The 57671-nt window shown below is 33.4% G+C and carries 39 protein-coding genes, 1 tRNA gene and 2 pseudogenes (1 of these 42 only partly in view); 17 read left to right on the top strand and 25 right to left on the bottom strand.

The features are described 5' to 3' along the window. Window position 1: 1 nt before the first annotated feature. Window positions 2–874: a rhomboid family intramembrane serine protease gene (locus P5P90_RS04885; protein WP_278036085.1), complete on the top strand. Its 873-nt coding sequence runs from the start codon at window positions 2–4 to the stop codon at window positions 872–874. 43 nt (window positions 875–917) lie between these two features. Further along, window positions 918–1964: an endonuclease/exonuclease/phosphatase family protein gene (locus tag P5P90_RS04880; protein ID WP_278036084.1), complete on the top strand. Its 1047-nt coding sequence runs from the start codon at window positions 918–920 to the stop codon at window positions 1962–1964. Window positions 1965–1990: 26 nt separating this feature from the next. Here P5P90_RS04880 and P5P90_RS04875 read toward each other — a convergent pair whose 3' ends face one another. The 6 genes and pseudogenes from P5P90_RS04875 to P5P90_RS04850 all read right to left on the bottom strand — a co-directional run bounded on the left by P5P90_RS04875 (window position 1991) and on the right by P5P90_RS04850 (window position 7365). Further along, window positions 1991–2611: a WbqC family protein gene (locus P5P90_RS04875; RefSeq protein ID WP_278036083.1), complete on the bottom strand. Its 621-nt coding sequence runs from the start codon at window positions 2609–2611 to the stop codon at window positions 1991–1993. Between the two features lie 145 nt (window positions 2612–2756). Continuing rightward, complete coding sequence (gene lepB / locus P5P90_RS04870; protein ID WP_278036082.1) at window positions 2757–4343, bottom strand: signal peptidase I; 1587 nt, start codon at window positions 4341–4343, stop codon at window positions 2757–2759. A gap of 33 nt (window positions 4344–4376) precedes the next feature. After that, on the bottom strand, window positions 4377–5078 hold the full coding sequence (dapB, locus tag P5P90_RS04865; protein ID WP_278036081.1) for a 4-hydroxy-tetrahydrodipicolinate reductase: 702 nt from the start codon (window positions 5076–5078) through the stop codon (window positions 4377–4379). 53 nt (window positions 5079–5131) lie between these two features. Next, window positions 5132–5689, bottom strand: coding sequence for a DUF5683 domain-containing protein (locus P5P90_RS04860; protein WP_278036080.1), 558 nt, complete (start codon window positions 5687–5689; stop codon window positions 5132–5134). Continuing rightward, window positions 5689–6587 (bottom strand): annotated as a pseudogene (locus tag P5P90_RS04855) (ParB/RepB/Spo0J family partition protein). The gene P5P90_RS04860 and the pseudogene P5P90_RS04855 overlap by 1 nt, the downstream one beginning before the upstream one ends. 6 nt (window positions 6588–6593) lie before the next feature. Then, window positions 6594–7365 (bottom strand): annotated as a pseudogene (locus P5P90_RS04850) (ParA family protein). 199 nt (window positions 7366–7564) lie between these two features. Here P5P90_RS04850 and P5P90_RS04845 point away from each other — a divergent pair. The 5 genes from P5P90_RS04845 to P5P90_RS04825 all read left to right on the top strand — a co-directional run bounded on the left by P5P90_RS04845 (window position 7565) and on the right by P5P90_RS04825 (window position 13181). Continuing rightward, window positions 7565–7642, top strand: a tRNA-Pro gene (locus P5P90_RS04845). 142 nt (window positions 7643–7784) lie between these two features. Next, on the top strand, window positions 7785–8735 hold the full coding sequence (gene trxB / locus P5P90_RS04840) for a thioredoxin-disulfide reductase (protein ID WP_278036079.1): 951 nt from the start codon (window positions 7785–7787) through the stop codon (window positions 8733–8735). A 271-nt stretch (window positions 8736–9006) separates the two neighbouring features. Then, on the top strand, window positions 9007–9333 hold the full coding sequence (locus P5P90_RS04835; protein WP_278036078.1) for a hypothetical protein: 327 nt from the start codon (window positions 9007–9009) through the stop codon (window positions 9331–9333). A gap of 13 nt (window positions 9334–9346) precedes the next feature. Next, entirely contained in the window at window positions 9347–10804 is a 1458-nt protein-coding gene (locus tag P5P90_RS04830) for a proton-conducting transporter transmembrane domain-containing protein (RefSeq protein ID WP_278036077.1), read from the top strand. 13 nt (window positions 10805–10817) lie between these two features. Continuing rightward, window positions 10818–13181 (top strand): DUF2309 domain-containing protein, encoded by a 2364-nt coding sequence (locus tag P5P90_RS04825; protein ID WP_278036076.1) that lies wholly within the window; start codon window positions 10818–10820, stop codon window positions 13179–13181. A gap of 253 nt (window positions 13182–13434) precedes the next feature. Here P5P90_RS04825 and P5P90_RS04820 read toward each other — a convergent pair whose 3' ends face one another. Genes P5P90_RS04820 through P5P90_RS04805 form a run of 4 tightly spaced genes read right to left on the bottom strand, consistent with a single transcriptional unit; the run spans window position 13435 to window position 16664 of the window. Beyond that, window positions 13435–14160 (bottom strand): head GIN domain-containing protein, encoded by a 726-nt coding sequence (locus tag P5P90_RS04820; protein ID WP_278036075.1) that lies wholly within the window; start codon window positions 14158–14160, stop codon window positions 13435–13437. A 2-nt stretch (window positions 14161–14162) separates the two neighbouring features. Next, window positions 14163–15860 carry a PspC domain-containing protein gene (locus tag P5P90_RS04815; RefSeq protein WP_278036074.1) on the bottom strand — a complete coding sequence of 566 codons (1698 nt, stop codon included), beginning with the start codon at window positions 15858–15860 and terminating at the stop codon, window positions 14163–14165. Further along, window positions 15857–16195: a PadR family transcriptional regulator gene (locus P5P90_RS04810; RefSeq protein WP_278036073.1), complete on the bottom strand. Its 339-nt coding sequence runs from the start codon at window positions 16193–16195 to the stop codon at window positions 15857–15859. The genes P5P90_RS04815 and P5P90_RS04810 overlap by 4 nt, the downstream gene beginning before the upstream one ends. A 13-nt stretch (window positions 16196–16208) precedes the next feature. After that, the gene (locus tag P5P90_RS04805; protein ID WP_278036072.1) at window positions 16209–16664 is read right to left on the bottom strand and encodes a DUF4870 domain-containing protein; all 456 of its coding nucleotides are present in this window, start codon (window positions 16662–16664) and stop codon (window positions 16209–16211) included. Between the two features lie 149 nt (window positions 16665–16813). On the opposite strand from P5P90_RS04805, the gene P5P90_RS04800 reads away from it, so the two are divergent. Further along, complete coding sequence (locus tag P5P90_RS04800) at window positions 16814–17266, top strand: DUF4442 domain-containing protein (protein WP_278036071.1); 453 nt, start codon at window positions 16814–16816, stop codon at window positions 17264–17266. A gap of 56 nt (window positions 17267–17322) precedes the next feature. Here P5P90_RS04800 and P5P90_RS04795 read toward each other — a convergent pair whose 3' ends face one another. From P5P90_RS04795 to P5P90_RS04765, 7 genes are all read right to left on the bottom strand, one after another. Beyond that, window positions 17323–26490, bottom strand: a complete 9168-nt coding sequence (locus P5P90_RS04795; RefSeq protein ID WP_278036070.1) for an HYR domain-containing protein — start codon at window positions 26488–26490, stop codon at window positions 17323–17325. Between the two features lie 417 nt (window positions 26491–26907). Beyond that, window positions 26908–27915, bottom strand: a complete 1008-nt coding sequence (locus P5P90_RS04790) for an FAD:protein FMN transferase (protein WP_278036069.1) — start codon at window positions 27913–27915, stop codon at window positions 26908–26910. 20 nt (window positions 27916–27935) lie between these two features. After that, on the bottom strand, window positions 27936–30110 hold the full coding sequence (locus P5P90_RS04785) for a PepSY domain-containing protein (RefSeq protein ID WP_278036068.1): 2175 nt from the start codon (window positions 30108–30110) through the stop codon (window positions 27936–27938). Window positions 30111–30122: 12 nt separating this feature from the next. After that, window positions 30123–30605 (bottom strand): DUF2271 domain-containing protein, encoded by a 483-nt coding sequence (locus P5P90_RS04780; RefSeq protein WP_278036067.1) that lies wholly within the window; start codon window positions 30603–30605, stop codon window positions 30123–30125. Window positions 30606–30609: 4 nt separating this feature from the next. After that, window positions 30610–32127: an ankyrin repeat domain-containing protein gene (locus tag P5P90_RS04775; protein ID WP_278036066.1), complete on the bottom strand. Its 1518-nt coding sequence runs from the start codon at window positions 32125–32127 to the stop codon at window positions 30610–30612. 250 nt (window positions 32128–32377) lie between these two features. Continuing rightward, window positions 32378–37273: a LamG-like jellyroll fold domain-containing protein gene (locus tag P5P90_RS04770; RefSeq protein ID WP_278036065.1), complete on the bottom strand. Its 4896-nt coding sequence runs from the start codon at window positions 37271–37273 to the stop codon at window positions 32378–32380. A gap of 413 nt (window positions 37274–37686) precedes the next feature. Continuing rightward, window positions 37687–40050: a TonB-dependent receptor gene (locus tag P5P90_RS04765; protein ID WP_278036064.1), complete on the bottom strand. Its 2364-nt coding sequence runs from the start codon at window positions 40048–40050 to the stop codon at window positions 37687–37689. Window positions 40051–40270: 220 nt separating this feature from the next. On the opposite strand from P5P90_RS04765, the gene argS reads away from it, so the two are divergent. The 4 genes from argS (at window position 40271) to P5P90_RS04745 (ending at window position 45744) form a co-directional block, all read left to right on the top strand. Next, window positions 40271–42049 (top strand): arginine--tRNA ligase, encoded by a 1779-nt coding sequence (argS, locus tag P5P90_RS04760; RefSeq protein ID WP_278036063.1) that lies wholly within the window; start codon window positions 40271–40273, stop codon window positions 42047–42049. Between the two features lie 138 nt (window positions 42050–42187). After that, window positions 42188–43546, top strand: coding sequence for a signal recognition particle protein (gene ffh, locus P5P90_RS04755; RefSeq protein WP_278036062.1), 1359 nt, complete (start codon window positions 42188–42190; stop codon window positions 43544–43546). 156 nt (window positions 43547–43702) lie between these two features. Beyond that, window positions 43703–44584, top strand: a complete 882-nt coding sequence (locus tag P5P90_RS04750) for a bifunctional 5,10-methylenetetrahydrofolate dehydrogenase/5,10-methenyltetrahydrofolate cyclohydrolase (RefSeq protein ID WP_278036061.1) — start codon at window positions 43703–43705, stop codon at window positions 44582–44584. A 233-nt stretch (window positions 44585–44817) separates the two neighbouring features. Then, on the top strand, window positions 44818–45744 hold the full coding sequence (locus P5P90_RS04745; RefSeq protein ID WP_278036060.1) for a magnesium transporter CorA family protein: 927 nt from the start codon (window positions 44818–44820) through the stop codon (window positions 45742–45744). An 11-nt stretch (window positions 45745–45755) separates the two neighbouring features. On the opposite strand, the gene P5P90_RS04740 is transcribed toward P5P90_RS04745, so the two are convergent. Continuing rightward, the gene (locus P5P90_RS04740; protein ID WP_278036059.1) at window positions 45756–46013 is read right to left on the bottom strand and encodes a response regulator; all 258 of its coding nucleotides are present in this window, start codon (window positions 46011–46013) and stop codon (window positions 45756–45758) included. Beyond that, window positions 45994–46722 carry an ATP-binding protein gene (locus P5P90_RS04735; RefSeq protein ID WP_278036058.1) on the bottom strand — a complete coding sequence of 243 codons (729 nt, stop codon included), beginning with the start codon at window positions 46720–46722 and terminating at the stop codon, window positions 45994–45996. The genes P5P90_RS04740 and P5P90_RS04735 overlap by 20 nt, the downstream gene beginning before the upstream one ends. Window positions 46723–47127: 405 nt before the next feature. Between P5P90_RS04735 and P5P90_RS04730 the strand changes: the two genes are divergently transcribed. The 3 genes from P5P90_RS04730 to P5P90_RS04720 are packed head-to-tail and all read left to right on the top strand — an operon-like array spanning window position 47128 to window position 49489. Continuing rightward, window positions 47128–47742, top strand: coding sequence for a hypothetical protein (locus P5P90_RS04730; protein WP_278036057.1), 615 nt, complete (start codon window positions 47128–47130; stop codon window positions 47740–47742). Between the two features lie 11 nt (window positions 47743–47753). Further along, entirely contained in the window at window positions 47754–48044 is a 291-nt protein-coding gene (locus P5P90_RS04725; protein ID WP_278036056.1) for a winged helix-turn-helix domain-containing protein, read from the top strand. A gap of 56 nt (window positions 48045–48100) precedes the next feature. Next, on the top strand, window positions 48101–49489 hold the full coding sequence (locus P5P90_RS04720) for a DUF4153 domain-containing protein (RefSeq protein ID WP_278036055.1): 1389 nt from the start codon (window positions 48101–48103) through the stop codon (window positions 49487–49489). A 47-nt stretch (window positions 49490–49536) separates the two neighbouring features. Here P5P90_RS04720 and rluF read toward each other — a convergent pair whose 3' ends face one another. The 4 genes from rluF to P5P90_RS04700 form a co-directional block, all read right to left on the bottom strand. Beyond that, window positions 49537–50349 carry a 23S rRNA pseudouridine(2604) synthase RluF gene (rluF, locus tag P5P90_RS04715; protein ID WP_278036054.1) on the bottom strand — a complete coding sequence of 271 codons (813 nt, stop codon included), beginning with the start codon at window positions 50347–50349 and terminating at the stop codon, window positions 49537–49539. A 136-nt stretch (window positions 50350–50485) separates the two neighbouring features. After that, window positions 50486–51328: an alpha/beta hydrolase gene (locus P5P90_RS04710; RefSeq protein WP_278036053.1), complete on the bottom strand. Its 843-nt coding sequence runs from the start codon at window positions 51326–51328 to the stop codon at window positions 50486–50488. Between the two features lie 40 nt (window positions 51329–51368). Further along, on the bottom strand, window positions 51369–52148 hold the full coding sequence (locus tag P5P90_RS04705; RefSeq protein WP_278036052.1) for a zinc ribbon domain-containing protein: 780 nt from the start codon (window positions 52146–52148) through the stop codon (window positions 51369–51371). A gap of 11 nt (window positions 52149–52159) precedes the next feature. Further along, window positions 52160–53254: a Nif3-like dinuclear metal center hexameric protein gene (locus P5P90_RS04700; RefSeq protein WP_278036051.1), complete on the bottom strand. Its 1095-nt coding sequence runs from the start codon at window positions 53252–53254 to the stop codon at window positions 52160–52162. Between the two features lie 111 nt (window positions 53255–53365). Between P5P90_RS04700 and lpxK the strand changes: the two genes are divergently transcribed. Continuing rightward, on the top strand, window positions 53366–54391 hold the full coding sequence (gene lpxK / locus P5P90_RS04695) for a tetraacyldisaccharide 4'-kinase (RefSeq protein WP_278036050.1): 1026 nt from the start codon (window positions 53366–53368) through the stop codon (window positions 54389–54391). After that, window positions 54363–55175, top strand: a complete 813-nt coding sequence (locus tag P5P90_RS04690) for a purine-nucleoside phosphorylase (RefSeq protein ID WP_278036049.1) — start codon at window positions 54363–54365, stop codon at window positions 55173–55175. The genes lpxK and P5P90_RS04690 overlap by 29 nt, the downstream gene beginning before the upstream one ends. 1 nt (window position 55176) lies before the next feature. On the opposite strand, the gene P5P90_RS04685 is transcribed toward P5P90_RS04690, so the two are convergent. Beyond that, window positions 55177–57135: a response regulator gene (locus tag P5P90_RS04685; protein ID WP_278036048.1), complete on the bottom strand. Its 1959-nt coding sequence runs from the start codon at window positions 57133–57135 to the stop codon at window positions 55177–55179. Window positions 57136–57360: 225 nt separating this feature from the next. Next, window positions 57361–57671: the 3' portion of a type I glyceraldehyde-3-phosphate dehydrogenase gene (gene gap / locus P5P90_RS04680; protein WP_278036047.1), read on the bottom strand. The gene runs 688 nt beyond the window's last position; only the last 311 of its 999 coding nucleotides appear in the window; its start codon lies beyond the right edge, outside the window; it ends in the stop codon at window positions 57361–57363.

The following is a 57671-nucleotide window of genomic DNA, read 5'->3' as shown; positions in this document are numbered from 1 at the left end:
AATGAATATTTTAGACGATTTAAAACAGCAATATAAACTAGGCGGAATCGCTCATAGGTTGATTTATTGGAATATCGCCTGTTTCTTAATTTCCTTTGTTGTACCAGGGATTTTAAAAATTTTTAGTGTGGATATTGCGATACTACCTTATGTTAGTTTGTCTTCTAATCCAGCCGATTTGTTGTGGAAACCTTGGTCGTTTATTAGTTATGCTTTCTTCCATTTTGATTTTTTTCATATTTTATTTAATATGTTGGTGCTTAATTTTGCTAGCCAATTGTTTTTAACCTTTTTTACACAAAAACAGTTTTTTGGTTTGTATTTATTGGGTGCCGTGTTTGCAGGTCTAATTTTTATGGCTAGTTATTTTCTGATGAATATAGTTGCCCCTATTGTTGGTGCTTCGGCAGCAATAATGGCTGTTTTGATGGCTGTAACTACTTATCAGCCCTTAATGGAAGTTAGATTGTTATTGATAGGTAGGGTAAAATTATGGCATATTACAGCGGTTTTATTGATACTAGATTTGATGCAGCTCCGTTTGGATAATATGGGAGGTCATATTTCACATTTGGCAGGTGCTTTATTTGGTTATATTTATATTAAAACGCTGCAAAATGGAAATGATATGAGTGTTGTTGTTACTAAAATCATCGATTATTTTGCTAATGGTTTTAGAACGACACCGGCAACACCGTTTAAAAAAGTACATAAAAATTACAATAGACCTGTAGAGCAACGCACTACTTCTAGAATAATTACAAAAGATAAAACACAGCAACAGATTGATGAAATTTTAGATAAAATTAGTCAGTCGGGTTATGATAGTTTAACAAAAGAGGAGAAGGATTTTTTATTCAAATCAGGTAAATAATGGTTTGAAGTTTGTGGGGACTTTGGACATTAAATAAAATAAAATGAAAAATCTTTCGTGGTTCAACAGAGGGATGTTTGTTTTAAACATTATCCTCATAGTCGTTACTTTTATCGCTTATGTGTTGCCCTTTTTGGCACCTAAAATTTTTCCGTTATTATCGGTAGTAACCCTGTTCATGCCTGTTTTTTTCATTTTGAATGCTTTCTTTTTCTTGTATTGGGGATTGCAATTGAAAAAAAGAATGATGTTGTCTGGTTTAGTGCTTTTAATTGGAATTACATTTATAAATAAGTTTTATAAATTCACTACTAAAGAATACACAGAAAGCGAGAACGACTTTGTGGTAATGAGTTATAATGTTCGGCTGTTTAATTTGTTTAAATGGCAAGATAAGGCTGATATTCCTGAAACCATTTTAGCCTTTATCAATGATAAAAATCCTGATATTTTATGTGTTCAAGAATATTCTAATTCGGCTCACATAGATCTAAAAGTCTATCCACATCGCACGATATTTATGGATGGTGACCAAATTAAAACGGGGCAGGCTATTTTTTCAAAATATCCAATATTAGATCAGGGTAAAATTGTTTTTCCAAATTCGAATAATAACGTTGTTTATGCGGATATTAAACGAGGAAAAGATATTATTAGAGTGTACAATATGCACTTACAATCCATTAAAATTTCACCTGATGTCAATGAAATTTCAGATAATATTGATGTGATTGACAAAGAAAAATCACAAGCTATGTTTATGCGAATTAGCAAAGCTTTTAAACAACAACAGCAACAAGCAGAAATTTTAAAAGAAAATTTAAAAGAATGTGAATATCCCGTTATTATTTGTGGGGATATGAACAATAGTGCTTTCTCTTATGTGTATCGTATTATAAAGGGGAGGCTAAGAGATTCCTTTGAGGAGGCCGGAAAAGGATTTGGGCAAACCTATCGTTTTAAATATTACCCTGCCCGAATAGATTACATCTTTGCTGATAGAAAAATGCAAGTGAAAAAATTTGAGACTTTTCCTGAATTCGATAATTCGGATCACTTTCCTATAATGGCTAAATTATCGATGGAGTAGTAATTTATAAGCTATTTTATGATAAATTACAGAATTAGTTTCTGGGATTTTAAGTAGTCAACTGTGAATTTCCCTTCGTTAAATAGTAAATCCAGAATACTTAGGTTGTTAATAAAACCAAACTTATCATCAAAAACCTGAGTATAAGGCTCGAATACAGACTTGTCTTTTTTTCCATTTACCAGATAACGATAATCCAACGTATTTTGATCTACTTCATGAAAATATTCTGTAGTGGTTTCGAAGTTAAATTTGGTTCGCATGCATTTCGAAATCAGCTCTAAAACTTCAAAATTCATATCCATTAAAAAGTGATGTTTCTTTTCGAAAAAAGGAACAAAATCATCTTCGAAAAATTCAAAAAATGGCGAACTTCGATAAGCAGCTTCAAGTGATTTAAAATGCTGTTTTTGCCAGTCAAAATCGTTTTCTATCTGTATGTCTTTTGTTTTTTGATGACTTGTCTTAGAATGTTTAATTGGAATATTCAAGAGTTGGATTCCATTTGGACTGTAGATATAAGTGCGATTTCTATTGGTTTGTTTCTGAAAATTATCTTCCATTTCAAATACGATACTTTCGGCTTGTAGTAAAGCTACAAAATGGCTAATCGAAGGGAAATAGGATGGATGTAGTAAGGTTTTCATTTGTACCAGCTTGAAATAGTTAAATCTATGTTTTTTGAATTCATTTTATATTTTTTTGCCACAGATTAAAAAGATTAAGAACAGATTAATCTGTGTAAATCCTAGTAATCTGTGGCAAAAAATATGAGGTTTTATCTATGTTTAATTAGATATCTGTTTTTGCTTTTCTTTTCTTCCAAAAATACTCTCCCACAAAGTAAGCAGCTAATAAGATCAAAAATATTTTGAAATGAGATTGTGGTTGACCTTCGCCACTAACGGTTGTGAAAACTCTGTCCCAACGCACTTTGTTTAAGCCTTTTCCATTAGGATCTAAACTCATCCATATAAAGACAGGTTTACCTACAATATGATCTTCTGGAACGTAACCCCAATAACGGCTATCTTCAGAATTATGACGGTTGTCACCCATCATCCAGTAATAGTTTTGTTTGAAGGTGTAGCTATTTACCACTTTACCATTCAAACGAATTTCATTTCCAGTTACTTTTAATTCATTTGGGTTTCCATTGTCATCTTTTTCGTATGAGGTGATGATTCTTTGATAAAACGGCAAGCTTTCTAAAGTAAGAGCCACCGTTTTTCCTTTTTCAGGAATATAAATTGGTCCGTAATTGTCTCGATTCCAGTCAACATTATGAGGGAATACACTGTAAATACCATTTTCTGGAATATTTGAAATATTGCGAATGACAGCTTTTATTCCTGGATATTTTTTAATTTTTTCTACATTTTCAGAGGTCAATGCTGCAATTCCTACAGTGTCTTGTTGTGGACTAACATAATTAATTCCATCTGTAATGTCTAGTTCTTTGATAATGGCATTAATATCGATAGGAGTATTAATATCTCGTACTATTTTATAGGAGAATTGAGGTTTAGCACGTTCAGGTAGTTCTAACACTTTTCCGTTGATATAGATTATACCTTCTTTAATGGATAAACTATCTCCAGGGATAGCAACACATCTTTTTACGTAATTTGATTCCTTATCGATAGGTTTTATTACGCCGGGTTTTCCTTTTGGTTCAAAGAAATAATGTACAGTATCTACCGGCCAGTTAAATACCACGATGTCGGTACGTTTGATTTTATCTTCAATACCAGGTAATCTAAAATAAGGAAGTTGTGGGAAGCTTAAATATGATTTCCTTTTTAGAAATGGAATAGTATCATGCACCATCGGTAAAGCTACAGTAGTCATGGGAACACGAGCTCCGTAGTTTACTTTGCTCACAAAAAGAAAATCACCTATTAATAATGATTTTTCTAATGAAGAGGTTGGAATAGTGTAAGGTTGTACAAAATAGGTGTGGACAAAAGTAGCCACAATAATAGCAAATAATAGCGAACTAATGGTATCTGCAGTTTTGGTTGCGGGTTGTAAACTTCTATCTTTTTGGTAGGCTAGTTTTTGAGTATAATTAACATAGTAGATGTATAATCCGCAAGTAATTATTCCTAAAAGAGTGTCTAATTGACTACGTTTTCCAAATGATCTAAGTGTTTCTACCCAAATTACAGGAAACATAATTAGATTAATGATTGGAATAAAAAGCAATAAGGTCCACCAAGTAGGTCGACGGATAATTTTCATTAGGATAATAGCATTATATACTGGTATTGCTGCTTCCCATTTTTTTCTTCCAGCTGCCTCGTATAGTTTCCAAGTTCCTAAAAAATGAACGACTTGGATAATAAGAAAGAATACAAACCATTGAAATAGTGCCATAATTCTTTTGTATTTGAGTTAATTTATGATTGCTTATTGAATATTAAGAACATCTCTCATGCTGTAGATTCCTTGTTTTCCTGCTAACCATTCAGCAGCAATTACAGCACCAAGAGCAAATCCTTCACGGTTGTGAGCCGTATGTTTGATTTCGATGCTATCAATGCCTGAATCGTAAGTCACAGTGTGTGTACCTGGTACTTCGCCTGTACGAATCGCTTCGATGTGTATTTCGTTTTCTTTAGCTTCTTCTAATGTCCATGTGTTGTAATTAGTATTTTCAATAACACCTTGAGCCAATGAAATTGCTGTGCCGCTAGGAGCGTCTAATTTATGGATATGGTGAATTTCTTCCATCGTTACCTTATAGCCTTCGATGTTAGCCATCATTTTGGCTAAATATTCGTTTAAACCAAAAAATAAGTTTACTCCTAAGCTAAAGTTGGAACTTGAAATAAAACCACCATTTTTTTCTTTGCATAAAGCAATCATTTCGTCATAACGGTCTAACCATCCCGTTGTTCCCGATACCACAGGAACATTATTATTAAAACAAGCCGAAATGTTTTCAACTGCGGCCATAGGAACGCTAAAATCAATAGCTACATCAGCAGTTGAAAGTCCGTCGAAGGTATTGAATTCATCTTTTTTCAAAACAATTTCATGACCTCTTTCTAAAGCAATTCTTTCAATTACTTGACCCATTTTTCCGTATCCTAAAAGCGCAATTTTCATTTTTCTTCGTATTTAAATTGTTAAGAAGTTTTGTTTTCTTCTTACTGTTTTGATTAAAAATTATAGTTTAGGGTAAGCCCTACATTTGTTTTATAATTCAAATTGTTTTGATATACATTAGGTTTTATAGAGAGTTTATCGTCAACATTAAATTGCATTAAAGCTGCATCGACATTAGCATCTATAATGTTTAAGACATAAAAACCGACTACAAATAAAGAAGATAAATCTCGATTACGTTGGTAAAATTTTTGTCCGGCTATCAATCTATTATTGTCTAGATACGAATACTCGTCATCTGTATATCCTTCTAATCTTCTTTTATATGCATCTCTAAATTGGTGGTATTTTTTATTACTATCAATATAAAAATACAAACTAGTTCCAATGGCTCCATATACCAAAGGAATTTTCCAATATTTCTTATTGTAAGCTTGTCCTAAACCTGGTAATACAGCCGAGTAAAAAGCGGCTTTAGCGGGTGTTAACGGATCAATATCAACTGACTTTAAGGTGTCTTTTGCAACAGTGGTTTGGGTTGTTTTTTGTGCCAATACCGATGTGTTGCTTAAGAAGATAAGAAATAGTACTATGGAAATAAATTTATTCACTACCCCTTAATTAATTCGATAATTCGATTAAAATCTTGTTCCGATTGAAAAGGGATTGTAATTTTTCCTTTTCCATTATTGGCTACTTTAATATCTACATTATTCCCAAAATAGGAATTGAAAATTCTTTTTGATTTTCATCAATAGCAAATGAAGCTGCCTTTTCTTTAACTGCAGGTTTTGGTTTTAAACTTTCGTGATAGTTTTTAACCAAAGTTTCTGTGTCGCGAACGGAAAGATTCTGACTTACAATTTTTTGATAAATTTCAGTTTGAGCATCTAAATCTTCAATGTTGATGATCGCTCTACCATGACCCATACTAATAAAACCATCACGAATACCCGTTTGGATAATTGGATCTAGTTTTAAAAGGCGTAAATAGTTGGCAATCGTAGAACGTTTTTTTCCTACGCGTTCACTCATTTGCTCTTGCGTTAATTGAATTTCGTCCATTAAGCGTTGGTACGAAAGTGCGATCTCGATAGGATCTAAGTCATGACGTTGAATGTTTTCAACTAAAGCCATAACTAAAGATTCATTATCATTAGCAATACGAATATAGGCAGGTACAGTAGTAAGACCCACTAATTTTGAAGCACGCAAACGACGTTCTCCAGAAATCAATTGGTATTTATTAAAGTCTAATTTTCTAACAGTAATAGGTTGGATAACTCCTAATTCCTTGATAGAAGTAGCTAACTCTTTTAAAGATTCTTCGTTAAAATTGCTTCGAGGTTGAAATGGATTTATTTCAATAGCTTCAATTTCAAGCTCAATAATATTTCCAACAACTTTATCGGCATTTTTGTCCTCAACAGATTTGATATCGTTATCGGGGTCTTTTAATAATGCAGATAATCCTCTTCCTAAGGCTTGTTTTTTTATAGCTTTTGTCATAAAAAATTATTGGATGTCGTTTTTCTTAATAATTTCCTGTGCTAGGTGTAAATAATTAGTAGCTCCTTTGCTGGTAGCATCATAGTTGATGATACTTTCACCAAAACTTGGTGCTTCACTTAATTTTACATTGCGTTGGATTATTGTTCTCAAAAACCATATCATTAAAGTGTTTTTGAACCTCTTCTACCACTTGGTTTGATAAACGCAATCTTGAATCGTACATAGTAAGCAATAAGCCTTCAATATCTAATTCAGGATTGTGGATTTTTTGGATACTTTTAATCGTATTTAGTAGTTTACCAAGTCCTTCCAAGGCAAAATACTCACATTGGATAGGGATAACCACTGAATCAGCAGCAGTTAATGCATTCAAAGTTAGTAAACCAAGTGAAGGAGCACAGTCAATTATGATAAAATCATATTCGTCTTTAACGCTTTCCAATGCTTTTTTGAGCATGTATTCACGGTTTTCTTTGTCTACCAATTCGATTTCGATTGCCACAAGGTCAATGTGAGCCGGAATGACATCTACGTTTGGAGCCGAACATTTCACTACTGCTTCTTTTGGTGTATTGCTGTGTTCTAGAATTTGGTAAGTACCAATTTCTACACTTTCTACATCAATACCTAAACCAGAACTAGCATTCGCTTGAGGATCGGCATCTATTAATAATACTTTCTTTTCTAAAACTCCTAGGGAAGCGGCAAGATTTACAGATGATGTAGTCTTTCCAACGCCTCCTTTTTGATTAGCAATCGCAATGATTTTGCCCATTTATATATCTAAATTTTGAACTGTAAAAATACAATTTATTATGGTTTCTAAAAATCTATTTTGTTAACATTTGTTAATGCCTCATTTTGAGCTTTTATTTGTCGAAACGGTCTGTTTTTTTATTAAAAATAGATTTTTGATTTATTTTTATGAAATGTTTGCATAAGATAAAAAGTGTTGTATATTTGCATCCGCGTTACGGGGTGTAGCGTAGCCCGGTTATCGCGCCTGCTTTGGGAGCAGGAGGCCGCAGGTTCGAATCCTGCCACCCCGACCAAGAGGCTGACAGAAAAGAAATTTTCCGTCAGCCTTTTTTTAGTTTGTCTATTTTGGAATAGTAAAAACTGATTGTATTATTTGGAGTATTCCAATAATAAAAACTTATTTTTGTCTTGTTAAAAATTTAAAGAAATAGTAAAATGTCAGATACAATTGAAAAAATAAAATGCCTTATTATAGGTTCAGGACCTGCAGGTTACACAGCAGCAATATATGCGTCAAGAGCTAATATGAATCCCGTTTTATACCAAGGGATGCAACCAGGTGGACAATTGACAACAACTAACGAAGTTGAAAATTTTCCTGGTTACGTAGATGGTGTAACAGGGCCTGAAATGATGATTCAGTTGCAACAGCAAGCGCAACGTTTTGGGGCGGATATCCGAGATGGTTGGGCTACTAAAGTTGATTTTTCTGGAGATATTCACAAAGTTTGGATTAATGATACTATCGAATTACACTGTGAAACGGTAATTATTTCTACAGGTGCTTCGGCAAAATATTTAGGATTACCATCAGAACAACATTATTTAAAAATGGGTGGAGGTGTTTCTGCTTGTGCTGTTTGTGACGGATTTTTCTATAGAAATCAAGAAGTAGTAATCGTTGGAGCTGGAGATTCCGCTTGTGAAGAAGCACACTATTTATCAAAACTTTGTAAAAAAGTAACGATGTTAGTGAGAAGCGAGAAATTTAGAGCTTCTAAAATCATGGAAGAGCGCGTACGTAAAACGGAAAATATTACCATTTTAATGAACCATGATACTGTAGAAGTTTTAGGTGATAATCAGGTGGTTGAGGCGATTAAAGTGAAAAATAAAACAACTGGGGAAGTTTATGATATTCCAGCTACAGGTTTCTTTGTGGCAATAGGTCATAAACCAAATACAGATATCTTTAAAGATTATCTAAACTTAGATGAAACGGGTTACATTATTAATACACCTGGAACGGCTAAAACTAATGTGGCAGGTGTTTTTGTAGCAGGTGATGCTGCAGACCATGTGTATCGTCAGGCTATTACTGCTGCGGGGACAGGTTGTATGGCTGCATTAGATGCGGAAAGATATTTAGCTGCTAAAGAAGCTTAATAATTTTTTATAATTTACTTAAAGCTGTTTCGATTTTTCGAAACAGCTTTTTTTTGTCCTCTTTTTTTGAGATTTACTTAAATCGACTTCTATGTATTATGTTATTAATTGGTTGGTTATCATTGTTTTTAGTTCTTTTTTTAGAAGATTATTCTTTTTATAAAAAATATTTATGTTTTGTATAATAAATATAAATAAAAATTAATGCTTATTTAATTAGAATTTTGCTGCCTCAAAATTTAACACAATAGTAATTTTAAAATAATAAAAAATGGAAAAACTAGAAGCTCAAGATTTGGAACTACTAATGACAGAACAAGAGAAGTATCAGTTTGATTTGATTAATGGTGATTTTGAATGTGAAGAAGCCTCTAATATTCTTTTGAATTTAATTGATGAGAAAATTAATTTTCAAAAAAAGCTTCGATTACAAAAATGGGAAAAGAACCATGATTATGATCTTAATGCTACTGATAAAAGAATTGAAGAATTAGAATCTCAAAAAAATAAACTAATTCAATTTTTTAATCAAAAGAAAGAATTAGCAAATCAGGTAAAGATCAAAAGTATTGTTGAAATTACAATTGGTAACGAGTAATAAAAATTTAGTGATGAATCAAAAATCAAATCATAGTATCTATTCAACAATCCATAAAGAGTTAGAGTCCACTACTAATTTATTTTTTCCAAAGTTTATTTTTTCGATAATTAGTGTCCTTTTCCTAGGTAGTTTATCATTATTAGTAATTCATTTTAACGGTTTTAAAGACTATTATTTTGAAAATATTTTTAGAATTAACGGCTTTAGCTTTTTAATTTGGACAACCGTAACTTTTTTTAGCTCAATTGTTAGTAAGTATGCTATCAATTATCTGCAAGGATTCAAGTATCAAAACCGATTCATGATTTTATGTTTGGTATTTACTTTATCCGTTATGATGCTTGTGATAGCGAATCATATCGTTGTGTTATTACTCAGTTGGTTACTTATGGGCTTATTAATGTCGCAACTAATTGGGATAGATAAGGATTGGAAAGCGGCGAAAGCAGCTTTGCGTTATACCAGAAAGTATTTTATAACGGGATTTTGTTTTTTAACCATCGGTGTTTTAAATCTGGCTTTTTACAGTAATGAATATTACTTAGAGGAGATTGTAGCGCTGATACCTACTTTTCCTAAATATATTTTAATCATTTCGGCAGTTAGTATTATTCTAGCCGCAGTTGTACAATCGGCGATGTATCCATTTCACAAATGGTTGTTATCTGCAATGACTGCGCCCACTCCTGCATCTGCTTTAATGCACGCTGGTTTTGTAAATGGAGCAGGGATATTGCTTACCTTGTTTGCTCCGCTCTTTTTTAAGTCTAATTTATTGACCACATTGTTTATTATAGGTGGTTTTACGGCTGTTATCGCTCAGTTTACTAAATTAATTCAAGTTAATGTTAAGCAAAAATTAGCTTGTTCGACCATTGCTCAGATGGGGTTTATGATTATGCAATGTGGATTAGGTTTTTTTAATGCAGCTGTTGCCCATTTAATTTTACACGGATTTTATAAAGCCTACTTGTTCATGTCCTCAGGTGAAGAAGTTCAAAAATCAAATCCAAAGGACCTTAAACAATTAAAAATAAAACCATTGCAAGCCATATTAGTTCTTCTTTTTGGATTAATGGGAGCCTTACTTTTTGTTACTTGGACAGGAAAAGGGTTGGCTTTAAATAGTGGATTATTTTTAACATTAGTGGTTGCCATAACGGTAGGTCAGATTACCTATAACATTGTTAAAGAAAAAAGCTTTTCGGTTTTTCAAAAAATGGTGTTTCCAGCAATACTTTTTATACTAGGGATAGGGCTATACTCAATTACTTATGTGGGGGTAACTCATTTATTAGAGGATATGCCAATGGTAGATGTACCTACCAGAATATCATGGCCACAAATCATTTTTGGATTACTATTTCTTATCGGTTTCTTCATTATGAAATTAGGGGTTTATAAAAAGCTACCTTGGTTGTATGTGAAACTGTTGAATTTGTCTCAACCTTATAGAAAAACCATTTAAACAATCAATTATTATGAATTTAGATATTCAACAACATATCGATCAGGCTTCTAAAGTGATAGGAACAACTTGGCCTCTATATAGTTTTGTAGCATCAAATCAGTTAAGTGGTTTTGAAAACAAATCGTTTCTGAATGCTTTGAAAGAAGTTAATACACTTTATAATGCTACTGTTTTACCTTCAGGTAGTACTTTTCAACAAGCGTTAGAAACGGGAGAAATCTGTAGAGAAACACTCGCACTTCTATTAAAAGAAAATGGATTTGATAAAGAGATAGAAGAATATTTTGAGTTATTACATTCAGATGCAAAAAAGCAGCTTTCTAATCCATATGCAGTAGTAGACAATTTAATGATTAAATGGTTGTCTAGCTTTTTAGATGAAGGACAAGCCGAATGGGAGATGCCCTATAAATCGGAAGGCTTTTATTTTGCTTGGCGATTATTAGCTATTTATGACGATGAATTAGGTGTTTTAAAATTAAAAGATATTCCTAAAACAAGTGATGAAGCTTTAAAATCGGTCTTGGTTGATTATCCTGAAGCAGAGTATAATAGTATTTTTCAGAATCAACTCGCAGCTTTACCTGGTTGGGTGGGTTATATTAAATACAGAAATGATAACGCTACGCAATGGAGTATTGAGTTTCCACTTAGTGTAAAAGATTATTTGGCGGTTAGATTATGGATTTGTAAAAGATTAAATATTTCTATCAAACCAGAGGATAAAAGTCAAAATAGTTTGGATGAAAATATTCAATTAAAATATTTATGGCTTGAAGCCTGGGAGACAAGTTTACAGAAAAAACTAGTTGAAGAAATTTTGTGTAAAAATTCAGACGAACAAACAACAAATGAAACTAAAGTTGTAGATGCTCAAATGGTTTTTTGTATCGATACTAGGTCAGAATTGATACGAAGACATGTTGAGGCAAATGGAAATTATGAGACATTTGGTTATGCTGGGTTTTTTGGAATTGCCATGGATTATTTGGATCCAAAAGACAATATTGTTAGAAAAGCTTGCCCTCCAATTGTGAATTCGGCTTATACAGCTTGTGAAGTAGTACGAGAAGGTAATAACGAAGCTCATAAAGATTTTAAAAAGAAAAAGAAATACGCTAAGTTTTCGAATCATTTTTTGAAAAGAATGAAAAACATGTTGCCTTCAGCTTTTGGTTTTGTGGAGGGATCTGGTTTGGTGTATGGTTTTAAAATTGTAAAAAGATCCTTGTTTTCTAAATTTGAATACCAGTATTCATTAAAAGAAAATAATAGTGTTGAGTCCATTTTTAAGCCAGAACTCACTAAAAATGATATTGATATAGCTATTTCTCTAGATGAAAAAGTTGCTATTGTGAAATCGGCATTTATGTTGATGGGTTGGGAACAATTTGCACCAATAGTATTTTTTGTAGGGCATGGTAGTCATTCAGCAAACAACCCTTTTAGTTCAAGTCTAGATTGTGGAGCTTGTGCAGCAAGTCCAGGAAGACATAATGCTAGAATGTTAGCTAGTTTGGCTAATTCGAAAGAAGTTAGAAAACAATTGGCAGCGCAGCACCAAATATTAATTCCAGATTACACCATTTTTATAGGAGCAGAGCATAATACTACAACCGATGAAATTCTACTTTTTGATGCTAATACTCCTTCTTTTTATAGTGAAGCGCTAAAAAGAATCAAAAATAATCTGAAACAAGCGCAATTAGATGCTATTTCAGAAAGGTTAGAATCAGAAAAGGCATCACTTTCAGAAGTTTTTAATAGAGCAAGCAACTGGAGTATCACAAGACCTGAATGGGGCTTAGCTAGAAATGCCGCTTTTGTAGTAGGCTCAAGAGAACTTACTGTAAATTTGAATCTTGAAAGTCGCAGTTTTTTACATTCGTACAATTGGAAACTAGATACTTCAGGAAAAGCGCTGGAAGGAATTATGCAAGGTCCAATGGTTGTTACGCAATGGATTAATAATCATTATTACTTTTCTTCGGTAGACAATCAAAGATTTGGCGGCGGAACTAAAATAACCCATAATGTTACGGGTAAATTTGGTGTTGTCCAAGGTAATGGAGGCGATTTAAAAATGGGATTACCTATTCAATCTTTATATTCAAATGATGCGCAAATTTACCATAAACCGCTTAGGCTTTCTGTAATTATTCACGCTCCAATAAATAGAATTCAAGACATTTTGAATCGAAATTTAAATTTGAAGAATTTATTAAATAATAAATGGATTTATCTGATGGTTCTTGATCCAACTCAAAACAATCAGTTGTATAAATACAAAGGCTTAGATAAATGGGAATTAGATTTTAATGAAGAAATTTCGATTTCTAAAGAGGAAATACAAACTGTAGAAGCCTTTTGTTAAGCGTTTTTAGGACAATAGTATTGAATGTAATTTCTAATTAGTTGATAAACATAAAAGGAGCTTGACGCTCCTTTTTTATGTTGTCTAATACTAAAATCTTTTTTAGCCCAAATTTCGCTTTAGAAAATGCGGAATCGATAAAGTAAGTCTAATCAGTGTTTTTGAAATAAACAGTGAAATTTCCTAAATCGGGGTTAATCCTCACGGAATCATTGGTGTCATATTATCATAACTTCCAATGATTAATTCGGGTCTAATTTCCTTGAATACTTCCACCAGAACTAGTATTTATATCAATATGTTTTGGTTTGTTTTTGTATTCAATTTTGCTTCCGCTGCTGGCATCAGCTTCTAAATTTACCTTCGGATGAACAATGGTTTTTGAACCACTAGATGTTTCGGCTATGATATTATTGACTAGTAATTCTTCGGCGTTTATAGTGCTACCACTAGAGGATTCTGTATCAAGATTTAAAGCCAGTCCTTTAATGATAATCATACTTGCACTACTGCTATTTGCTTTAATATTGTCTATGGATAGTTCAGCTTCTATTTTTGCAGCACTTGAGGTATTTAAACTTAAATTATTTCCTTTGATTTTTCCGGTAGTTCTTATAGTGGCAGCACTATTAGCTGAAAGTTCTTCAAAAGTTGGATTAGTTACATAAACTTTTTGTTTGTGTGAACTAGTAGAGCTTCCATTTTTGTGGCTTATTACCAGTACTCCATTTTCAACTTTAGTCTCAATGTGGTCTTGAAGGTTCTCATCCGTTTCTACTTTGACTGATGAATCCTTTGCTTGTTTGATAATAACTTCAATTCCGTTACTGGTTTCTATACTATTAAAACTTTCATTAATCACTCTTTTTTGAGTAGTAATAGTACCATTACCTTCAATTGTAAAATGATTTATGTCTTTGCAAGAAAATAACAAAAGGACACTAAAAAATAGTAAACTATGTTTGAAAGTTCTTAGCATAATTAATTGGTTTTTATGATTATACCGTCTTTGTTAATTTTCAATTCTTTAATTTCTTTGTTCGAATTAACGATCGTGTCGATTGTTTGGTTTTCTGTATTTATTTCCTCTTCATTTTCATTTTCATCCTCATCAGGGCAGTTTAAACATTTTGCTTCTAATTGTCCAATGATATAAATCGGCTCGAAAGCATCATAATTAAGGTTGAAAAAATCATCGTTTGAGCGGTCGTAATCTTGCGCCGATTCGTCCATTTTAAAAGTCGTTCCTTCGGTTAAGAAAATAATTATTTCGACATGTTGATCTCTAAGTTTGTTTTTTAAATCGGTAATTAAATAATTATCAAAAATGATTTGGTTTCCAATTATTCTATAACCGTAGCGAATTTTATCAGCATTATTTCGGGCTTCTGCTAAGGATTTACCACTGGCTTCCTTTCCAATTTGGATATAGCTGTAATTTTCATTTGATTTCTTTATTTCAAAACGAACTTCATTTGAATAAATAATATCATTGTTGGTAGAATCGGTAGTTATTCTAAATTCGGCACGGTCATAGATGTCTTTTGAATAATAGTCGTTATGTTTGAATTTGATAACCAAAGTATCTTTCGGTGGAATAGTAATCGTTTGTTTTTCAACAATTCGACCATCTTTTGCAAAAGCAGATGCCTGCCTAATACTTAAAGAAATAACCAGAGCAATAGAAATTATCCATAACGCAAGTAAAGTATATTTACCTATGGGACCAATTGAATTAGTGTTAGGTGATAATAGTTTAAAGCCTAATAGTGTAAGGAAAAAGAACGGAATTCCAGCTGCAAAAAACATTAACAAACCTAATGCCCATAAAGGGAAATCAGTAAAATTTCCTTTTTCAACAAAGCTTTCCCATGGAAAATCTATAAAGGTATTTGTCCCTAAGGTGAATATTCCAATTAATAAAACAGTTAGAACGGCTAAACCTGAAATTATTAACGATACTCCTAGTACTTTGGCAATAATTCCTAATACGCTCATGATGAAATTTCCTAGTGAATTTCCAACTTTATTAGCTCCATTTTTTATTTGATTTCCATATTTATCATAATCGGCATTTTTGAATTTTTCTGAAACCGATTCAAATTCCTCTCTTACTTTTTTTTCAATGTTTGAAATATTGACTGGTTCCCCCGTCATTTCTAGTTTTTCTGATGTAGTACGGGCTTCTGGCGTTACTATCCAAAGTATGATGTACGCAATAATTCCTGTACCAAAGCCTGCAAATATTAGCAAAACCAATACAACTCTTATCCAAACTACATCAATGCCAAAATAATGACCTAATCCTGATGCAACACCACCAATCATTCCTTTTTCGCTATCACGATATAGTTTTTTAGTTCTGTAATTTGCAGTAGTATTTGTTTGTTGGTTTTTAGTCGTATTAGGTTCCTCTTCTATGATATAGTCTTCAGGTTGACCCATAATCGAGATTATTTCGTCAACTTCTTTTAAACCTACTACATGTTTATCGCTAATTTGTTTTTCATTCAACAATTCGGCAATTCTCATTTCAATATCTTTAATAATTTCATCCTGTCCTGATGAATTAGAAAGGGAACGTTTAATTGCGTCAAAATAGCGTGATAGTTTTTGATATGCATCTTCATCAATATGAAAAAACATACCGCCTAAATTTATGTTTACAGTTTTATTCATGACTCTGTTGTTTGGTTTGTGATTAGATTTACGGCATTGGATAATTCAGTCCAAGTACCATTTAGTTCTTCTAAAAAAGTATGTCCATCCTGAGTGAGGCCATAGTATTTTCTGGGTGGTCCGGAAGTGCTTTCTTCCCATCGATAGTTGAGTAATCCATCGTTTTTTAATCGTGTTAATAAAGGATATATTGTTCCTTCGACCACTAATAATTTTGCGTTTTTTAATGTTTCTAATATTTCGGAGGTATAGGCATCTTGTTTTTTTAAGACAGATAAGATGCAAAACTCGAGAACACCTTTACGCATCTGGGCTTTTGTGTTTTCAATGTTCATGATTTTTTATGTTTTACTTAATGAAGTTGATCGTTAAAGGATAATTGTATTTTTCTCCGTTTGAAGCATTAATTGATGCAATGATGATCAGAAAAAATTCGACTATTTTAATCAGAACAAATACAATTATACTTAAGATTCCAATGGTGATTAATCCAATATTTTCGCCATAATTAATGCCATCCCAAAAGAATTCATGGTCGTTTAGTAATGCTGTAAAATCCATACTACTAAAAATAACCGTTGAAAAGACAGGAATAGCAATAAGAATTAACACTAACGAATAGATGAATAAACTCAATTGGAAATTTAAAATTTGCTTTCCACTTTGATCGATTAATTCCGATTTATCTTTTTTGGTACTCCAAATGATAATTGGAAAAATAAAATTTCCAAAAGGAATAATGTACTGTGATAGCGCGCTTAAATGCGTTAAGGCTGCTATGGTTCTGTCGTTTTTGGTTTCCATATTTATAGGTTCTAGTAATTTCTTATACAAATATATGGCTTAAAGCAGGTATTATGTATTGCAAAGTACCGTAAATTAACATAAAATTAACAAATTAATCGTTTTTACTGGTGTTTATTTTTTTGTATATTGGTTTAAAATCCAAGTCAATGAAACTTACAACCGCTAATTTTAACCGATTTTTATTGTTTAAATTACCTTCGGCCTTTATTTGTGGTGTGAGGGTAAAAGAAATTACATTTAATCGATGTATAGTAAGTGTTAAACACCGATGGATTAATCAAAATCCATTTAATTCGATGTATTTTGCAGTACAGGCCATGGCAGCCGAATTAACTACAGGAGCCCTAGTAATGTTGCACATTCAGGAGAGTGCTAAAAATATTGGAATGTTAGTACTAAGTAATACTAGTGTATTTACTAAGAAAGCAACTGGACGAATTACTTTTGTATGCGAGAATGGAAACGAAATCCAATCAGCTATTGAAAATACTATTGAAACAGGACAAAGTCAAACTTTTTGGTTAAAATCTGTAGGGACAAATGAAAAAGGGGAGCAGGTTTCCGAAATGACTTTTGAATGGACTATTAAATTAAAATAAAGAACACTTTCATAAGATTATTTGTGAAAGTGTTCTTTGGTTTAAGCTTGGTTAGCTTATTTTATAATTATTTTTTGGCTCATTTCTCCTTTATCCGTTTGGATTAAAACGAGATATACGGCAGAACTAACATTGTCAATTGGAATTTGAATTAAATTTTGGGTTTGATCGTCTATTTTCCAATTGCCTATTTTTTGTTTAAGAATATTGAATAATGAAACCGATTTGATGTTTACATCAAAGAAATAATTTCTAATATTTAAGAGTTTAGTTTCATTTGTATAATAGCAAATTATTCCATTGTCAATTTTGGTTTCGTTGATACTATATGATTTGTTTACAAACTGTATTGAGAATCTGTTTTTGTATTCTCCTGGTGCCAATGCGATTTCAAAATTGGCTTTTCTTAAATCATGATATATTCTTGAAATATTGTCGTAAACATAAATAGCAAAGTCTGCTGGAATATTTTCTAGAGCATCAATTTTAATTGTAGCTTTTCCTTCATCGGTAATTTTTAAGCCAAAAGGAATTATTTGCTCAATATCAAAGTTTGGAATACCCTGAATAATAAACGGATTGTTTTCTAATTCCCAATACATATCATTGTCTTTCACTTCAATCATTAGGGCATCGTATCCAAAATCAAATTTAGTAGTTGTATTTGGATCGGTTCCTAGTAAAATTTGTCTATGATATCCAATTGGAGAGTCAAAACCTAATCTAATTTTCATTCGTTTATCTATAGTTTCTTTGGCAGCAAATGAATTTTTATCATTAGTGTTTTTCATAAAAATAGAATTTCCAGAACTCTCCCTTACAAAGGCACGTTGACTATTTTTAAAGCTAAATGAACCACCAGTAGTAGTGCTACCAGTAGCATTTATAAAAAAGGCTTGTCCAACTGGAATATAGCGTTGAGGTATTTTTGAACCTGTTGCGCCGTTATTTACGTTTAGGGGGTCATTGGCTATCGCAGCAACACCACCCGTTAGGGTATAGGTTGCATAGCCTCCTTCATACTGAGCCAAAATATGGTTATTTGATAAGCCAAAATGATCCCAAAAATACAGGGCACCTCCAAATGTATTAGCGATTCCTCGACAACCGTTACAATCTTTTAGATTGTCTTTTATAAATTCATCGGCATCCAATGCACTTGGGTAGGGATTACCTATTAGATAGGTTCGTAATAAAGCGATGTATTTATTGATAGTTCCTGAATTAGGTTTACCAGTAAAAACATAATTTTGTGTATCATTGATAGGGGCAGTACCTCCGCTTCCTTTCATAGAGAAACCATCGGCAACAGCTATAAGTCCTGTGCTTGATTTATATTGCCATTGGTAGTAATTATCCCAATTTGAATTAGAAGCAGGGGTGAGTGAACTATAAGTCCATATCCATCTGTTGCTGATTTTAATAGGACTTGTCAAAGGCCCATCTGCAAAATAAGCACTATCACCAAAGGTGATATTTTTTGGGTTAGCACTGTCTGTTCCATCTCTTAAAATACCAGTCATTGAATAGGATGAATTATTGGCTGCACCTCTATTACTAACTGGCGAAGACCAATAGTTGTAATTGAAACTGTTTTGTTTTCCTTCTTGGTCTACTTCAATAAATCCAGTACTGTTTTCTTCAAAAATACTTTCGCTAAATTGAGTTGGAGCATATCTTTTTTGAACCAATTGTGATTCACCTACCAAATCAATTTTTCCATCTAATTTTAGATAGTGAGTGATCCAAAGTCCATGTCCTGGATTTGTCTCGTTTTGTATTCCTGAATTGGTAATAATCAATTCGTTTGACATTACTACTAGCCCAAGTAAAGTTAAATCCTGAGTATTAGAAGTTACTTTGTGATTAATTTTTACAATATTCCAATTGATAGGTTGATTATTTATTCCTAGGCTATTAGGAACATCCCAAACATCGTAATTGGTCCAAGTAGTATCTGTATTCCATGTTTGATTAGAAACTCTAGACGTATAGGGAATCGGTGCGGTTTGTTGTTGACTAGAATTAATATTGTGCAATCTTCCGCTTACACCTTTAAAGGCAACTAAATTTCCACAATTATTTGTCATTCGATAATAGCCTAAAAGATCGCTCCATAATAAAGGACTGTCTTCAAGACTGTTATTATCATTATCCGAACCTGAGATTCTTAATGGAATAACGACTCCACCCACATCGGTACCAGAAGCATCAATTTCCTGATTCATCATTTGTCTGATTTGTTCAACGCCTAAAGCTTTATTCCAAATTTTAACCTCGTCAATCCAACCGTTAAAATATTGGGCAGGGACATTTGAAGATTGATGCATAGCACCTAAAAGCGCTTCTACAGTAGTTGTAGTCGTAGCAGGAGCAGTACCATTTTTCGAAGCTATTTCTATACCGTCAACATAAAGTTTATAGGTTGTTCCATCAAAAGTGGAGGCTAAATGATACCATCTGTCTGTTCCAATAACATTAGTACCGGTGGAAATAGAATTACCTCCAGAGGCGTTGTACCAATTAAATCGGACTTGTCCATCACTGATACTTAAATCATAACCGCTAGTGTTGTTTCCTTTATCTTTTCGGGAAAAAACAGTGCGGGTTCCATTGACAGCATTAGGCTTCACCCAGCTTTCAATGCTAAATGTATTGTTTAGGTTGTAATTGTCTTTGAAAGTGACATAATCATTATTTCCATCAAAATCAACCGATTTACAATCAATAAGAGTAATGTTTAATTCGTCATAACATCCATTTGAGAGTGTCCATCTTAATTTGTAAGTTCCTGGGTCGGCAGTAAAAAGCGCGTCAGGATCAGTTGCGCTAGAGAAAGTTGCAGAGCTTCCACATGAAGAAGATGTGGCGCTAACAATAGTCCAAGTTCCAGTAATTCCAGTTCCTGGGTAATCAGTATCTCCGGAAGCAGTGTCTGGTACAACATAAAGATTAGTTTTCCAAGCTCCTTTAGTATAATTGGTTACAGCCGATTTTGTATTGTCATAAGCATTTAATTTTATACTGTTTTCTCCGCAATTACTGGTAAGGGGAGCATAATCTTCTCCAGCATAAGCTAAGCTAGTATTAATATTTACAAAACTTGTACCGGTAGTATTGTCTGTTCTACATCCATTTACTAAGGTTGTAACTCCATATTCTCGAATACCAGGAGTTTGAGGTGTTACAGTGGCAGTTGTTCCTCTTGCAATTACATCACCATTTTCATCTGTCCATTCTAATTCATCATCAACCTGAGCAAATGCGAAACCAACATCGTCTATTGCCCATGCGCTTCCTACGTTAAAAGTTTGATTATTAGTGCAATTATTAGATGAATGTTTTGGAAAAGTTACATTATTACAAGTTCCTCCACTTGGACCTGAATTGAAAGTGAATTTGATGCGTAAACCAGCCAGCCCTGCATATGGTCCTAAATTGATTGAGGTATATCTAAATGCATCGGCTATCAAATATTGTTTAGTACAGCTGGATCCTTTATATGCTTTTACACCAGTGGTTTTGCCAGCAATAAAAATGTCATTTTGCATGGTATTCAATGTTACCGGATAGGTGTTTCCTGCATCAAATGATAATTCTATTTTACCTGACCCCCCATTACAGAAATAGTAAGCAGTATAAAATGTCATTATGGCTTCGCTGGAAGTCATTCCGATGGTACTGAATACAGGTGTTTCTAATGTCGTAGTTCTGTTAGCTTCGGCAGCATGCGCAATGGCAAATTTTGTATTGTCTGATGTGTCGTAGTTAATTCCGCTAAAGGTTACATTTGGATTTGTATTGGAGTTCGTTTCTTTCCAAGTAGGTTCTGAATTATTATTACCACTGGCTGGGAAAAAACCATCTCTTCCATCAACACGCCATCCATCAGGTTGGGCATAGTTGAATTTACCCCCTTTTCCGAATTGTCCTTCGGGTTGATCATAAAAACTTTCAGCGTTTACAGTTACAGAACTACCTAAACAAATATCTAAAGCGGAATGGCTAACGATAATAGGGGGTTGATCTGGAGGTAAAAATCGGGCATAAGCTTCTGCTGAAGTTTTTATAATTGAAGGATTATCTGCATCAGTTATTCGCAATCTAACAAAGGTATCACTTGTTAATCCGATTAATGTGTAAGTTAGTAATCCAGTAGTATTTGGTATTGTGATCCATGTTTCACCATTGTCATTTGAATATTCCCAATTTAATACATGTGAGGCTTGTAAATTATAGGTTCCAATTGCTTGTAATGTAAATTGAATGTCTTTTGGAACGGTTATTCCGCCAGGACAAGCTGTAACTTCAATTAAGGAACTTGGAGGTTGGGGATTATCAGGAATTGGATTTACAATTACACCTGTTAAATAGGTAAATAAATTTTTTGGTGGTTCAACAGTTATTGTCGCTGTACAAGTGTTTGTATTTCCGTTAACATCAACGGCTGTTAATGTTGTAGTTGTTGTGTAAATAGTTTGAGAATCGGCAAACACACTAGGGAATACACTTAGGCTAGCTATTCCACAGGCATCGTTAGAACCATTGTCAACATCCGATGCTTTGATAGTTGCAACCCTAGTAATTGGATCCACTACAACAACATAATTTTTGCAAATCATTGTTGGTGGAGTGTTGTCAACAACGGTAACTATTGCGTTACAACTGCTACTATTTCCACCATTATCAGATACAGTAAAAGTCACATTGTTAGGACCAACATTACTACAGTTAAATGAATTGGGTGAAACGGTCATACTGGGAATTCCACAATTATCTGATGAACCATTATCTAAATTTAAAGCAGAGATGGTTACTGTACCATTTGAACTTAAATAAGCAGTATAGTTTTTGCAAACGGCTGTAGGTGGAGTATTATCTATTGCTGTAACTTTAAAAGTACAAGTACTCGTATTGTTAGAAGCATCTTTAGCAGTTAATGTGATAGTGGTTGTAGCTGCCGAAATTAAAGTTCCTGGTGCTGGAGTTTGCGTGATGGTTACATTACTGTCACAGTTGTCCGAAGTTGTAGCCAAGGATCTATAATCTTGTAAAACAAATTGACAATTGGCGTTAAAGTTAACATTTTGGTCTCCAGGACAACTAATAGAAGGATTTTCATTATCAACTACCGTGATTGTTTGATTACAAGAAGCGGTTAATCCTGAATTGTCAGTTACAGTCCAGTTAATAGTAGTATTACCAATTGGAAATTGGTAGGTTATCGTATTAATGATTACTCCTGATACTTTTGCCTCTACTGATGAAACATTACAATTATCACTTGCAATTGGATTTGTTATACTTACTGTTGTATAGCAATCACCGGTTCCATTTGAACTAGTGTTGGCAGTTATATTTACTGGACAAACAATCGTTGGAGGAATGTTATCCGTGACTGTAACCGTTTGATTTGCAGTCATAGTGTTCCCAGATGTATCAGTTACTGTCCAGATAACAGTTGTATTGCCTAATGGATAAGTAGTAGATGGATGATTATTTGTTACCGATGCAACCGAACAATTATCAGCAGTTATAGGACTGCCTATATTTACAGCAGTTGCAGTACAACCAGAATTAGTTGTAACATTAACTGTTGGTGGGGCTGTTATTGTAGGTTTGATGTTATCGGTTACAGTGATTGTTTTTGAACCTATTGTTGTATTTCCAACAGCATCGGTTACCGTATAGTTGATGGTAGTTATCCCTTTGTTAAAAGTAAAAGTTTCCACCTGACCAGCAGTAGAAGCTTTAATTGTAGCACCGCTAAGAGTATAAGCAATAGTTGATCCCGGACAATTATCAGCGAAGACTGCATCAGCTACCACAACCGAAGCGGTACAAACTCCTGCATCAGTATTCACAGCAATATTAGCTCCCGGAGTTACAGTTGGATTGATATTATCGCTAACTGTTACTGTTTTTGAGTCAGTTATAGTATTCCCAACAGCGTCGGTTACCGTATAGTTGATGGTAGTTATCCCTTTGTTAAAAGTAAAAGTTCCCACCTGACCAGCAGTAGAAGCCTTAATTGTAGCACCGCTAAGAGTATAAGCAATAGTTGCCCCTGGGCAGTTATCAGCGAAGACTGCATCAGCTACCACAACCGAAGCTGTACAAACTCCTGCATCAGTATTCACAGCAATATTAGCTCCCGGAGTTATGGTTGGATTGATATTATCCGTTACCGTTACTGTTTTTGAGCCAGTGATAGTATTTCCAACAGCATCGGTTACTGTATAGTTGATGGTAGTTATCCCTTTGTTAAAAGTAAAAGTTCCCACCTGACCAGCAGTAGATGTTTTAGTTGTCGCTCCACTAAGGGAATAAGAAATAGTTGCCCCCGAGCAGTTATCAGCAAATACTGCATCAGCTACCACAACCGAAGCGGTACAAACTCCTGCATCAGTATTCACAGCAATATTAGCTCCCGGAGTTATGGTTGGATTGATATTATCCGTTACCGTTACTGTTTTTGAGCCAGTGATAGTATTTCCAACAGCATCAGTTACCGTATAGTTGATGGTAGTTATCCCTTTGTTAAAAGTAAAAGTTCCCACCTGACCAGCAGTAGAAGCTTTAATTGTAGCACCGCTAAGGGTATAAGCAATAGTTGCCCCTGGGCAGTTATCAGCGAAGACTGCATCAGCTACCACAACCGAAGCCGTACAAACTCCTGCATCAGTATTCACAGCAATATTAGCTCCCGGAGTTACAGTTGGATTGATATTATCGCTAACTGTTACTGTTTTTGAGTCAGTTATAGTATTCCCAATAGCGTCGGTTACCGTATAGTTGATGGTAGTTATCCCTTTGTTAAAAGTAAAAGTTCCCACCTGACCAGCAGTAGAAGCCTTAATTGTAGCACCGCTAAGAGTATAAGCAATAGTTGCCCCTGGGCAGTTATCAGCGAAGACTGCATCAGCTACCACAACCGAAGCGGTACAAAGACCAGTATCAGTATTCACAGCAATATTAGCTCCCGGAGTTACAGTTGGATTGATATTATCGCTAACTGTTACTGTTTTTGAGTCAGTTATAGTATTCCCAACAGCGTCGGTTACCGTATAGTTGATGGTAGTTATCCCTTTGTTAAAAGTAAAAGTTCCCACCTGACCAGCAGTAGAAGCCTTAATTGTAGCACCGCTAAGAGTATAAGCAATAGTTGCCCCTGGGCAGTTATCAGCGAAGACTGCATCAGCTACCACAACCGAAGCGGTACAAAGACCAGTATCAGTATTCACAGCAATATTAGCTCCCGGAGTTACGGTTGGATTGATATTATCGCTAACTGTTACTGTTTTTGAGTCAGTTATAGTATTCCCAACAGCGTCGGTTACCGTATAGTTGATGGTAGTTATCCCTTTGTTAAAAGTAAAAGTTCCCACCTGACCAGCAGTAGAAGCCTTAATTGTATCACCGCTAAGAGTATAAGCAATAGTTGCCCCTGGGCAGTTATCAGCGAAGACTGCATCAGCTACCACAACCGAAGCGGTACAAAGACCAGTATCAGTATTCACAGCAATATTAGCTCCCGGAGTTACAGTTGGATTGATATTATCGCTAACTGTTACTGTTTTTGAGTCAGTTATAGTATTCCCAACAGCATCGGTTACTGTATAGTTGATGGTAGTTATCCCTTTGTTAAAAGTAAAAGTTTCCACCTGACCAGCAGTAGAAGCCTTAATTGTAGCACCGCTAAGAGTATAAGCAATAGTTGCACCCGAGCAGTTATCAGCGAAGACTGCATCAGCTACCACAACCGAAGCGGTACAAAGACCAGCATCAGTATTCACAGCAATATTAGCTCCCGGAGTTACAGTTGGATTGATATTATCGGTAACTGTTACTGTTTTTGAGTCAGTTATAGTATTCCCAACAGCGTCGGTTACCGTATAGTTGATGGTAGTTATCCCTTTGTTAAAAGTAAAAGTTCCCACCTGACCAGTAGTAGAAGCCTTAATTGTATCACCGCTAAGAGTATAAGCAATAGTTGCCCCTGGGCAGTTATCAGCGAAGACTGCATCAGCTACCACAACCGAAGCGGTACAAAGGCCAGTATCAGTATTCACAGCAATATTAGCTCCCGGAGTTACAGTTGGATTGATATTATCGCTAACTGTTACTGTTTTTGAGTCAGTTATAGTATTCCCAACAGCGTCGGTTACCGTATAGTTGATGGTAGTTATCCCTTTGTTAAAAGTAAAAGTTCCCACCTGACCAGCAGTAGAAGCCTTAATTGTATCACCGCTAAGAGTATAAGCAATAGTTGCCCCTGGGCAGTTATCAGCGAAGACTGCATCAGCTACTACAACCAAAGCGGTACAAAGTCCTGCATCAGTATTAGCGGTTTGATTTCCTCCAGCTGTTATAGTTGGATTAATAGGATCAGAAACATTAAATTCTCGGGTTTCAACATTTGTGGCTGATGCTGAAGAAGTAATTTCGAGTGAAACAAGATATTGACCAATTACTGATGGTGTGAAACTGGTTATGCTTGTTTCTAAACTATCGTTTAAAGTTCCAGTAGCTAAAATAGTAAGGTTTCCATTTGGATCTCTTACTATCCATTTGTAGCTAACATTGATTTCTGTTCCAGAATATCCACCTGCTAAATTAATTGGTGTGCAATCTGTGGCAGATATTGGACTTGTAAGTGGGTTAGTTATTTCGGTATTTACATTTCCACCTGATGCAGCTACTTCTCCAAAAGTATATACATTTGAACCTCCGCCAACACATGCAGCATAATTTTTAGTTCCAATAAATATTTCATTATTATTAGTACAACTACCACTAAAGTTACCACCGTTTTCTAAAGTTATTATAGCTGATGAAGGTAAGTTTAATCTAATTTTATTAGTATTAAAATTCAATACTCCTCCATTAATATTTAAAGTGTTCGTTAATAGGTTTATGGTGTTAGGCGAAGATGAAGGATTTAAATTTAAAGTTCCAATAATATTTATATTACCCATTGAAAGGGTCGACATATTCGATGTTATTGAAATTGTATTTCCAGTTGTAATTGTAATATTATAACTCCCTGAGATTTGACCCGGAAATGTTGTAGCATCAATCCATGAACTGCCTGAATATATTTCCCAAGATGAAATTGATTCCCAATTGCCAGAAGTTTTTGATCTAAAATCACCATCAACTTGGCCAAAAGAATTTACTAAGCTAAACAATAAAAGAAATAAGAATAAGTAGTTTTGTTTCATGATTTACACTATTTAAATTAAGAAAACAACTTTGTGGTATAAGCATTTACATAAAATTGAGTTATGTTTTTTTGCTGTGAGATGTTTTTGAAAGAGATTAGTTTTTTCTCTGTTCTTAGGAAATAGGGCTAATGTTTTTTGAAATTTAATTCAAGAAACAGTGAGGATCAATTTGTTTGGAAATCACTTTCTAAAGTGATACTGTAAAATTACTTATTTAAGTACTGTGACAATAGTTTAATCGATAACGTGTAGGATAACTCGATTAAATACAGATAATTGTAAGTGGTATATATTCAAGGTGTTTTTTTGTTGCGGCTAACAAAATTATAAGATTTTTAACACTTTGTTGTGTTTCTAAAATACTATTCGCTCAAGAATTGAATAATTTGTTTTTTGTAGGAAAAGTTTTTTAGATTATCTATATTTTTTTAACTCTTGCTTAGGGAAGTTTTTCGAGTAAATTATCTTTCCAGAATCAGTAATCATGATATAGCTATAATCTGGATATTGTTTCAATAATTGAATCGCTTTTTTTTTGCCTAGTATCATTGAAGACGTACTAAAACCATTTGCTATTTCGGCATTAGGACCAAAAACGGTTACACTACACAATCCTGTAGATGGATAACCTGTTGCAGGATTAATGATGTGTGAATAGCGTTTTCCATTGAAAACAACAAATTTTTCATAAGAGCCAGATGTTGTAACAGCGCCTTTTTTAAGCGGGATAGAGGCTAAAACACGATCAGGATGAAAAGGATTGGTAATACCAATATTCCAGGGTTTTCCATTTAGTTGTGTTCCCCATACACTCATATCACCAGTTGCGTTTATAATACCAGAATGGATGCCTTTAGCCAGCATCATTTCTTGGCATTTATTCGTAGCATAACCTTCGCCAAGCGCTCCAAAACCAATTTTCATGCCTTTTAGTTTTAGGAAAATGGTTGAATTCACACTGTCTAAAATAATGTTTTTATACCCTACTTTTTCTACTGATTTTTTAATGGTTTCTTCCGAAGGCATTTCGGTCATGGAACCATCAAATTTCCAGATTTTATCCATGGCTGCAAAACTGACATCAAAGGCACCATTAGTTATTTCTGAAAAATGCAAGGCTCTTTTAGTCAACTCAAAAACTTCTTTGTCGACTTTTACTGGTTGGATTCCTGCATTTTGATTCACTTGTGAAACTTGAGAGCTAGGTTTCCAATCGGAGATTAGATTTTCAATGCGACTGATTTCGGCAATGATGGTATCAATGTTTTTCTCAGCCGAAAGGGAGTCTTGTGCCACAATGCTAATGTCGAATCGACCACCCATAAGCATCGTTGTTCTTTTTCTTAACACTTGTGAATGACAAGTAAAGCTCAATAATAATAAGCCAATTAAAAGGGGACTATTGAAATATTTAGCTGTCATTTTATAAAAAGAAAAAGTGTTTAATAACAATCGGTCAAAATCAGCCCTTTGGCTTTGTACGTTGAAAGGGGAGTACTATTTTTAGCTAAGCAAATAGAGTCTAAAACCTTTTCTACATCAAATTGCATGGCCAATGCTCCGCAAATCATCACAATTCCATTGTTTTGTAATAAATCAGCAAAGAAATCGGCATCCATCTGAATCAAATCCATTACATAATGTTTGTTTGCTTCTCGGGAATATGCCAGATTGAAATTTTTCAATTGTTGTTTTTGTTTCATTTCAGAAGCAAAATTTTCATAATGCTTAGTAATTTCTGTTTTTTGGCGAAAGCCAGAATACAAATGAATTTCGGTTTTATTCTTGTTTTGTTCAATCATTCCTAAAAACGGAGCAATACCTGTTCCATTTGAAATCAAGGCTACCTTGGTTGCTTTTTTTGGGAAATGAAAAGCCTTATTATTGATGATTTGCGTTTTTATCGTATCACCTGCTTTTAGATTGTATAAAAATCCAGAGCCTAAACCATTCGGATGCAATTTTACTGCTAATTGAATGTTGCTATTATGAGTTCCAATAGAATACAAGCGTTCTCTATTGTCATTAGCTGGGTAAATAGCTAAAAGGTCACCGGAAGTGAATTTGCTTCGCATTCCGGCTCTTAAGGTCAGTAAAAATGTTTGTTCGTTCTCCGAAACCATAGTTTTGTCTAACACCATAAGTTGTTGTAAAACCTTTGGAATATGATTGTAAACGGATGGAGTAGTGCTAAGTGAAATTCCGGTTTTGGAACTCCACAATTTTACCCAATTGACAAACTCTTCTGCCGATTTATCATTGACTGTTTGCAATTCTAAAAAGCGATTGGTCCAAGATTGTTTTTCTAAAAGGGCATCTATTTTCTTAGCATAACCACAAAAATCAGGGTAGGATTGAGAACCAAAACCTATCACGGAATAATTGATTTGTTGTTGATGATTAATCTTTTCTAAAAGTGATTCAAATTTAGTAGCATTCGAGGGCGCATCACCTAATCCGTAAGTAGATGTGAAAATTAATAAATGTTCGGCTTTGGGATAGGCTGAATAATTGTTCATTTGCCCAATAAATGCTTTTTCGCCCTGGGCGATTAATTCTTTTAAAATAGCATTAGCAAAACGTAACGAACTACCGTTTTCTGAACCAACTAATAAAATGTATTTGCTTTCTTCGGCTTTATACTTGTTTTTAATACGGCTGGCTCTTCTTTTAAAAGTCATAGCAAATCCTGAATAGATAAAAAATAAGATATTCAATGATGCTAATCCAAGTATGAAAGCCCAGATTGCACTTGCTCTTCCGGTATGTAAATCCAGACTTAAATCGGCCAGTAATTTTGGAGTTGGGTATAATTCTTCGGATACAATTGCATTCGAATATTGGTTTACTTCAATTTTTCGGTCTTTTAATTCAAAAGTATAATAGTCTTCTTCATCATCTGAAAAGGGGAATTCAATTTTTGAAACTTCGGCTAATGAAGTCTGTTTTAAATCGAAAGTTTTTTGTTGGGGTTTGCTGTTTTCATTTGCTGTTTTTTCTCCTTTTTCAAAAAGATGAAAACGTTCCATAGATAAATATGTTCCCGAAAGAGCCAAAATTAAAATAGGAATCAAGGCCAAACGTCCCAATAATACATGATAATATTGGGCAAAATATTCTTTGATGATTTTTGAAAAAAAGTTGCGAATTCCTTTTTGTCTTTTTAGTACCAATACAAAACCAGAAATGGCTATTAAAAATAAAAGAAAGGCATTAATTCCAATGATAAGTCTTCCTGTTTCATGCAGAAATAAAGAACGATGCAAGCCCGTAATCCATTTGATAAAATCACTTTTCTTTTGAGGTGTACTAATGATTTTTCCATTGGTAGGATCTATAATTGCGTTGACATCATTTCCATCTTTGTCAATAGCCTGTAAGCTTACAAACTGATTGTGATCGACACTTATTTCTGTAATTTCTGGATACATTTTGCGAAGCGTAGACAAGGTTTTATCCAAAGAAATTGATTCGAAATTTTTCACTCTTTGAGACGGAATTTTCTCCTGAATAGCATCTACAGCAAGGATTGTACCTGTTACAGATGCTAAAAATAAGAATGCAGCAGAAAATACCGCCAAAGAGAGGTGAGCGTATCGCCAAACGGAAAGAGTCATCTAGCTATGTTGTTATATTTTGCTTAAACGTACGTAACGAATGTACCCTTTTCCTTCTGTTTTTGAAGTAATTCCTTCAGTAGTTAGAGGAATTTCGGCATCTATGGTATGGTATTTTTGGTCTTCAACTGCCGATTCAAAACGCAATTTGTAACCACTATTAATTTTGGCATCGTCAATTTCAATAGTAGTAATGCTTCTGTCTCCACCAGTAACTGAGGCTCCTGTAATGGCACTGATATTATTGGGTTTTTTTGAATAGAATTTATGCCATTCTTTCAACGTTTTGTACCATTTTTTATCGTCACCCATTACATAAAGTGTTTTTTCGTAAGCGCCTTTTGCATTGACTAAAGAAACAACGATGTAAGCCCCTTCACCCACATAGTTTGACATTTGTAACATGCATTTGTATTTGCTGCTTTGAGCTGAAGATTGAAAAGAAATTAGGCAGATAAATGCGCTTAATAAAGCAGTTTTAAAAATTGATTTCATTATATTATTTTAAAATTTCAACAGCAATGTTGTTTTTCGTTAGGGTTTCATTTTCTTTGGCTAGGTCGTAAGCCGTTTCGTCAAAGTCGGTTTTGATGTCTTTTTTAGCACCAATTGATAATAAATATTTCAAAATTGCATCGTTTTTTGCAATCATGGCCGCTTTATGTAAAGCAGTTAACCCATTTTTGTTCTTTGCATTGATGTCAATATTTAAATCGGCTAATTTTTTTAGCAAAGTTATATCATTTTTTAGCACAGCAAAATGATAAAGGCTGCTTCCGTCTTTTTGAGCTTCTGCAAGATGTAATCCGTTATCTTGTAATAATTTTAATTTAGTTGCAAATGGGTCTTCTTTAGGAGTAGTTGAAGCTTCAGGACCTCGACCGCCACCCAACATTTGAGGACGGTAAGATTGAATTAAATAATATCCTAAATTGTTTCCGTCTTTATCAACAACATTTATATCCGCTTTTTGACTTAATAAGAGTTCCACTGCTTTAGGGGTTCCGTTTTGAACGGCTAATGATAATGCCGACTCTCCTTTGGTATTCTTTAGATTGATATCTTTTACTTTAGAAACCAATAATTCCAAGGCATCAGATTCCCTTGAAGAAGCGGCATTCATCAAAGCCGTATTTCCGTCATTATCTGTTTTGTTTATATCAACTCCTTTGCTAAGGAAATAATCGATAATTTCATTTTGATTGGCTTTACGAACGATATTGTGTAAAACTGTTTCTCCGTCTGTAGAAATTACGCTTGGGTTTAATTTTAAATCTTCAGCAAGATATTTATATAGTTCTAAAGTATTTGCTTCACGTCTCGAACCTTGAGCTGCAATTAATAAAGCATTATTTGTTGGTATTACTCCTTTTTGAAGCAAGGTTTTCAAAACTTCTATATTTCCGGTTCTTGCTGCATAATCAAATGCAGTAAGTCCTTTGTTATCTGTGTCTTTTAATGAAAGTCCTTTGGAAATGAAATAATTAGTAAGTGTTAGGTCTTTGTCGTATGGAATTGCAATCAATAAAAGGTTAACTCCCTCTTTGTCTTTTTTCTTAGGATCCATTCCTGCTTTGAAAAAGGCATCATAAACAGTTGTGTTTTTTTGTCCGCTGCTTACTGCAAAAGTCAGGGGAGTATATCCTTTGCTGTCTTCAAGATTGAGATCAGAACCTTTTGCAATCAAATAATTGATGATTTCAACATTGCCTTTGTTGGAAGCCCAATGCAGGTAAATACGGTTATCATGTGTCATTTTTTTTACACCATTTCCTGGTTGTTCAATAAGGAACTTGATTGTTTCAGCAGGAGCATCGTTATTGATGGCAATAACTACCGCATCAAAAGCATTGCTAGTGCTTTCTGAAGGATTGTTTCCTTTAGCAATTTCAGCTTTAATAGCTGTAACATCTGGAGCAGATTTCCAAAAAGATTGTTCTAAAAGTGAATTTTTTTGTTGGGCATTAACCAAACTTATTACAGTCAAGGCAATTGAAACAAATAGATTTTTCTTCATTAGGATTTTGTATTTGTCGTTTAGATATAGTTTGATTCTTTTGGTTTAATTTAACTTAGTTATTTAGAATAAATAAAAATAAGACAAATGTAAAAATTTAAAATAGATATACTAGTATGAGAGTATTTTTTTTTTAGAAAAAATTATGATTTTTAGGGAGCTCATAAATTAAAAAAAAATCTTTAATTGAATTCCTCAATTCAATTAGAGATTTTAAAAAAACACAACAAACTAATTTATGAAAATGATATTATTCAACTAGAATTTTTTTAGTGAATTCTCCATTAGTAGTTTCCACTTTTACTATATAAACACCAATTTTTCCTTTTTTGAAATGAACTTGGATATTTGATTGATCTCTGTTTTCTTGAATCTTCCAACTTTCTATTTCATTTCCAGAGTCATTGAAAAGTCGAACTTTGCTTACTCTACAATTTTCGATTTCATTATTGATCTTTATGATGTCTGTTTTTTGAATATGAGTAATTGATATTTTATAAACAGGTTCTTCAACTACAGGTGGAGCGTCCGCTGGATTAAAAAAGCGCAATGAAAATCTTGTTGTATTAGTTCCAGCTACCAGATATACTTCATAAGTATTTAATCTAATATTATTGTACGTATTTGTTTCACTATCGTAAATGTAAATAGGCTGGTTTGCATCAAAATTTTCTAAATCATCAATTTTAAATTTGACAATACCTTCAGCGTCTGTTTTTATACCAAGAGGGTAAGAGGCATTTTTATCAAAAGCGCCTACCCCCTGAATTACAAATTTTCCGGTTCCAATTGAGAAAAATAAATCATTTGGAAAATTGTCAAAAAGATAGGCATCATAACCATAATCGATTTCGTCAGTAGCTTTCCCATCCATAAAACCTAATAAAATTTGTCTGTGGTAATCGTTGTGAGAGTTGAAGCCCAAACGTATTTTTTTATAGTTGTTAGCTTGAACAGGATCATTACCATTGTTTTGCCATAGTTGTTTGGTTTGAGCTGTTATTTTGTACATGGTATTTGAGTTAACCGCATCATCTTCTTTGTGGAAAGCTCTTTGATTGTTGTTATAGGTTATTGTTCCTCCAGCACCAGTTTTTCCAATTACAAAAAAGGCTTGCCCAACAGGTATATAACGATTTGGAATTCCTTTAGAAGGAGTTCCTAGTTTACTTATAAAGTCTACATTAGCAGAAGATGGAGCAACACCTCCTGTTAAATTTCTTGTAGCATAACCTCCTTGATAGTCTTTTAAGACATGAGTGTTGTTTGTACTGTAATGTTCCCAAAAATAAATAGTTCCACTTATGGAATTGCTATTGTCGTTTATAAAAGCTTCACTATCTAAAGCACTAGGATAAGGATTTCCAGCTAATAATAATTGATCTGCACTTACGGAATTCGAAGTTATTAAGCCGTTATTTGGTTTTCCAACAAATGTATAGTTTTGAGTAGCAGCTGGTGCTCCACTTCCTTTCATGGTGTAACCTTGACCAACTCTAATATCTGCGTTTTCATTAAATCGAACCCAGTTTGCATAAGCATTAGAATAGTTGTCAAATTTATATAGCCAATAGCGAGCAATGCTTATTGGCACTGTAGGCGAACCGTTATATCCTCCAATCCAATTGATAGTTTGTGGAGTAGTAGTTGTTCCATCTTTCATTACTCCTTTTACAGTATAACTTACATTATTGGTGGTTGTATTTATCGTTCCTACCGGAGAGCTCCAATAGTTGTAGTTGTATAGATTTGATTGTCCTTGTTGGTCTCTTTCGATATATCCTGAACTACTAACATCTAAATCGCTATCCATTGTTTGGATTAATTGTGATTTTCCTACCAAATCAATTTTTCCATTTAATTTTAAATAACTTGAAATTTCAATTTTCGAATTATTATTGGCACTAATAGCATTACTATTAACTAATAAACCTAAAACAGTTTTGTTTCCAGCCGAAGTTATGTTATGTGAAGTCTCCACAATATTCCACTCAATTGGAGTCGAATTGTCAATACCTAAGCTGTATGGCGGATCCCAAACAGTGTAATTGGTCCAAGTTTCATCGGTTTCCCATTCACCATTTGCTCCAGAAGTATATGGAATAGGAGCTGTATCTGGTTCAGGAAGATAGATTCCTTTTAGTTTTCCATTATTGGCATTACCTGATTTGTCTACAAGGTAACCATTACTTACATCGTCGGCATTGTTCATTTGAAAATATCCAGAAAGATTTGACCAATTCAATCCGCTAATATTTTTAGGAATAACGGCACCTTTAACGTTATTACTACCGTCATTTTCGATTTCTTGATTCATCATTCTTTGAATTTGGTCATTTGTTAATGCAATATTCCAAATGCCAAGTTCATCAATCCAACCATTAAAATAGTTGTATGGAACATCGGTATTTTGACTCATAGCACCAATAATAAAATCAACACTATTTGTAGTAGGATTAACTCCAGAGGTAGTTTTTTCTAAAATACCGTCAACGTATAAATTATAATTTGATCCATCAAAAGTAACGGCAACATGATACCATCTGTCTGTATCAATACTATGAGTAGTAGTGATTGAATTGTTGTTCCAATTAAAGGAAATGATATTGTTTACTAATTTTAAATCGTATCCATTTGTAGCTGTTGGACTAAGATGTTTCGATAAGATAGTTTGAGTATTGTTGTTAGTTTGATTGGATTTTATCCATGCTTCAATACTGAAATTACCACTTTCAAGATTGAATTTGTTTTTAAAATTAATATTATCATCTACACCATCAAAATTAACTACATTACATAGTTCTAATGTGACAATTACCTCGTCCGTTGTGCCGCAGCTTGTTGTCCATCTAAGTGTATAGGTTCCAATATTTGGACTGTAAAAAGTTGAAGTTGGACTCGTGTTATTGGAGAAAATTTCACCACCACCAGAAGGTCCACTTACTATAGACCATGTGCCAGAGGCTCCTGATGAGGCATTTAGCGTTACAGTTTCGCCACCGCAATAGGTTACTTGATCAGGACCTGCTAAACTGGATAGACATGAACTGTTATCGATAGCTACTGTTATTGATCCATCAATAGGTTGTTGACATACGCTATTGTCGTATCCTTGGAAGAAATAATTAGCAAAAGATGTTCCTGATGTAGCTCCAGTACCAGTAATAACTCCCGTTTCTAAGGAAACTTCAGGATTACATCCAGCACTTAATAAAATGGCGCAATCTGTTGTAACATTCAAATTAAAACTTAAATCGGCATAGACATATTCTGGATGATTGGCAGTAATAGGTAGGGTTCCTAAATTCCATAATATTCGGTTTGTTCCAGCATCATAATACGGTACATTACTGGTTGTAAAACCATTGTAAGTATGGTAGGTAATAGTACTTCCTGTATTAAATAAAGCTGTTGCAGGTATTGGTATAGAAACTAAAGTATTATTGGTAGCTTCAGTTCCTTCATTCGTAATATTTAAAGAAAAGTTTATGGCTTGTCCAGGTAGTGCATTTAATACGGGAGGATTTGTTACGTTATTGATAGAATTGACACTTATTAATCCTTGTGGATCTGGGACATAGGAGTCTACCGACATTGCAAATCCAAAGATGGTATATACCTCATAGGTAGATCCAAATCGAAAAGTAGTCGAAGTTTGATTGTTGCCAATTACTGTATTTCCTGCATTAGGGATGGTAAACATACTAAAATCAACCCCTGTGTTATTTTGTAAAATGGGGTCGCTAGCACCTGCAGTTGGTACAGGGTAGATAGAGGAGTTAAAGAAGTTATTTGTTGCGTTTCCTGCGTGGTTTAAAGTTAAGTAATTTGTACCATTATAGATATTTGGGTCAGCATTTAGTTTTTGTACAGCCAAATAATCACTTCCAGAATTGGTAGCCACGTCACCCTCAGCCGCCATAACCCCTAATTTCATATTAACTTGACCGGATGCCACTGTTGTAAAACCAGAAATTGGAATATTTCCAAATTCTCCACCACCAGATCTTTGACCATTTACGTAGGCATAACCATCAAACAATGTTACAGCACGGCTTTTCATTAATGGGTTTTCGTATATTACAACCATAACCCATCCGCCAGAATATCCTGGATTAGAATTAGTTCCTTCTACTAATGCAATATCAGCAACAGTGTAGGCACCCGCTCCATGCGCTTTAACGTAATCGGTAACTTCTTGATAGCCAATAAAAATCCCACTATGAGCAGAGCCTGGAAATAGTACATTATTACTTGCTGTTACAGTTGTATATGATGTTGCTCCCGGTCCTTTTAATGAAATAACTTTTTTATTGTAGTTTTTGCTTATAGAGTTAAAGACTTGAACATTAGCTATTGAGTTTGATGAATCTTGGTATTGTATTTCAGTTAATGATTGAGATGTGTTTCTTGTTAATGAATTGATTTTTAATATTGTTCCATCTAGCGGTAATGAGTATGGAGTGTTTAAAGTAGCTATTCCTGAGTTATAAGAAACGCCTACATTGTTTAGAGTACTTCCATTTATTGAAATTTTTACTCTATTACCCCCATTTGCATTGGTAAAATGAAATGCATATGTATTCCCTAGTGAATTTGTAAATGTGAATATAGGGTAGTAATCACCACTAGCGCCTCCTCTTGTGATTGTTAATTTGTAATTTGTATTTGTAATGTTAGTACTTGAATTGTGATGAACATTTTTTGAGGCTTCAAGGGCAGTTTCTTTTGTTGCAGTAAAAGTATCAGCATCCTGTGATTTTCCTGTCCAGTATAATCCCGCATAAATAATAGTTGAACAATCTGGGTTGGCGCTGTTTTCACCACCATTGGTTAATTCCAGCGAAGCTTTAGATGAATTCCATGTGTTAGAATCACCATCAATGTCAACATATTTCATGGCATTTCCTTCGTTGTTTGTGCCATTAGCATAATTGTTTAACGTAAGATTCGTATTTCCTAACATGGTAAAATCTCCCTTGATATTGTAGATTACCTTAGAAGGGGTAGCAGTTGAAGTTCTTTGGCTAAAATTTACTTGAGGAGAGGTTACAGTTTGCCCATACACTGAACTTGCAATCACTATTAATAGTAAGGCAAGGTAGGTGTTAAGGTTATTTTTTGTTCTAGAGTAATGTTTTTTCATAAGCTATTTTTTTTAAATGATTGCAGTTAAGACGACCATTTTTAAAAATGAATTTTGTTCAAACAGTTAGTTTGATGTCCAAAATTAATAAACTGCTTATAAATATCGATTAAGTGTTTGAAAAAACCGATGAAATACACTTTTTTAGCTTAAAAAGTAAGTAAATATTTATGATAATAAATGTTTGTAATTTAATCTATTGTACAGATTATCAGTAGATATGATTAAAAATTTCCAATGGTTTGCTTTTTTACTTTTTTTACAAATTCTTTTCAAATTTTAATGTTAGAGTGTTACTGAAAATGACTATTTAGATGACTGTTTTTTTATAAAAAAAAACAGTAGTAAAACTGCATTTACCACTGTTTTTTAATGTCTTTTCGTTATTAATTTGAAGTCAAATCGTACTTCTATTATAAAAATCCGCCACCTTGTGTTTCATTAGTGTCTCTTGTTTTTCTTTGTACAGCTTTGTTTTTACCAGTACCAAAACGATAATTAAAACCAACATAAACAGAACGGCTTTCCCAATTGAATTGGCCATATTGATCTTTAGGAATTTCTACTGTAAAACGATAGCGCATCGTTTTAAATAAATCACTAAATTTTAGAGTCACTGTTCCATTTCCTTTTAGAATAGTTAGACTTGAACCTAAATCTGCTTTCCACATTGGTTTACCTAATAATTGTAAACCTAAATCGCGACCTCTATACATTCCGAATAATTGGAAACGTAAATTTTTTGTTGCTTTGAATGTGTTGTTAATACGAGCATTTAAGGCTGTTACATCAGCCGAAACAGCTTCGTCAGAAACGACTCCTCTGATTTTTTTATTATAGGCATCTAAGCTAATATTAGAACTAAACCATTTAGCAAAATCCAAAGTAGATGAAATTTCAAATCCATAAGCATTGTTGTCATTTAAGTTAGCATAAGATAGAATCTGCTTGGACGCATCATTAGGATTTTCATATAAATTTCGTGTGATTTCAGAATTAATTCTTCGGTAGAAAAAGCCAGTAGTTATAGAACCATTTTTTAATTTTCGAGTATAATTCAACTCATAAGAATAGGTAAATTGAGGCTGTAAAGCAGGATTCCCTTCGGAGTCAATTTGTGGCGAACTCCATTCTCTAATCGGATTTAATTGATTAATGCTTGGTCTGTCCACACGTTTAGATACACTTAAATTAAATGAATTCTTTTCGCTTGGAGAATAATTCACATAGGCTGAAGGATATACATTAAAAATATTGGTGTTAAAAGAAGCGCTTTCATCTTCTTTATTAAAAACAGCTTTTGCTTCAAAATGTTCTAAACGGGTTCCTGCTTGAATGTTCCATTTGCCCCATTGTTTGGAATAGGTCGCATAGGCTGAATAAATATTTCGGTCAAAAACAAAGTCGGAATTAGGAATTTCGTCAACCTTGAATTTGTTCTTTGTACTTTCAATTCTGCTTTCTAATCCTAGCTCTAATTTGCTGCTTTCGCTTATTGGATTTACATAGTCTAAATTTACCAAAGTGTTATTTCCTTTAGTGTCAATGTAATTGGTTTTTGGGTTGTATATATAAAAAGCGGCGTCTTCAATATTTTTAGTATTGTTTTGATTGATTTCCAGTTCCAGTGTGTGTCCTTCTTTTTTAAAGTTCGTTTTATAATCTAAGTTATAAGTTTGTCCCAGGTTGTCAACAGCATTTAAGAATAATTGATTGATGTCTTGTTGATTCACAAAGTCGATGTAAGTTTCCGAATAGCCTTTTGCATCGAAAAAATTTTGATTAGTATAAAAGGAGATGGTGTTTTTTTCGTTCCAATAGAAATCAAAGCCCACTTTGGCAAGGTGTGAAGTGTTTTTATCTGTAAAAACATATTTCTGAATATCTTCTTCACCAGATTCGGTAGTAAAGATGTTACCATTATTGTTGTATTTTCCATGATTCAATCCATAATTGGCAAACCAATTGAATTTTCCTGATTTATAATTCATATCAAAAGATGAATTTACTTTTGGCGTTATAGCAAATGTAACTCCGTTATTCACGCTTCCATTAAAACCAATTTTGGTGTTTTTATTTAAAACAATGTTGATCATGCCGCTCATTCCTTCGGGATTGTATTTTGCCGAAGGATTTGTGATAAGTTCAATTTGTTTAATAGAAGCAGATGGAATTTGTTGAAGCACTTGTGCTGCATCCATGTTGGTCGGTTTTCCATCAATTAAGATTTTTACATTAGTGTTTCCTCTTAAACTTATGGCGTTTGTTTGAGGATCAACACTTACAGAAGGAATATTGTTCATGATTTCGGCAGCTGTTGCTCCAGCAGATATTAAATCTTTCCCCACGTTGATTACTTTTCTATCGATTTTTTGCTCTACGATCGACTTTTCACTCACAATTTCTACGCTTTTCAATTCAATAGCATCTTCTTCAATGGCTATGGAGTTGAGATTTAAAGATTTGTTTTTGTCTGTAAGTGAAATGATTTTACTGACCGTTTTGTAACCCATAAATTGTACTTCTATTTTATAAGTTTCCAATTCTAAGTTTTTAAAAAAGAACAAACCTTTTTCGGAAGTAACACCGCCTGTAATTACTTTGTTGTTTAGCAGTATTGTAATATTTACAAATGGTAAAGGTTCGTTCGTTTTTTTGTCGATAACTTTTCCTGAAATGCTTCCAGGAGCTTTTGTCGCAGGAATGGGGTTTGGATGTTTAGCTGTCATGGATACGATGTTTCCAATGAAGCAAAGTAATAAGAGTTTTAGTTTCATGATTGTATTTTTTTGAATTTTTGTTTCTAGTTGACAATGCAAACATACATCTTTTAGATAATACTTTGCAATACATAGTACTGTTTTTTATAAAAAAATAATCTCTTACAAATTAATGAGCTCGAATTAGAAGGTTTTTTGGGGAAATTTATCTTCTTTTCTGATTTTCATATCCGTCTATAATGATTATCTTTGCGCACTTTAAAAATTCATATACAAAATGACATTATCACAAACACTTACGCCATCTATAAAAAATGCTATTCAGGTTTTGTTCGACATCGAAGTTGATAAAGTTGAATTTCAGGCAACACGTAAGGAATTTGAAGGCGATATTACGATGGTAATTTTTCCTTTGTTGAAAATCATAAAAAGCAATCCAGTAGAATTAGGGAATAAAATAGGAAACTATTTAGTAGAAAATGTAGCTGAGGTTGCCAAATTTAATGTGGTTTCTGGATTTTTAAATATTGTAATTTCGGATATTTATTATTTGAATTTTTTCAACGAAATTAAAGATGATGTTGACTATGGTTTTGTAACTCCAAGTCCAGATGACAAAGCAGTTATGGTAGAATATTCTTCTCCTAATACAAACAAACCATTACATTTAGGTCACGTACGTAATAATTTATTGGGTTATTCGGTAGCTGAAATTATTAAAGCTTCCGGTAAAAAAGTATATAAAACACAAATTATCAACGACAGAGGTATTCATATCTGTAAGTCGATGTTAGCTTGGCAAAAATTTGGTAAAGATCAAACTCCAGAATCTACTGGTTTAAAAGGGGATAAGTTGGTTGGGAATTTCTATGTAGCTTTTGATAAAGCATATAAAGAAGAAATTAACCAATTAATGACTGAGGGAAAAACCGAAGAAGAAGCAAAAAAACAAGCGCCAATTATTTTAGAAGCTCAGGATATGCTTCGCAAATGGGAAGCTGGAGATGAAGAGGTAGTGTCCCTTTGGAAAACCATGAACCAATGGGTTTATGATGGTTTTGCTACAACCTATAAGAATATGGGTGTTGATTTTGATAGTTATTACTACGAAAGCAATACTTATTTGTTAGGAAAAGATGTAGTTCATATGGGATTGGAAAAAGGAATTTTCGAAAAAGATCCTGATGGTTCAGTTTGGATTGATTTGACTGCTGAAGGTTTAGATCGTAAAATTGTATTGCGTTCTGACGGTACAGCGGTTTACATGACTCAAGATATTGGAACGGCTATCCAACGTGTAAAAGATATGCCGGATGTAGGAGGGATGGTTTATACAGTAGGAAATGAGCAGGATTACCACTTTAAAGTGTTGTTTTTAATCCTGAAAAAATTAGGTTTTGAATGGGCTGATAATTTATTTCACTTATCGTACGGAATGGTGGATTTACCTTCTGGAAAAATGAAATCACGTGAAGGAACTGTGGTTGATGCTGATGATTTGATGAAAGATATGAGTGATACCGCTCAGCAAATTTCGGAAGAATTAGGGAAGCTAGACGGTTATTCAGACGAAGAAAAAGCGAAGTTGTATAAAACTATCGGAATGGGAGCTTTGAAATATTATATTTTGAAAGTAGATCCTAAAAAACGTATTCTTTTTAATCCTGAAGAATCAGTTGATTTTGCTGGGAATACAGGACCTTTTATTCAATATACCTATGCTCGTATTCAATCGATTATAAGAAAAGCTGATTTTGACTTTTCTAATGTAACTTCTATTAATAGTATTCATGAAAAAGAGAAAGAATTGCTAAAACAATTACAATTATTCCCTGAGTTAATTCAAAATGCTGCTCAAAATCATAGTCCGGCTTTATTGGCTAATTATACCTATGATTTGGTTAAAGAATACAATTCATTCTATCAGGCAGTACCCATTTTAGGTGAAGCCGATTTAGAAATTAAAAAGTTCCGTGTTCAATTGTCTAAAAAAGTTGCCGATACAATTGCAGCATCTTTCAGACTTCTTGGAATTGATGTTCCAGAGAGAATGTAATTACAGAATTAAAACGGCTTCTTTTTGAGGTCGTTTTTGTGTTTAATAAAGTGTAAAATCAATGCCAATAAACTAATTATGTAATTGTCTAATTATCTAATTAGTTTATCTTTGCATTTCAAAAAAAATAACAATATCATGTTTGATAATTTAAGTGATAAATTAGACAAAGCCTTTCATATACTAAAAGGTCACGGTAAAATTACCGAAATTAACGTTGCAGATACTTTAAAAGAAGTACGTCGTGCTTTGTTAGATGCCGATGTGAACTTTAAAATTGCTAAGGATTTTACGGCTAGAGTAAAAGACAAAGCAATTGGTCAGGATGTATTAACTACTTTACAACCAGGACAATTATTGGTTAAATTAGTAAAGGATGAGTTAACAGAATTAATGGGTGGTGATGTTGCAGGAATCAATTTGCAAGGTTCGCCAACAGTAATTTTGATGTCTGGTTTACAAGGTTCTGGGAAGACTACTTTTTCTGGAAAATTGGCTAATTATCTTAAAACAAAGAAAAATAAAAAGCCGCTTTTAGTAGCTTGTGATATTTATCGCCCTGCGGCTATTAATCAGTTGCATGTAGTAGGAAATCAAATAGGAGTTGATGTTTACTCAGAACCAGATAATAAAAATCCTGTAGTTATTGCCGAAAATGCGATTGCTTTTGCAAAAGCAAACGGTCTGAATGTAGTGATTGTCGATACGGCAGGTCGTTTAGCTGTTGATCAGGAAATGATGGACGAAATTGCACGTGTTCATTCTGCAATTAAACCACAGGAAACCTTATTTGTTGTGGATTCGATGACAGGTCAGGATGCTGTAAATACTGCAAAAGCATTCAACGATATCTTAAACTTTGACGGGGTTATCTTAACCAAATTAGACGGTGATACTCGTGGTGGAGCTGCTTTGTCTATCAAATCGGTAGTCAACAAACCAATTAAATTTGTAGGTACAGGTGAAAAGATGGAAGCTATAGATGTTTTCTATCCAGACCGTATGGCTGAGCGTATTCTAGGAATGGGGGACGTTGTTTCCTTAGTAGAAAGAGCTCAGGAGCAATTTAATGAAGAAGAAGCTAGAAAATTACAAAAGAAAATCGCTAAGAACGAATTTGGTTTTGACGATTTCTTGGCTCAAATTCAACAAGTAAAGAAAATGGGTAATATGAAGGATTTGGTTGGAATGATACCAGGTGCTTCTAAAGCCATGAAAGATGTTCAGATTGAAGATGACGCTTTCAAACATATCGAAGCCATTATTTATTCGATGACTCCTGAAGAAAGAAAAAAACCGGCCTTAATTGATGTTAAAAGAAAAAACAGAATTGCAAAAGGTTCTGGAACGAAGGTAGAGCAAGTGAATCAATTGATGAAGCAATTTGATCAAATGAGCAAAATGATGAAGATGATGCAAGGTCCAGGAGGAAAAAACTTGATGAAAATGATGGGAGGAATGAAAGGGATGCCAGGTGGAATGCCAGGAATGAGATAAATTTTTTGTTTAAAGTTTAAGGTTCAACGTTTTTGAATCTTAAACTTTAATTTTAAATAGAAATAACAATTAAAATTTTGGTTTAACTTTTAGTTGGGTTACCTACAGGAGAACTTTAAACTTTAAACTTTAAACTTTTTAAACTAAAAAAGAAAGATGCAAATACTAGACGGAAAAAAAACTTCGGAAGATATTAAAAATGAAATTGCTGCTGAAGTACAACAAATGAAAGCCAACGGCGAAAAAGTGCCTCATTTAGCTGCAGTAATTGTTGGTAACAACGGAGCAAGTTTAACATATGTAGGAAGTAAAGTTCGCTCTTGTGAGCAAATTGGTTTTGATTCTACATTAGTAGCTTTACCAGAAGAAACTACAGAAGCTGAATTGTTAGCAAAAATAAAAGAGTTGAATGAAGATGATAATCTAGATGGTTACATCGTACAACTGCCTTTGCCAAAACATATCGACGAAGAAAAAATCCTTCTAGCTATTGATCCTCAAAAAGATGTTGATGGTTTTCATCCAACTAACTTTGGACGTATGGCACTTGAAATGGAAACTTTTTTACCTGCTACTCCATTCGGAATTATGGAGTTGTTAGAGCGTTATAAAGTGGAAACTTCAGGAAAACACACCGTTGTAATTGGTCGTAGTCACATTGTAGGTCGTCCTATGAGTATTTTGATGAGCCGTAAAGGTAATCCTGGTGATTCTACAGTAACTTTGACACACAGTAGAACTAAAAATTTAGAAGAATATACTAAAAATGCCGATATCATTATTACAGCTTTAGGAGTTCCTGAATTCTTAAAGGCAGATATGGTAAAAGAAGGAGTTGTAATTATCGATGTGGGAATTACTCGTGTGGATGATGCGACTAATTCAAAAGGTTATGTAATTAAAGGAGATGTTGATTTTGAAGGTGTAAGTAAAAAATCTTCTTTCATCACTCCGGTTCCAGGTGGAGTAGGACCAATGACAATTGCAATGCTGTTAAAAAATACGCTTTTGGCTAGAAAAATCAGAAGTAGAAAATAAAATAGTGATAAACAATGTTTATAAGCCTTAAACGAAAGTTTAGGGCTTTTTTTTATCTTAAAAATTGCATAAATTTTGTTGGAAAAAGCTTCTCAATACAATTTAATGAAATACTTTTGCAGCACTTTAAAAAACTCAATCCGCAATGGACGATTATTATTCGGAAAAACTAGTATAATATAGCTTTTGAAATAGGTTTCAAAATGCTATTAACCTTTTTATAGCATTTTTTAATGAGAGCATTTTATAAAAATAATAACGGATTAATTGAAGTTGAAGCATGGAATCCTAATTGCTGGATCAATGTTGAATGTCCAACAAAGTCAGAAAAAAAATATTTACTTGATGAACTTCAAATTCCTGAAGCCTTCTATAATGATATTGCAGATATTGATGAAAGACCTCGTATTGAAGTCGAAAGTGGATGGACACTTATTATTCTTCGAATTCCAGTAAAAAGTAACGATGTAAAACTACCGTTTCAAACAATTCCAGTAGGAATCGTTTTTAAAGGTGAAGTTTGTGTTACAATTAGTTTTCAAGAAACCGAAATGCTTACTGACTTTGTAGCTTACACTAAACGTAAACGAATCGATATCAAAGACAATTTTGATTTGGTTTTAAAATTATTATTGTCTTCTAGTGTTTGGTATTTGAAATATTTGAAACAAGTAAATCAAAAAATAAAATTAGCCGAAAATAATCTTGAAAAGTCTATCAAGAATGAAGAATTGCAAGCTTTATTGCAAATCGAAAAATGCTTGGTTTTCTTCATGACTTCCTTAAAAGGGAATGATATTTTATTGCATCGAATTCGAAATATCAAATCACAAAAAGAAAATTTTGATCCTGAATTGCTAGAAGATGTGGAAATTGAATTGCGTCAGGCTCAGGAAACTACAAATATTTATAGTGATATCTTAACGGGAACTATGGATGCCTATGCCTCGGTTATATCAAATAATATGAATACGATAATGAAGCAAATGACTTCTATTTCGATTATACTAATGATTCCAACGTTGATTGCAAGTTTGTACGGAATGAATGTACCTAATAATTTAGAGAACAACCATTACGGCATTTGGATCATTATTTTTATTTCGTCTTTGTTGTCTCTTTTTGGGGTTCTTTTGTTTAAGCGTAAAAGATGGTTTTAAAGACTTCAGTATTAATTTTGGAGTTGGCTTTGTTTGGCTATTAATTCTTCCAAATTTTTTAATACCACGGGTTTGGTAATAAAATCATCCATACCCATAGAGATTGCTTTTATTTTATCTTCTTCAAAGGCACTAGCGGTAACCGCAATTATAGGTGTTGGATTTATTTGATATTTGGGTAAAACATGGATTTTTTCGGTAGCTTGAAAACCGTCCATTTCTGGCATGTGTAAATCCATGAAAATGATGTCATAGTCGTTTTTTTTCATAAAGACTTAGAGCTTCAAATCCATTTTTAGCAATGTCTGCGCTTATATTTATTTTGTCTAATAATTTCTTTAAAACCTTTTGATTGATAATATTGTCCTCTTCAATTAATGATTTTTGAATATTTTTACTTTCTAGATTAGTAATGTTGTTCTTTGGAATTTCAATTCCAATGCTGGACGTGTTAATGTCCAGGGGAATATCAAAACAAAAACAGGAACCTCCTTCTTTCCGAGCAGTAATTTTTAATTTAGAACCACCCATTAGCTGAATCAATTGATTTGAAATAGTGAGTCCTAATCCGGTTCCTCCATATTTTCGAGTAGTTGTTAAATCGGCTTGTTCAAAGGCAAGAAGCAATTGCTCAATTTTATGAGTCTCAATTCCTATACCCGAATCGAGAATTTGAAAATTGAGGTGTTGAATGTTGTTTTCGGTTTTGATTAATTGGACATCAAGTTTTACTTTGCCTTCGGCGGTAAATTTAATGGCATTGTCTAATAGATTGATAAGTACTTGTTGTAATCTTAAATTATCACATAGAATGGTGCTATTTATGTTTTTATCAAAGCTAAATTCTAGAGCGATGTTTTTGTCTTTAACACGGTACTCAAACAAACGAATTAGTTTTGATAATTCTTTTTTAAGATGGATAGGGTATTTTTCTAATTTCATTTTACCCGCTTCCATTTTAGAATGATCTAAAATCATGTTGACTATTCCTAATAAATGGTTGGCGCTGTGTTCGGCTATTTCTATATATTCTGTTTGATCAGTGTTTAAAGGGCTCGTTTTTAAAATATTAAGTATCCCAAAGGAGAACATTATAGAGTTACAGTAGACGAATGGAATTATTTGACTCAAAAGTTCAACATTTCAGGTATTCCACATTATGTATTAGTGAACAAAAATGGTGAAGTTGTCAATCCTAAGTTGGGACATAACTCTAATGAATCACTGAAACAAATTTTAGAGAAGGAAATGTAATTTTATATCAATAATCTATATTGTAAACTCCCTGTAATTTTTTTTCAGGGAGTTTTTTATTAAATAAGTGTAAATTAAGTTTGTCAATTAAAAATAAACTATAACTTTGTATTTCAAAGTACTTTAATTATGAATCAAAAGCACCAAGAAGATTTATTACATATTCGTTCCATGATGGAACGTTCTTCACGATTTATTTCCTTAAGTGGACTCTCAGGCGTATTTGCAGGACTTTCAGCTCTAGTAGGAGGTTTGTATATCTGTTTACTGTTAGAGCAAAATGGGATGAAATGTTATGGTATTGAAACCTATTCATTTTCAATGGACTTGATTTTGCAATTGATCCAAGTAGGAGCTATGATTTTTGTTTTTGCATTAGGTTTCGGAATTTTGTTTACTGTTAGAAAAAGTAAAAAGAATGATTTACCTATATGGACTACCAGTACTAAGAATATGTTGATTAACTTAGTTATTCCATTATTCGTAGGAGGAATTTTTTGTTTGGGATTATTATATCACAATGTTCCTTTTTTAATTGCATCTGCTACCTTAATTTTCTATGGTTTAGCGCTTGTAAATGCTGAAAAATATACTTTTTCGGATATTAAATATTTGGGTTACCTCGAAATACTTTTAGGTTGTATTTCAATGTTTTTTATTGGTTATGGTTTGTTGTTTTGGATTTTCGGATTTGGTGTTTTACATATTTTGTATGGTTTGATTATGTTCAAAAAATACAAATAAGTCATTATAACATGGGGATGATAGATAAATTAAATAAAGATTTCGAAAGTCGTGTACGTTTAGGTATCATGTCGGTACTAATGGTAAACGATTGGGTAGATTTTACCGAAATGAAATCGCTATTAAATATCACCGATGGTAATTTAGCTAGTCATTCTACTGCATTGGAGAAATCTCAATATATTGAAGTAAAGAAAGAATTCGTAGGGAAGAAACCTAAAACATCGTATCGAGTAACTAATTTAGGACGAGTAGCGTTTAGCGCTCATCTTAATGCTTTGGAAAAATTATTTAAGTCTTAATATCTTTTTTTAATCATTAACTTTGAAATACAAAGTACTTTTAAAAATTTTAAATTATGAAAAAAATCCATTTTATCTTAGCAAGTAGCTTACTTTTTATGCTTCTTTTTTATAATGAAGGTGTAGGAGTGAATGTAGCCATTTTTGGTTTTGCACTTACAACCATAATTTGTTATTACTTCCATGAGCAACTTAAATCAAGAACTCATTTAGTATTAGTCACAACCTCTATTTTGTCTTGTTTTGCCTTTGCCTGGTATGGCGATTTTGCTTCTTTTTTAGCGTTGAGTTTATCCATTATTTTTTTACAGTTTAAAACTCAAGAACCCAATTTGAAAATGGTGCAAGTAATTCCTCTTGTGTTTTTAAATGGGATCACAACAGTAGGTAGGGTATTTATGTTTAGTCAGTACATCCCTAAACGTCAAGTAAACAATGGATTTGCTAAAAAATTAATTGCTTATTTTGTAATTCCTACTGTGTTTTTAGGATTGTTTCTTATTGTTTACACTTTTGGGAGCAAGCATTTTTCGGCTCTGTTTACAGATTACTATTTAGATGTTGATATTTGGGATTTAATTCTAATCGCTGGTTTTGGATTTTATATTTCATTTAGCTTTTGGAATTATTGGATTCCTGAAGTTTGTTATGAAAAAAATGAACTTTTAGATGATGATTTCAAAGAAGAAGAAAAAGAGCTTAAACAAAGTTCGTTTTCTTTTCTAGATATTGATTTCGAAAGAAAAAGTGGCGAAATCACTTTGTTTCTTTTAAATGCTTTATTGTTAGTTTTTATTGTGACCTATAATTATGAGCAGTTTTTTGAAGTGGTGAAAAAATCAAATTTAAGTTCAGATACCCATGAAAGAGTTAATGCGGTTATTTTCTCGATAGTTATGGCAGTAGGTGTAATTTTATTCTATTTTAAGGGCGGTTTTAATTTTGATACAAAAGCAAAATCGCTTAAAAATTTAGCTAAAGTTTGGATTGTTTTAAATAGCGTTTTGATTCTTAGCACGCTGGTTAAAAACTCAGAATATGTGTCTTTTTATGGGTTGACTTATAAACGTTTAGGTGTTTATGCGTTCTTGATTTTAGCCGTAATTGGTTTGATTATTTCATTTATGAAAATCAATAAGCAAAAAACAAATGCTTTTCTTTTCAATAAAATGTTTTGGTGTTTTTATACAACGATTTTATTATGCAGTTTTATCAATTGGGGGAATTTAATTACTCGTTATAATCTAGCGGTAAATAAAGGATTGGATTATGAATTTTTAATAGATTTGAATTTCAATGATAGTCTATTTATGGAATATTTTAAAAGCCATCCTGAAAAAGTTAAGGATTTGTATTTTTCAAAAGAGGATGCAATTTTAAATCATCAAAAAAATACTTTTCTGTCAAAAGCACTCTATTATGAGTTTGTAGAGGTTAAAAAATAGTCAAAAACAAACAGCCCATCCTTTTAAAAAGATGGGCTGTTTGTTTTTTAATAATCCCCTCTTCTTTTAAACCTCGGATCATCTTTTTTTATGAATTCGGTTTTTCTTTTGGGAACTTCTGTTTTAGGTAAACTGGCTTCTTCGGTTTTGCTAGAAGGGGCAATTAATTGGTTCAATTCTTTGATTTCGGCATCGGTCAGTTCACGGTATCTTCCCACTGGAACATCTAGCGAAATATTAATAATTCGGATGCGTTTCAAAGCCGTCACATCATAACCTAAATATTCACACATTCTACGAATCTGACGGTTTAAACCTTGTGTCAGAATAATTTTGAAAGTGTTTTTACTGATTTGTTCCACCTTACATTTTCGGGTGACAGTGTCCAAAATAGGTACTCCGTTCCCCATGCGTTGAATAAAACGATCGGTAATCGGTTTGTTTACCGTTACGGTATATTCTTTTTCGTGGTTGTTACGTGCACGAAGAATTTTGTTGACAATATCTCCGTCATTTGTCATAAAAATCAATCCTTCCGAAGCCTTGTCTAAACGGCCGATAGGGAAAATACGTTTTGGATAATTAATGTAATCCACAATGTTGTTACGTACTTCCAGATTGGTTGTGCATTCAATTCCTACCGGTTTGTTGAAGGCCAAATAAACTGGTTTTTCGTTTTTTTCGTGAATTAATTTACCGTCAATGCGCACTTCGTCATTTGGCCCTACTTTAGTTCCTAATTCAGGAACGAAACCATTGATGGTTACACGACCCTCTTCGATGAATTTATCAGCTTCACGGCGGGAACAAAAGCCGGTTTCGGCAATGAATTTATTTAGACGTTTTAGATTTTCTTCCATAGTGCAAAACTAAGCAATTTCGATGGGAATATTTGTGTAAATATTATTGACCACAGATTAAACAGATAATCTCTGTTTCTAATAAAAAACTTAGCAATCTTTGTGTCTTCTCTGCTAAACTCTGTGAAATAAAAGCTTATTCAAAAAGAAACTGATATACTTTTTGATACAGTTCTTCGTCATGAAGTTTATGCCCTAAACCTTTTGTTTCCACAAATTGGACATCTTTCCAGGATTGCGCAATTTTTTTTCCTTCTTTAAAAAGCACAATGATATCATCAATGTCATGGGCTAAAAATCCTTTGACATTAATGTTAGAAGCAAATTCATGAGCGCTAAATTGGTGCAGATTTTGTTCTAAAATAGAGGTGTATTTAACTTCTAAGGCTTTTACAATCTTATCATTTAAGCTAAGTAATCGAATAAAATTATTGAAAATAACATTGAAATCACTAGGCGCTCCTAAAATAACCATTTTTTGAACGGTAGGATTTTGGTATTTGTATTGGTAATACAAGCTTGTTTTTCCACCTAAAGAATGTCCTATAATGTAGTTGGCTTGGTATTTTTGGGCTACAATATCAATAAATTCAGCATATTTAGGCACTGTAAATTCGGTTCCACTAGAGAGTCCTTGCGCAGGACCATCAATAGCTATAATGGTGCTACCCGATTGTTTTAAGTAAGGCAGCATTTTTTTCCAGCGGGAAGAATTGCTTTCCCAGCCGTGAACGAGTAAAATAATGGTTTCGTTACCTTTCCAAATGTAGGTTTGAATGGAATCCCCATTGTGTGAAACCGTTTCAAGTTGGGCTTCTTCAAGGAATTTAGGTAATTTGTTTTTTTTGAATTTTCCTTTTCTAGGCATACTAAAATAACCATGTGCTATTTGGGTTGCCTTGTCTGGAACAATAAAACTCAGGAGATTGATATAGATCCCAATCGATTTTGTAAGGAGGAAGTAAACAGCTTTCTTCATAATAAAAAAGTCCCGATGGTTAATCGGGACTTAAATATACTTAAATACTTGCGAATAAGTTTTCCATTTTTTGTTTTTCTTCTTCAGCTAAACTACTGTCAACTAAAATTCTTCCTGAATGCTCATCGATGATGATTTTCTTTCTAGAAGCAATTTCTACCTGAGTTTGTGGTGGAATAGTGAAAAATGATCCTGCAGAAGCACCTCTTTCAATCGAAACTACTGCTAATCCGTTACGTACGCTAGAACGAATTCTTTTGTAAGCGGCTAACAATCTTTCCTCGATTTGCTCTTGGAATTCTTGCGATTTTTGAGTTAAGAATTCTTCTTCTTTAGCAGTTTCTGCCATGATATCATCTAACTCTAATTTTTTGTGTTTTAGGTGATTCGATTTTAATTCTAATTTCTCTTTAGATTGAGCAATGATTTCTTTTTTGTGCTCGATAGAAGCTTTCATTTCCTTTATTTGCTTTTCAGCTAATTGGATTTCAAGTTCTTGGAATTCAATTTCTTTACTTAAAGAGTTGAATTCTCTATTGTTACGAACACTTTCTTGTTGTTTAGTATATTTTTTGATAGCTTCTTTGTGCTCATCGATGCTATTCTTTTTAGCTTTAATTTGCTCTTCAATTACTTCAAGCTCTGCTTTTAGTTTCTCAGAACGAGTGCTTAAACCAGCAACTTCATCTTCTAAATCTTCCACTTCAAGAGGAAGTTCCCCTCTTACATTTCTAATTTCGTCAATTCTAGAGTCAATCAATTGTAAATCGTAGATGGCTCTTAACTTGTCCTCAACACTTAATTCTTTCGTATTAGTCATATTTCTATATTCTATAAGTACTTAACTGGATTTGTATTTTCTTCTGATAAAATGATGGCAAAATTAAGGATTTTTTTTCGAAGATAATCAACAATATAATTTTTTGTATAGCGTTCACTTTCAAAATGTCCAATATCGGCTAAAATTAGTCGATTTTCGGCTTCGTAAAACTGGTGATATTTCAAATCGGCAGTCAAAAAAGCATCAGCTCCAGACTGAATGGCATTTTTGATAGCAAAACTTCCGGAGCCACCTAAAACTGCAACTTTTTTAATTGGTTTTCCTAAAAAGGCGGAATGACGAATCCCATCGGACTGCATTTTGTCTTTTACCATGTTTAAAAAAGCAGTTTCGTCCATTGGATTTTCTAATTCGCCAATCATTCCCAAACCAATATTTTGATGTTGGTTTTGCAAATCATAAACTTCATATGCGACTTCTTCGTACACATGGTTTTTAAAAAGGGCTTTTAGAATTTTAGATTCTAAATATTTTTCAAAAGTAACTTCAATTTTGATTTCATCGGTTTCTACAAATTCAAATCGTTCTCCGATTTCTGGATTACTATCTTCATTACCCATATAAGTTCCAATTCCTTTCGAATTAAAACTACAATCTTCGTAGTTGCCAATTTTCCCTGCACCTGCGTTAAATAGAGCATTGCGCAGTTTTTCGGCATTTTCAGGAATGGTATAGGTAATTAATTTTCGAATAAAATTTTGTTTCGGAATTAATATTTTCGTTTTAGTTAATCCTAGAGCATCGCAGAAAATTTTGTTCACACCTTGTTGATGATTGTCTAAAGCAGTGTGAACGGCATAAATGGCAATATCATTTTTAATGGCTTTCAAAATGGCACGTTCTACATAATTCTTACCCGTAATTTTTTTGATACCCGAAAATAAAATAGGGTGGAAGCAAACCACTAAATTGCAGTTTTTGTCGATAGCTTCGTCAATTACATTTTCTAAGGCATCATGACAAACTAAAACGCCAGTGGCTTCGGCACTTTGATCACCAACCAGTAAACCTACATTGTCAAAATCTTCGGCGTAGGCTAATGGAGCCATTTCTTCGAGTACGGAAATTATTTCTTTGATTGTCATTTTTAGTGGTTTAAAGTTCAAGGTTTAAATTTTAAAGTTTTGCAGCTCTAGAAATTAAACAAAAAGAACAAAAATTATATTTCAAAGATAAAATATTATATTTTCGTACTTATGATTTTACTTAGAAAAATACTCTTTCCTTTCGCCATTTTGTATGGTTTGATAACCAGTATTCGTAATTTTCTTTTTGATAAAGGCATTTTAAAATCCTATAGTTTTGATTTGCCTATGATTGCTGTTGGAAATTTGTCGGTAGGAGGAACGGGTAAAACGCCTCAGATTGAATATTTGATTCGTTTGCTTTCTAAAGATTATAAAGTGGCTACTTTAAGCCGTGGATATAAAAGAAAATCCGAAGGTTTTGTTTTAGCTGATGCCAATGCGAATGCCACAATTTTGGGTGATGAACCTTTTCAGTTTTTTCAAAAGTTTCCCCAGATTCAGGTGGCTGTTGATGCCAATAGAAAAAATGGAATAGAGCAATTACTTTCTCAAACTTCAAAACCCGAGGTGATTTTATTGGATGATGCCTATCAGCACCGAAAAGTAAAAGCAGGATTTTATATATTACTAACGGCTTACGGAGATATTTATGCAGATGATTTTATGTTGCCAACTGGGAATTTGCGTGAAAGCAGCAGTGGTTCTGAACGTGCCGATGTAGTAGTGGTTACTAAATGTCCTCCGGATCTTCCGGAAGCAGAACAACTTTTGATAAAAAAGAAATTAAATTTAGCCACTCATCAGGAATTGTTTTTTAGTTGTATTGCTTACGATGAGTACATCTATTCTGAAAACAAGAAACTAGCAGTAGCCGACATAAAGGAAGAAACCAAATTACTTTTGGCCGGAATTGCTAAACCAGAGCCTTTTTTCGCTTATTTAAAGAATTCAAAAGATGTGTGTTTGACCTATCCGGATCATCATCATTTTTCTGAAAATGATATTCAGGAAATTAGAGGCAAAGCACAGGATGCTATCATTATTACTACCGAAAAAGATTATGTGCGATTAAAAGGAAGTTTGCCAAACGAACAATTATTTTACTTGCCAATCCAAAGTAAATTGCTTTCTAATGCCGATTTGTTTGATAAAATAATAAACGATTATGTGGGAACTTGTACAGGAAACCGTTAGTTATATTAAAAATAAAACCAATTTTACACCAGATTATGGAGTGATTTTAGGTTCAGGATTAGGAAGTTTTACGGATGATATTTCCATCGAATTTACCCTGCCTTACTCCGAAATTCCTAATTTTCCAGTTTCTACTGTTGAAGGTCACAAAGGAGCACTAGTTTTTGGAACCGTTGGTACAAAAAAAGTGGTCGCTATGCAAGGTCGCTTTCATTATTATGAGGGTTATTCGATGCAGGAAGTGACTTTTCCAGTTCGTGTCATGAAGTATTTAGGTGTTCAAAAATTGATTGTTTCGAATGCTTCGGGAGGAGTAAATCCGAACTATAGAGTAGGTGATATTGTGCTAATTTATGATCATATCAATTTGGTTCCGGAACATCCGTTGCGTGGAAAAAATGAGGAACGTTTTGGACCAAGATTCGTTAATATGAGCGAACCTTATTCTAAAAAGATGATTGCTCTTGCAAAAGAGTTAGCTCAAAAAAATAATATTGAAGTCAAAGACGGAATTTATTTGGGTTTGCAAGGGCCTACATTCGAAACTTTAGCCGAATATAAAATGGTTAAAATTCTAGGAGCTGATTGTGTAGGAATGTCAACCGTTCCCGAAGTTATTGTAGCGCGTCATATGGATCTAGAAACTTTTGGAGTATCTGTCATTACCGATATGGGTAATGAAGAAAGTATTGAAACAATTTCTCATGATGAGGTTCTAGAAGCTGCTCGTAAAGCAGAACCAAAAGTTCGAAAGTTAATCCAAGAATTGATTTTGAACTATTAAATTAGGAAAGAAATTTAGTTAGCATTAGGTAAAAATCATTTGGGATAAATGGTTTTGCGATAACATCATTCATTCCAAAGGATAAAAGCATCTCCCTGTTTTCGTTTAAAGAAATTGCAGTCATTGCAATAATCGGTGTTTTGCTATCAAATTTCCGAACTTCTTGTGTGGCAATAGTACCATTGATTCCAGGCAATTGCACATCCATTAAAACTAAATCGTATTTGTTGTTTTTTATGGCTTCAATGGCTTCTTCACCATTATCAATTACTTCGCAGTTAATATCTCTGTTTTCCAGCATTCGCTTGGTAATCATTTGGTTGATTTTATTGTCTTCAACTACTAAAATGTTTTTTCCTTTTATTTTCGAAAGGTCAAAAGTGATTTCTTTTTCGGGTTTTAATTCCATTTGGTCTTTAGCTACTTTTAGCGCTAAGTTGAACGAGAAAGTAGAGCCAACACCTACAATACTTTTCACATGGATTTTACTGTCTAAAAGATGAAGTAATTTTTTTACGATGGTTAAACCAAGTCCTGTACCACCATATTTTCGGTTGATTTCGGTAGAACCTTGCGAAAAACTTTCAAAAACGCTTTCTAATTTTTCTTCAGGAATACCAATTCCAGTATCTTTTATTTCAAAGGAAATAGTTGCTATTTGATTTTCCAGAGATAGTAATTGAGCTACAATGCTTACTTTTCCGTTCTTAGTGAATTTTAGAGCATTGTTGATTAAGTTCATAAAGATTTGAGATAGACGGATAGGATCACCAATTAAATTATTTGGAATTTGATTGTCAAAATCTAGTATGAACTCATTTCTGTTTTTTGTAGCCACTTCACTCAAAGAGTTTTTTATATCATTGAGTAATTTTCGTAAGTCAAAATTGATCTTTTCTAATTCGATTTTATTCGAATCAATTTTATTAATATCTAAGATGTCATTTATAAAAGCTGTCAAATAATTACCTGAATATTGTAATGAACTTAAGTAGTGTAATTGGGATTGTTTTGGCTTTTCTTCTAGCAAAAGATGCGTAATACCATTAATAGCATTGAGTGGTGTTCTTAATTCATGACTTACAGTCGAAAGAAATTCAGCTCTGGCATTTGAGGCTTTTTCGGCTATTTCTTTAGCTATTCGTAGTTCTTTGTTTTTTTCTTGAAGCAGTAAGTTTGTTTTTTTCTTTATGTTGTTGTTTTTGTACAAGCAGAAACACCATAGCGAAAGAATTGTGATTAAAGCAATAGATAAATAATTAATCAAACGTGAAAAATTTTCATCACGTTCTTGTTCTTTTTTCTTTTTCTCTAATCGAGCAAGAGCTAGTTTTTTTTGATTTTCTTTGAACGCTTCATAATCGTTTATGCCTAATTTTTTATTATTTGAAATTGCAATACTTTCTTTTAAATTAAGGTGTGATTTTAGAAAGGAGTAAGCGTTGCTTTTATCCAGCATTTTGTCATATACTTGACTAATAGCTAATAAAATATTTGACTTTTGATCTAAATTTTGATTTTTAGCATTTAGATTTAATGCCTTATTGAAATAATTCAAGGCTAAATTATTTCGATTGTTTTGTTTTTCGATGAGCCCCATTTGGTACAAAGCTTCCGCTTTTGTATATAGGTTGTTTGGCGATTCTGGTTTGATAATAATGTTATTGAATAGCGTTGTTGCTTCTTCAATGTTGTTGGTTGCCCTATTAATAATGGCTGTTTGAAGTGAAATTAAGTCCTCATTTTCTTTTATTTCTAAGGACTTTGAAATTGTAGCCGCTTTGTTTATACTGATTTTTGCTGCGATAAAATTGGAATCCTGAATTTGGCTTAATCCTAGATAATAAAATGCTTTAGCGTATTCTGGTGTTGGTTTAAGTGTTTTGAAAAGATGTATACTTTCTGTTAATTTTTCAACGGCATCTTCATACTTTTTCAAACCATAAAAGATTTTACCCATTTGAGCGGTTTGTATAGCCTGTTCTTTTAGGTTGGCATGCTCTCGAGCGTAATCAATAGCTTTTTGTGTATATAAAAAGACTTCTTTGTATTTGTTTGTCTTACTATTCGTATAAGCTAAGCTTTTGTAATAGCTTATGCTGTCTGTTTCTTTTTTTGAGAATACAGAGAGAAATTAAATAAAAAAACTAAAATCAGTAGAAATTTGATTTGTAATTTCATTTAGTTAGTTTGATTTGGTCAAAAGTATTAAATCAATTAATCGTGATGAATACCCAATTTCGTTATCATACCAACCAACAACTTTTACCATTTTGTCAATGACAGAGGTAAGTTGGGCATCAAATAAGCAGGAATTTTTATTTCCTATTATATCGACAGAAACTATTGGGTCTTCGGTGTAATCTAAAATGCCTTTTAGTTCATTTTGTGATGCCATTTTGAATGCTTCATTGATTTCAGCTATGGATACTGCTTTTTTTACATTAAAAGTAATATCAGTAAGCGAACCATCAGGAACAGGTACTCGAATACCAC

It is taken from the genome of Flavobacterium nitratireducens (assembly GCF_029625335.1).
Taxonomy (GTDB): Bacteria; Bacteroidota; Bacteroidia; order Flavobacteriales; family Flavobacteriaceae; genus Flavobacterium; species Flavobacterium nitratireducens.
The sequence above is the reverse complement of the archived record's forward strand: the minus strand, read 5'-3'. Positions and strand labels throughout refer to the sequence as shown.

Bases quoted from the DNA above. Each gene is read 5' to 3' on its own strand.
- P5P90_RS04745 (WP_278036060.1), top strand. From the start codon at position 44,818: ATGAGAGCATTTTATAAAAATAATAACGGATTAATTGAAGTTGAAGCA.
- P5P90_RS04875 (WP_278036083.1), bottom strand. From the start codon at position 2,611: ATGAAAACCTTACTACATCCATCCTATTTCCCTTCGATTAGCCATTTT.
- lpxK (WP_278036050.1), top strand. From the start codon at position 53,366: ATGATTTTACTTAGAAAAATACTCTTTCCTTTCGCCATTTTGTATGGT.
- lepB (WP_278036082.1), bottom strand. From the start codon at position 4,343: ATGGCACTATTTCAATGGTTTGTATTCTTTCTTATTATCCAAGTCGTT.
- P5P90_RS04735 (WP_278036058.1), bottom strand. From the start codon at position 46,722: ATGATTTTAGATCATTCTAAAATGGAAGCGGGTAAAATGAAATTAGAA.
- P5P90_RS04800 (WP_278036071.1), top strand. From the start codon at position 16,814: ATGAAACTTACAACCGCTAATTTTAACCGATTTTTATTGTTTAAATTA.
- P5P90_RS04785 (WP_278036068.1), bottom strand. From the start codon at position 30,110: ATGACTCTTTCCGTTTGGCGATACGCTCACCTCTCTTTGGCGGTATTT.
- P5P90_RS04720 (WP_278036055.1), top strand. From the start codon at position 48,101: ATGAAAAAAATCCATTTTATCTTAGCAAGTAGCTTACTTTTTATGCTT.
- P5P90_RS04815 (WP_278036074.1), bottom strand. From the start codon at position 15,860: ATGAATAAAACTGTAAACATAAATTTAGGCGGTATGTTTTTTCATATT.
- P5P90_RS04740 (WP_278036059.1), bottom strand. From the start codon at position 46,013: ATGAAAAAAAACGACTATGACATCATTTTCATGGATTTACACATGCCA.
- P5P90_RS04710 (WP_278036053.1), bottom strand. From the start codon at position 51,328: ATGAAGAAAGCTGTTTACTTCCTCCTTACAAAATCGATTGGGATCTAT.
- P5P90_RS04685 (WP_278036048.1), bottom strand. From the start codon at position 57,135: ATGGGTAAAATCTTTTATGGTTTGAAAAAGTATGAAGATGCCGTTGAA.
- P5P90_RS04810 (WP_278036073.1), bottom strand. From the start codon at position 16,195: ATGAACATTGAAAACACAAAAGCCCAGATGCGTAAAGGTGTTCTCGAG.
- P5P90_RS04820 (WP_278036075.1), bottom strand. From the start codon at position 14,160: ATGCTAAGAACTTTCAAACATAGTTTACTATTTTTTAGTGTCCTTTTG.
- P5P90_RS04730 (WP_278036057.1), top strand. From the start codon at position 47,128: ATGAATCAAAAGCACCAAGAAGATTTATTACATATTCGTTCCATGATG.
- P5P90_RS04885 (WP_278036085.1), top strand. From the start codon at position 2: ATGAATATTTTAGACGATTTAAAACAGCAATATAAACTAGGCGGAATC.
- P5P90_RS04795 (WP_278036070.1), bottom strand. From the start codon at position 26,490: ATGAAACAAAACTACTTATTCTTATTTCTTTTATTGTTTAGCTTAGTA.
- P5P90_RS04750 (WP_278036061.1), top strand. From the start codon at position 43,703: ATGCAAATACTAGACGGAAAAAAAACTTCGGAAGATATTAAAAATGAA.
- P5P90_RS04780 (WP_278036067.1), bottom strand. From the start codon at position 30,605: ATGAAATCAATTTTTAAAACTGCTTTATTAAGCGCATTTATCTGCCTA.
- P5P90_RS04765 (WP_278036064.1), bottom strand. From the start codon at position 40,050: ATGAAACTAAAACTCTTATTACTTTGCTTCATTGGAAACATCGTATCC.
- P5P90_RS04690 (WP_278036049.1), top strand. From the start codon at position 54,363: ATGTGGGAACTTGTACAGGAAACCGTTAGTTATATTAAAAATAAAACC.
- P5P90_RS04775 (WP_278036066.1), bottom strand. From the start codon at position 32,127: ATGAAGAAAAATCTATTTGTTTCAATTGCCTTGACTGTAATAAGTTTG.
- trxB (WP_278036079.1), top strand. From the start codon at position 7,785: ATGTCAGATACAATTGAAAAAATAAAATGCCTTATTATAGGTTCAGGA.
- rluF (WP_278036054.1), bottom strand. From the start codon at position 50,349: ATGGAAGAAAATCTAAAACGTCTAAATAAATTCATTGCCGAAACCGGC.
- dapB (WP_278036081.1), bottom strand. From the start codon at position 5,078: ATGAAAATTGCGCTTTTAGGATACGGAAAAATGGGTCAAGTAATTGAA.
- P5P90_RS04835 (WP_278036078.1), top strand. From the start codon at position 9,007: ATGGAAAAACTAGAAGCTCAAGATTTGGAACTACTAATGACAGAACAA.
- P5P90_RS04880 (WP_278036084.1), top strand. From the start codon at position 918: ATGAAAAATCTTTCGTGGTTCAACAGAGGGATGTTTGTTTTAAACATT.
- argS (WP_278036063.1), top strand. From the start codon at position 40,271: ATGACATTATCACAAACACTTACGCCATCTATAAAAAATGCTATTCAG.
- P5P90_RS04705 (WP_278036052.1), bottom strand. From the start codon at position 52,148: ATGACTAATACGAAAGAATTAAGTGTTGAGGACAAGTTAAGAGCCATC.
- ffh (WP_278036062.1), top strand. From the start codon at position 42,188: ATGTTTGATAATTTAAGTGATAAATTAGACAAAGCCTTTCATATACTA.
- P5P90_RS04825 (WP_278036076.1), top strand. From the start codon at position 10,818: ATGAATTTAGATATTCAACAACATATCGATCAGGCTTCTAAAGTGATA.
- P5P90_RS04805 (WP_278036072.1), bottom strand. From the start codon at position 16,664: ATGGAAACCAAAAACGACAGAACCATAGCAGCCTTAACGCATTTAAGC.
- P5P90_RS04790 (WP_278036069.1), bottom strand. From the start codon at position 27,915: ATGACAGCTAAATATTTCAATAGTCCCCTTTTAATTGGCTTATTATTA.
- P5P90_RS04700 (WP_278036051.1), bottom strand. From the start codon at position 53,254: ATGACAATCAAAGAAATAATTTCCGTACTCGAAGAAATGGCTCCATTA.
- P5P90_RS04770 (WP_278036065.1), bottom strand. From the start codon at position 37,273: ATGAAAAAACATTACTCTAGAACAAAAAATAACCTTAACACCTACCTT.
- P5P90_RS04725 (WP_278036056.1), top strand. From the start codon at position 47,754: ATGGGGATGATAGATAAATTAAATAAAGATTTCGAAAGTCGTGTACGT.
- P5P90_RS04830 (WP_278036077.1), top strand. From the start codon at position 9,347: ATGAATCAAAAATCAAATCATAGTATCTATTCAACAATCCATAAAGAG.